This is a genomic window from Deltaproteobacteria bacterium (genome assembly GCA_035063765.1).
In the GTDB taxonomy this organism is placed as follows: domain Bacteria; phylum Myxococcota_A; class UBA9160; order UBA9160; family PR03; genus CAADGG01.
In genome coordinates, this window is sequence record JAPSFT010000011.1 from 1 (window position 1) to 55,757 (window position 55,757).

At 73.3% G+C, this 55,757-nt stretch carries 53 protein-coding genes and 1 pseudogene (1 of these 54 running past the window's edge); 34 read left to right on the top strand and 20 right to left on the bottom strand.

Translation table 11 applies throughout. The features are described 5' to 3' along the window. The first annotated feature begins 60 nt into the window (after positions 1-60). Positions 61-1,188 carry an acyl-CoA/acyl-ACP dehydrogenase gene (locus tag OZ948_10210; protein ID MEB2345107.1) on the top strand — a complete coding sequence of 376 codons (1,128 nt, stop codon included), beginning with the start codon at positions 61-63 and terminating at the stop codon, positions 1,186-1,188. A 79-nt stretch (positions 1,189-1,267) separates the two neighbouring features. Then, a complete protein-coding gene (locus OZ948_10215; GenBank protein MEB2345108.1) occupies positions 1,268-2,056 on the top strand; it encodes a hypothetical protein in 789 nt (262 codons plus the stop codon). Between the two features lie 79 nt (positions 2,057-2,135). Here the strand turns inward: OZ948_10215 and OZ948_10220 are convergent, their stop codons facing one another. From OZ948_10220 to OZ948_10245, 6 genes are all read right to left on the bottom strand, one after another. After that, a complete protein-coding gene (locus OZ948_10220) occupies positions 2,136-2,831 on the bottom strand; it encodes a single-stranded DNA-binding protein (GenBank protein ID MEB2345109.1) in 696 nt (231 codons plus the stop codon). 71 nt (positions 2,832-2,902) lie between these two features. Beyond that, positions 2,903-3,625 carry a leucyl/phenylalanyl-tRNA--protein transferase gene (aat, locus tag OZ948_10225; protein MEB2345110.1) on the bottom strand — a complete coding sequence of 241 codons (723 nt, stop codon included), beginning with the start codon at positions 3,623-3,625 and terminating at the stop codon, positions 2,903-2,905. 47 nt (positions 3,626-3,672) lie between these two features. Next, on the bottom strand, positions 3,673-4,401 hold the full coding sequence (locus tag OZ948_10230) for a hypothetical protein (protein MEB2345111.1): 729 nt from the start codon (positions 4,399-4,401) through the stop codon (positions 3,673-3,675). 3 nt (positions 4,402-4,404) lie between these two features. Beyond that, positions 4,405-5,118 (bottom strand): hypothetical protein, encoded by a 714-nt coding sequence (locus OZ948_10235; protein ID MEB2345112.1) that lies wholly within the window; start codon positions 5,116-5,118, stop codon positions 4,405-4,407. 51 nt (positions 5,119-5,169) lie between these two features. Next, on the bottom strand, positions 5,170-5,901 hold the full coding sequence (locus OZ948_10240) for a hypothetical protein (GenBank protein ID MEB2345113.1): 732 nt from the start codon (positions 5,899-5,901) through the stop codon (positions 5,170-5,172). Positions 5,902-5,966: 65 nt separating this feature from the next. Next, entirely contained in the window at positions 5,967-7,169 is a 1,203-nt protein-coding gene (locus OZ948_10245; protein MEB2345114.1) for an acyl-CoA dehydrogenase family protein, read from the bottom strand. 105 nt (positions 7,170-7,274) lie between these two features. Here OZ948_10245 and OZ948_10250 point away from each other — a divergent pair, with 105 nt between their 5' ends. Beyond that, complete coding sequence (locus OZ948_10250) at positions 7,275-9,098, top strand: DUF3604 domain-containing protein (GenBank protein ID MEB2345115.1); 1,824 nt, start codon at positions 7,275-7,277, stop codon at positions 9,096-9,098. Positions 9,099-9,100: 2 nt separating this feature from the next. Further along, complete coding sequence (locus tag OZ948_10255; protein ID MEB2345116.1) at positions 9,101-9,847, top strand: PIG-L family deacetylase; 747 nt, start codon at positions 9,101-9,103, stop codon at positions 9,845-9,847. Between the two features lie 100 nt (positions 9,848-9,947). Here the strand turns inward: OZ948_10255 and OZ948_10260 are convergent, their stop codons facing one another. Then, positions 9,948-10,550, bottom strand: coding sequence for a DNA-3-methyladenine glycosylase (locus OZ948_10260; protein MEB2345117.1), 603 nt, complete (start codon positions 10,548-10,550; stop codon positions 9,948-9,950). Positions 10,551-10,676: 126 nt separating this feature from the next. Here OZ948_10260 and OZ948_10265 point away from each other — a divergent pair, with 126 nt between their 5' ends. The 3 genes from OZ948_10265 (at position 10,677) to OZ948_10275 (ending at position 14,017) form a co-directional block, all read left to right on the top strand. Continuing rightward, the gene (locus OZ948_10265; GenBank protein ID MEB2345118.1) at positions 10,677-11,621 is read left to right on the top strand and encodes a metallophosphoesterase; all 945 of its coding nucleotides are present in this window, start codon (positions 10,677-10,679) and stop codon (positions 11,619-11,621) included. Between the two features lie 81 nt (positions 11,622-11,702). Further along, on the top strand, positions 11,703-12,878 hold the full coding sequence (locus tag OZ948_10270; protein MEB2345119.1) for an acyl-CoA dehydrogenase family protein: 1,176 nt from the start codon (positions 11,703-11,705) through the stop codon (positions 12,876-12,878). A 17-nt stretch (positions 12,879-12,895) separates the two neighbouring features. Continuing rightward, on the top strand, positions 12,896-14,017 hold the full coding sequence (locus OZ948_10275) for an acyl-CoA/acyl-ACP dehydrogenase (GenBank protein ID MEB2345120.1): 1,122 nt from the start codon (positions 12,896-12,898) through the stop codon (positions 14,015-14,017). A gap of 33 nt (positions 14,018-14,050) precedes the next feature. Here OZ948_10275 and OZ948_10280 read toward each other — a convergent pair whose 3' ends face one another. Both OZ948_10280 and OZ948_10285 read right to left on the bottom strand, forming a co-directional pair. Continuing rightward, positions 14,051-14,725, bottom strand: a complete 675-nt coding sequence (locus OZ948_10280; protein MEB2345121.1) for an HAD family hydrolase — start codon at positions 14,723-14,725, stop codon at positions 14,051-14,053. A 234-nt stretch (positions 14,726-14,959) separates the two neighbouring features. Next, positions 14,960-15,601 (bottom strand): hypothetical protein, encoded by a 642-nt coding sequence (locus tag OZ948_10285; protein MEB2345122.1) that lies wholly within the window; start codon positions 15,599-15,601, stop codon positions 14,960-14,962. Between the two features lie 144 nt (positions 15,602-15,745). Between OZ948_10285 and OZ948_10290 the strand changes: the two genes are divergently transcribed. The 7 genes from OZ948_10290 (at position 15,746) to OZ948_10320 (ending at position 22,962) form a co-directional block, all read left to right on the top strand. Beyond that, on the top strand, positions 15,746-16,942 hold the full coding sequence (locus OZ948_10290) for an acyl-CoA dehydrogenase family protein (GenBank protein MEB2345123.1): 1,197 nt from the start codon (positions 15,746-15,748) through the stop codon (positions 16,940-16,942). A gap of 49 nt (positions 16,943-16,991) precedes the next feature. Beyond that, positions 16,992-17,960 (top strand): bifunctional MaoC family dehydratase N-terminal/OB-fold nucleic acid binding domain-containing protein, encoded by a 969-nt coding sequence (locus OZ948_10295; protein ID MEB2345124.1) that lies wholly within the window; start codon positions 16,992-16,994, stop codon positions 17,958-17,960. 1 nt (position 17,961) lies between these two features. Continuing rightward, positions 17,962-19,149 carry an acyl-CoA/acyl-ACP dehydrogenase gene (locus OZ948_10300; protein MEB2345125.1) on the top strand — a complete coding sequence of 396 codons (1,188 nt, stop codon included), beginning with the start codon at positions 17,962-17,964 and terminating at the stop codon, positions 19,147-19,149. After that, positions 19,146-19,583, top strand: coding sequence for a MaoC/PaaZ C-terminal domain-containing protein (locus OZ948_10305; protein ID MEB2345126.1), 438 nt, complete (start codon positions 19,146-19,148; stop codon positions 19,581-19,583). Before OZ948_10300 ends, OZ948_10305 begins: the two co-directional genes overlap by 4 nt. Beyond that, a complete protein-coding gene (locus OZ948_10310; protein ID MEB2345127.1) occupies positions 19,580-20,749 on the top strand; it encodes a lipid-transfer protein in 1,170 nt (389 codons plus the stop codon). Before OZ948_10305 ends, OZ948_10310 begins: the two co-directional genes overlap by 4 nt. Before the next feature lie 17 nt (positions 20,750-20,766). Continuing rightward, the gene (locus OZ948_10315) at positions 20,767-21,942 is read left to right on the top strand and encodes a steroid 3-ketoacyl-CoA thiolase (protein ID MEB2345128.1); all 1,176 of its coding nucleotides are present in this window, start codon (positions 20,767-20,769) and stop codon (positions 21,940-21,942) included. Positions 21,943-22,053: 111 nt separating this feature from the next. Continuing rightward, complete coding sequence (locus OZ948_10320) at positions 22,054-22,962, top strand: SDR family NAD(P)-dependent oxidoreductase (GenBank protein MEB2345129.1); 909 nt, start codon at positions 22,054-22,056, stop codon at positions 22,960-22,962. A gap of 9 nt (positions 22,963-22,971) precedes the next feature. Here the strand turns inward: OZ948_10320 and OZ948_10325 are convergent, their stop codons facing one another. Genes OZ948_10325 through OZ948_10345 form a run of 5 tightly spaced genes read right to left on the bottom strand, consistent with a single transcriptional unit; the run spans position 22,972 to position 27,575 of the window. Continuing rightward, a complete protein-coding gene (locus tag OZ948_10325) occupies positions 22,972-23,148 on the bottom strand; it encodes a hypothetical protein (protein ID MEB2345130.1) in 177 nt (58 codons plus the stop codon). A 29-nt stretch (positions 23,149-23,177) separates the two neighbouring features. Next, entirely contained in the window at positions 23,178-24,896 is a 1,719-nt protein-coding gene (locus OZ948_10330) for a glutamine--tRNA ligase/YqeY domain fusion protein (protein MEB2345131.1), read from the bottom strand. Between the two features lie 34 nt (positions 24,897-24,930). After that, positions 24,931-25,956 carry a TIGR03617 family F420-dependent LLM class oxidoreductase gene (locus tag OZ948_10335; protein ID MEB2345132.1) on the bottom strand — a complete coding sequence of 342 codons (1,026 nt, stop codon included), beginning with the start codon at positions 25,954-25,956 and terminating at the stop codon, positions 24,931-24,933. Positions 25,957-26,002: 46 nt separating this feature from the next. Continuing rightward, complete coding sequence (locus OZ948_10340; GenBank protein MEB2345133.1) at positions 26,003-27,178, bottom strand: lipid-transfer protein; 1,176 nt, start codon at positions 27,176-27,178, stop codon at positions 26,003-26,005. 1 nt (position 27,179) lies between these two features. Beyond that, on the bottom strand, positions 27,180-27,575 hold the full coding sequence (locus OZ948_10345) for an OB-fold domain-containing protein (GenBank protein MEB2345134.1): 396 nt from the start codon (positions 27,573-27,575) through the stop codon (positions 27,180-27,182). Positions 27,576-27,697: 122 nt separating this feature from the next. Here OZ948_10345 and OZ948_10350 point away from each other — a divergent pair, with 122 nt between their 5' ends. After that, positions 27,698-29,491 (top strand): long-chain-acyl-CoA synthetase, encoded by a 1,794-nt coding sequence (locus OZ948_10350; protein MEB2345135.1) that lies wholly within the window; start codon positions 27,698-27,700, stop codon positions 29,489-29,491. A gap of 55 nt (positions 29,492-29,546) precedes the next feature. On the opposite strand, the gene OZ948_10355 is transcribed toward OZ948_10350, so the two are convergent. Continuing rightward, positions 29,547-29,747, bottom strand: coding sequence for a ferredoxin (locus tag OZ948_10355; protein MEB2345136.1), 201 nt, complete (start codon positions 29,745-29,747; stop codon positions 29,547-29,549). Between the two features lie 112 nt (positions 29,748-29,859). Between OZ948_10355 and OZ948_10360 the strand changes: the two genes are divergently transcribed. The 11 genes from OZ948_10360 to glnA all read left to right on the top strand — a co-directional run bounded on the left by OZ948_10360 (position 29,860) and on the right by glnA (position 40,657). Further along, entirely contained in the window at positions 29,860-31,071 is a 1,212-nt protein-coding gene (locus OZ948_10360) for a metallophosphoesterase (GenBank protein ID MEB2345137.1), read from the top strand. A gap of 116 nt (positions 31,072-31,187) precedes the next feature. Beyond that, positions 31,188-32,255 (top strand): lysylphosphatidylglycerol synthase transmembrane domain-containing protein, encoded by a 1,068-nt coding sequence (locus OZ948_10365; protein ID MEB2345138.1) that lies wholly within the window; start codon positions 31,188-31,190, stop codon positions 32,253-32,255. A gap of 48 nt (positions 32,256-32,303) precedes the next feature. After that, a complete protein-coding gene (locus tag OZ948_10370) occupies positions 32,304-33,293 on the top strand; it encodes a tyrosine-protein phosphatase (protein ID MEB2345139.1) in 990 nt (329 codons plus the stop codon). Positions 33,294-33,310: 17 nt separating this feature from the next. Beyond that, positions 33,311-33,532: a dodecin family protein gene (locus OZ948_10375; GenBank protein ID MEB2345140.1), complete on the top strand. Its 222-nt coding sequence runs from the start codon at positions 33,311-33,313 to the stop codon at positions 33,530-33,532. A 13-nt stretch (positions 33,533-33,545) separates the two neighbouring features. Continuing rightward, positions 33,546-33,758 (top strand): dodecin family protein, encoded by a 213-nt coding sequence (locus OZ948_10380; GenBank protein ID MEB2345141.1) that lies wholly within the window; start codon positions 33,546-33,548, stop codon positions 33,756-33,758. Then, entirely contained in the window at positions 33,758-34,762 is a 1,005-nt protein-coding gene (locus OZ948_10385) for an NTP transferase domain-containing protein (protein MEB2345142.1), read from the top strand. Before OZ948_10380 ends, OZ948_10385 begins: the two co-directional genes overlap by 1 nt. Continuing rightward, positions 34,759-35,793, top strand: a complete 1,035-nt coding sequence (locus OZ948_10390) for a hypothetical protein (protein ID MEB2345143.1) — start codon at positions 34,759-34,761, stop codon at positions 35,791-35,793. The genes OZ948_10385 and OZ948_10390 overlap by 4 nt, the downstream gene beginning before the upstream one ends. Continuing rightward, complete coding sequence (locus OZ948_10395; protein MEB2345144.1) at positions 35,790-36,548, top strand: TIGR04282 family arsenosugar biosynthesis glycosyltransferase; 759 nt, start codon at positions 35,790-35,792, stop codon at positions 36,546-36,548. Before OZ948_10390 ends, OZ948_10395 begins: the two co-directional genes overlap by 4 nt. A 506-nt stretch (positions 36,549-37,054) precedes the next feature. Then, positions 37,055-38,488: an outer membrane beta-barrel protein gene (locus tag OZ948_10400; protein ID MEB2345145.1), complete on the top strand. Its 1,434-nt coding sequence runs from the start codon at positions 37,055-37,057 to the stop codon at positions 38,486-38,488. 363 nt (positions 38,489-38,851) lie between these two features. Continuing rightward, positions 38,852-39,190 carry a P-II family nitrogen regulator gene (locus OZ948_10405; protein MEB2345146.1) on the top strand — a complete coding sequence of 113 codons (339 nt, stop codon included), beginning with the start codon at positions 38,852-38,854 and terminating at the stop codon, positions 39,188-39,190. A gap of 51 nt (positions 39,191-39,241) precedes the next feature. Further along, complete coding sequence (gene glnA / locus OZ948_10410; protein MEB2345147.1) at positions 39,242-40,657, top strand: type I glutamate--ammonia ligase; 1,416 nt, start codon at positions 39,242-39,244, stop codon at positions 40,655-40,657. Positions 40,658-40,726: 69 nt separating this feature from the next. Here glnA and dapB read toward each other — a convergent pair whose 3' ends face one another. The 4 genes from dapB to argH form a co-directional block, all read right to left on the bottom strand. Further along, positions 40,727-41,542, bottom strand: coding sequence for a 4-hydroxy-tetrahydrodipicolinate reductase (gene dapB / locus OZ948_10415; GenBank protein ID MEB2345148.1), 816 nt, complete (start codon positions 41,540-41,542; stop codon positions 40,727-40,729). A gap of 31 nt (positions 41,543-41,573) precedes the next feature. After that, on the bottom strand, positions 41,574-42,446 hold the full coding sequence (gene dapA, locus OZ948_10420; GenBank protein ID MEB2345149.1) for a 4-hydroxy-tetrahydrodipicolinate synthase: 873 nt from the start codon (positions 42,444-42,446) through the stop codon (positions 41,574-41,576). A gap of 1 nt (position 42,447) precedes the next feature. Then, complete coding sequence (gene dapF / locus OZ948_10425; GenBank protein MEB2345150.1) at positions 42,448-43,305, bottom strand: diaminopimelate epimerase; 858 nt, start codon at positions 43,303-43,305, stop codon at positions 42,448-42,450. 208 nt (positions 43,306-43,513) lie between these two features. Next, a complete protein-coding gene (gene argH / locus OZ948_10430; protein ID MEB2345151.1) occupies positions 43,514-44,938 on the bottom strand; it encodes an argininosuccinate lyase in 1,425 nt (474 codons plus the stop codon). A gap of 237 nt (positions 44,939-45,175) precedes the next feature. Between argH and OZ948_10435 the strand changes: the two genes are divergently transcribed. The 8 genes and pseudogenes from OZ948_10435 to OZ948_10470 all read left to right on the top strand — a co-directional run bounded on the left by OZ948_10435 (position 45,176) and on the right by OZ948_10470 (position 55,648). After that, positions 45,176-47,707 (top strand): PBP1A family penicillin-binding protein, encoded by a 2,532-nt coding sequence (locus OZ948_10435; protein ID MEB2345152.1) that lies wholly within the window; start codon positions 45,176-45,178, stop codon positions 47,705-47,707. A 55-nt stretch (positions 47,708-47,762) separates the two neighbouring features. Continuing rightward, positions 47,763-48,311 (top strand): signal peptidase II, encoded by a 549-nt coding sequence (gene lspA, locus OZ948_10440; protein ID MEB2345153.1) that lies wholly within the window; start codon positions 47,763-47,765, stop codon positions 48,309-48,311. 208 nt (positions 48,312-48,519) lie between these two features. Next, positions 48,520-49,305, top strand: coding sequence for an IclR family transcriptional regulator (locus tag OZ948_10445; protein MEB2345154.1), 786 nt, complete (start codon positions 48,520-48,522; stop codon positions 49,303-49,305). A gap of 110 nt (positions 49,306-49,415) precedes the next feature. Further along, positions 49,416-50,555: an acyl-CoA dehydrogenase family protein gene (locus OZ948_10450; GenBank protein ID MEB2345155.1), complete on the top strand. Its 1,140-nt coding sequence runs from the start codon at positions 49,416-49,418 to the stop codon at positions 50,553-50,555. A 151-nt stretch (positions 50,556-50,706) separates the two neighbouring features. After that, positions 50,707-51,918 (top strand): annotated as a pseudogene (locus OZ948_10455) (NADP-dependent malic enzyme). Positions 51,919-52,009: 91 nt separating this feature from the next. Further along, on the top strand, positions 52,010-53,560 hold the full coding sequence (locus OZ948_10460) for an acyl-CoA carboxylase subunit beta (protein MEB2345156.1): 1,551 nt from the start codon (positions 52,010-52,012) through the stop codon (positions 53,558-53,560). A 10-nt stretch (positions 53,561-53,570) separates the two neighbouring features. After that, a complete protein-coding gene (gene accC, locus OZ948_10465) occupies positions 53,571-55,103 on the top strand; it encodes an acetyl-CoA carboxylase biotin carboxylase subunit (GenBank protein ID MEB2345157.1) in 1,533 nt (510 codons plus the stop codon). After that, complete coding sequence (locus tag OZ948_10470) at positions 55,100-55,648, top strand: biotin/lipoyl-binding protein (GenBank protein MEB2345158.1); 549 nt, start codon at positions 55,100-55,102, stop codon at positions 55,646-55,648. Before accC ends, OZ948_10470 begins: the two co-directional genes overlap by 4 nt. Before the next feature lie 24 nt (positions 55,649-55,672). Here the strand turns inward: OZ948_10470 and tatC are convergent, their stop codons facing one another. Then, positions 55,673-55,757, bottom strand: partial view of a twin-arginine translocase subunit TatC gene (tatC, locus tag OZ948_10475; GenBank protein ID MEB2345159.1) — the 3' portion only. 692 nt of this gene lie beyond the right edge of the window; the window shows 85 of its 777 coding nt (coding positions 693-777); the start codon falls outside the window, past its right edge — the gene reads right to left on this strand; it ends in the stop codon at positions 55,673-55,675.

A 55,757-nucleotide genomic window follows, 5' to 3' on the forward strand; every position in this document is an offset into this window, starting at 1 on the left:
CCGGCGATTCGCTGCGAATCGCCGGATCGCCGGGTCTGTCCCCGCCGCAGCGAGGTAGCAATGGACTTCGCCTTCAGCGAGGAGCAGGACGAGTTCCGTGGCATCGTGCGGCGCTTCGTCGAGGAGCGCTGGCCGACGGCCGAGGTGCGCCGGCTCGCGGAGCGGGCGGGCTTCGAGCCCGCTGTCTGGAAGCAGATGGGTGCGGAGCTGGGGCTCCAGGGGCTCGCGATCCCCGAAGCGTACGGCGGCCAGGGCTTCGGCTTCCTCGAGCTCGGGATCGCGCTCGAGGAGCTGGGTCGCCAGCTCGCGGGCGGGCCCTATCTCGCGAGCGCCGTGCTCGCGACCCAGGCGATCCTCGCTGCCGCTGGCGAGGCGCAGCGAGCGGAGTGGCTGCCGGCGCTGGCCGCCGGCGACCTGATCGCGGCACTCGCCGTCGACGAGCCCGGCGCGCGCCCGGGGCTGGACGGCGTCGCTGCGACGCTGCGGCGCGACGGGGCGGATGTTCGCGTGTCGGGAGCCAAGACCGCCGTCCTCGATGCCCAGAACGCAGGGCTGCTGCTGGTCGCGGCCCGCGAGCCTGGCGCGGCGGGGCTCACGCTCGTCGCGCTGCGCCCCGACGCGCCAGGGGTCGAGCTCGTCCCGGCGGACGGCCTCGATCTCGCGCGCAAGCACGGCGAGCTCGTCCTGCACGACGCACCCGCGGTGGCGCTCGGCACGCCCGGCAGCGCAGGCCCCGCGCTGCGACGCGCGCTCGACCTCGGCGCGATCGCGCTCGCTGCGGAGGCGGTCGGGGCGGCCGCGCGCTGCCTCGAGATGGCGGTCGCCTACGCGAAGGAGCGGATCCAGTTCGGCCGGCCGATCGGCTCGTTCCAGGCGATCCAGCACAAGTGCGCCGAGGTGATGCTCGAGCTCGAGACGGCGCGCTCGGCAGCGTACTGGTCGTGGTGGGTCGCGTCGCAGGACGGCGTCGAGCCGGGCGTGCTGGCCGAGGCGGCGAGCGTCGCCAAGGCCACCGCCGGCGACGCCCTCACGCGCGCCGCCGCCGAGAGCGTGCAGATCCACGGCGGCGTCGGCTTCACCTGGGAGTTCGACTGCCATCTCTACTTCCGCCGCGCGAAGGCCGTCGAGCACCTGCTCGGCGATCCCGTCTGGCATCGCGCGCGGATCGCGGAAGGGCTCGGGCTCTGAGGGCCGGACCACCCGCTCGCGAGCCGGCCGCTCAAGCACAGGCCGCAATCGTTCGATGGAGCCGCCGGGGGTAAGCGGCTTGGGCGGCCTGATCCAGAGCTATCACCTGCTGGCCACGGTGGCGTTCGTGCTCGCCTCGGCCGTGGTCGCGCTGCGCCTGATCGCGCTGGCGGCGCGCACCCGCCAGCGGCCCGAGCTGCTGCTCGGCCTCGGCATCCTCGCCACCGCCGCGCTCGGCTACGGCGTCCTGATCGCAGCCTCGATCCTGCGCGGCGCCCCGGGCACGCCCGCCGGCAACGACGTCGAGCTCGCCCTGCACGCCATCGGCTCGATCCTGCACGACGCCGGCGTCACGATGGTCCTGTTCTTCGTGCTGACCGTGTTCCGCCCGCAAGAGCGCTGGGCACGCGCGCTCACCGGTGCCGCGCTGCTGGCGCTGTGGGGCGGGCACCTCGGGTGGGAGCTCACGAACGGCTATCGCAGCATGCTGCCCGGCAACGGCTTCTGGTGGCTGCGCTTCGCGGTGATCTGGACCTACCCGCTCTGGACGATGGTCGAGTCGTACCGCTACTACGGGCTGCTGCGCCGGCGCAGCGCCCTGGGCCTCGCCGACCCGCTCGTCACCAACCGCTTCCTGCTCTGGGGCAGCGCTTCGCTCGGCACCGCGCTCGCCACCTGGACCGCGAGCCTTCCCTCCCTGCTCATCGACCGGCCCGAGACGCTCGCGGTCTGGGGCCCTCCGATCCAGCTCGCGACGGCCACCTTCGGCGTCACGACGGTGACCCTCTACGGACTCACCTTCTTCGCGCCCGCCTGGTACCGGCGCTGGATCCTGCGCGCGGCGAGCCCCGACGCGGTCCAGCCGTAGCGGATCGCCCCAGCGCACGAGCGACGCGCGCCGCGAGGGCCACGGGGACGGCGGCCGGCCCCGCGCGACGCGCAGGTCCTCAGAGCGGCACGCCGAGCTCCGCGAGGGAGCGCTCGGTCTGCCCCGCCCAGTCGCGGTTCGCGGCCGGGCTCGCAGGGCTCGGGTGCGGAATGCGCCCGATCGGGAGGCCCGTCGCCCCGAGCGCGGCGTGCGCGCGCCCTTCGGCGAAGTGCCCGATCCCCACCACGAGGCGCGGGCGCAGCAGCTCGACGGTGCGGCGCAGGGCGTCGTCGCAGGCGGCGAGCAGCGGCTCGCGGTCGGCGGCGCGCAGCTTGTCGGGGGTGAGGTTGCGGCCGCTCGCCTCGAGGAAGAGGAGCGGGCAGTAGTTCGCGACGAAGAAGCGGGCGAAGAAACGCTCGGGCGCGCCGAAGCGGCCGCGCGCCCAGCCCCAGAGCCGCGCACCCGACACCTCGCTGCGCGCGCAGGCGAAGCCCTGGACGGGCCGCTTCGGATGCTCGTCGCGCGGCCGCCCGACCGGTGCCTCGATCCCGAGCCAGTCCCGCACCAGCCCCACCTCGCCGAACGGCACCCCCGTCTGCGCCATTCCGAACGGTCCCGGGTTCATGCCGATCAACACGATCTCACGGGGCGCCGCGCCGTAGCGGCGCAGGTACTCGACCCAGGGCGCGCGGGCGTAGCGCAACGGGTGGTAGACGTGCGCGACCGGAGGCGCGAAGCGCAGCCGCGCGAGCCGGCGCGCGAGCGCGTCGCCCACGGCGACGAGCGGCGGATCCGCCGCGGAGGCGCCCGCTGTAGCCTCCCTCGGCCTCGCGCCCCGGGCCTGCGTCACGGAACCGTGTCGCTCGGATCGCATGGGCCCGGCTGCACGTCGAGCCGCCACGCCCCGCGGCGCGGCGGCCGCGCGAGGGTTGCGGCAAGGGCTGCGAGGAAGCGCGCCCGCGGCCACTCGACGGCGCCGAAGCGGGCCAGGTGGTCCGTGTGTACCTGGCAGTCCACGAGATCGAAGCCCCACGCCGCGAGCTGCCGGACCAGGGTTGCGAAGGCCACCTTGGACGCGTCGGGGCGGCGCGTGAACATCGACTCGCCGAAGAAGGCGCCCCCGAGCGATACGCCGTAGAGGCCGCCGGCGAGCCTTCCGTCCTGCCAGGCCTCGGCCGAATGTGCGAAGCCGAGCCGGTGCAGGCGCCGGTACGCCGCCGCGAGCTCGGGGGTGATCCAGGTCCCGGCGTCGTCGCGCCGTCGCACCTCGGCACAGTGCCGGACGACCTCGTCGAAGCAGGTGTCGAGGCGCACCTCGAAGCGGGCGCTCCGCAGCGTCTTCGCGAGGCTGCGCGAGACGCGCAGCCGCGCGGGCTCGAGGACCATGCGCGGGTCGGGCGAGAACCAGAGCAGGGGCCGCGCGACGAGCGGCCACGGGAAGATCCCGAGCGAGTAGGCGAGCAGCAGGCGCTCGGGCTGCAGGTCGCCCCCGACCGCGAGCAGGCCCGACGCCTCCGCCTCCTCGGGCGGCGGAAAGGCGACCTCGCTGCCGAGCCGGTAGACCGTCACGAGGCGGCAGGGTAGCCCGCGGAGCCGGCGCCCGGGGCGTCCTGCTCTCAATCTCCCGGACGTCCTCCGCGCAGCAGCGCGAGGCCGCTGCGGTCGTGCGGGAAGAACGCGGACGAGAGGCCCACCGCGGCGGCGATCCCGAGCAGCGACATGCTGGTGATCATGACCGGCGACATCGTACCGGGCTGCAGGGCGCGGTCGACCATCGCGAGCACGTAGATCCCGAGTGCAGCGGTGCCCGCGACGGCCCAGAGGAGGAAGCGCCGCGCGAGGCCGGGCTCCGCAAGCCCCAGGCGCGCGCGCCGTGCCGTCTCCTGCCAGCAGAGCAGGGCCTCGACGGCGCTCCACGCGTAGATCCCCGCACCGAGCAGCATGTAGGGCCAGAAGACGAACGGCGGCGGCGGGAACGCGAGGGGATCCACGAGTCGGAGCAGGAACGAGCCCGCGAGCGCGACGGTGAGCGCGAGCTGGAGCGCGCGCGCCCAGCGCTCGTCGGGCCGGAAGATGTGGCGCAGCGCGAGCGCCAGCGCCGCCGACGCGAGATGCGCCGCGAAGCCGGAGATCATCTCGATCGACGCAGCGGCGGCACGCGGCAGCTCCGGCGCCGAGAAGGCCGCGATCCCGAGTGCGAAGGAGAGGCCGCCGGCCGTGAGGGTCACGCCGATCGCCAGCTCCGGCGTCTCCCGGGTCCCGCGCCAGAGCAGCAGGAGCCGGACGCCCACGACGAGGCTGACCAGCACGAACGCGCCGTAGCCGAGCAGCGCGAGCAGGGCCATCGGCTAGGCGGCGCCGGGCACGGCGCCCGCGGTGGTGCGGGCGCGCCGGAAGGCGAGCCACAGGCAGCCCGCCGCGCCGAGGCCGAGCGCCGAGCTCAGCGCCAGCACCGCAGGGTGCGTCCCCTGCGCCGTGAGGAAGCGGTTCGCGGCGGTCGCCGCGTGGATCGCGACCGCGGCGCTGCACGCGGCCGACCACAGCACGATGCGGCGGGTGACGGCCGGGTCGGCGAGCCGCAGCCGCACCCGGCGGCGCAGCAGCGCCGCGTAGCGGCCGGCTTCGGCGGCGCTCCAGGCGTAGGCGGCCGCGCTGCCGATCGTGCTGGTCCAGAACACCACCGGTGCGGGGGGGATCGTGCGCGCGTCCCCGAGGCGCAGCGTGTACGAGAAGCCGAGCACGAGCGCGATCGCGGTGACGATCGCGCGCCCGCGCGGATCGCCCGGCCGGAAGATGTGGGCGGTCCCGATCGCGAGGAAGAGCGCGCCGGCGTGGAGGCTCAGGTTCGCGAGCAGCAGGGCGGCAGGCGCCCAGGGCCTCGGCAGGAGGTCGAGCGCCAGCACCATCAGCAGGTAGCCGATGCCACCGCCCAGGAGCAGCGCGGCTCCCAGGGCCCCCTCGGGCGCCGCGCGCGTCCGCCGCGCGAGCAGGAGCAGGCGGGTACCGACGGCCAGGCTGGCCAACACGAAGGAGCCGAGGCCGATCCCTTGGAGCACCGCCACGCCCGCTCCATCGGCGGGCGGCGAGTGCCGCTTGACCGCTGCCCGGAGGCGTCAGGAGCCGCTCGGCACCGTCCGTGCGGGCCACCAGGCGGGCGGGAAGAAGGCGAGCCAGAGCGTCACCGCCGCGCCCAGACCGAGCGCAGAGGTGAGCATCAGGATCGCCGGATCGACCGTGACCGGATCGATGAACCGGTTCACCATGTTGCACAGGTGGATGCCGACCGCGCCCGCGCCGGCGGCCGCCCACAGCGCGAAGCGCCGCGCGAGCGCCGGGGAGGCGAGGCCGAAGCGGGCGCGACGGCGCAGCGCCGCGGCGTAGCGTGCCGACTCGAAGGCGCACCAGCCGTAGGCCGCGGCCCCGAGCAGCATCGTCGGCCAGAAGTGCAGCGGGCTCGACACCGGCTGCGTCGCAGTCGGCGGATCGAGCGTGCGGAGCGCGAGCGTCGCGGCGAGGCCCGCGACGATCACGAGGCACGCCCGCTTCGCCCAGCGCTCGGCCGGCCGGAAGATGCGCCAGGCGCCGAAGGCGAGCGCCGCCGAGCCGACGTGGATGAAGGCGATGCCCGCGAGCCGGATGGCGCCCACCCACTCGTGCGGCAGCACCTCGAGCTGGCGGGCGCCGACGGCGAGCGCGTAGCCGAGCCCGGCGCCGAAGAAGAGCGCGGTGCCGAGGGCGGTCTCGGGTGCCTGGCGCGTACGGGCGGCGAGCGCCAGCAGCCGGCCGCCCACCCACAGGCTCACGAGGGCGAACGACCCGAGGCCGAGCAGCGAGACCAGGCGCATGGACCCCTCCGACCGGAGGCGGGATCGGCGGATCCGCCGATCGGCTTGAGGTGCGCGGGTGCGGCTCAGGCCCCCGGGCTGCCCGAGCGGCGCAGCTTCTCGAAGGGGACGTCGCGATCGCCGCGGCCCTCGCGGGGGAGCCCGAGCACGCGCTCGGCGACCAGGTTCTTCTGGATCTCGTCGGTGCCCCCGGCGATGTGCAGCGAGGGTGCCGTCAGGAACTGGTGCTGCCAGGGCCCGTGGCGGCGCAAGGCCTCGGCGCCGGCGATGCGCAGGCCGAGATCGGCGCCCGCGGTGAGGATCCGGCCCAGGGCGAGCTTCATCACCGACGACTCCGCGTCCGGGATCGTGCCGCGGCCGAGCTTCGTGACGACGCGCGCGTTGAGCAGCTCGAGCGTCTTGTCCCAGCAGTAGAGGCGCGCGATCTGGTCCCGCGTCACGGCGTCGAGCCGGTCACGGTGCGCGCGGGCGTGCTCGAGCAGCTCCCGGAACGAGAAGAAGCCCCCGGTGCCGCCGAGCGCCATGCGCTCGTTGAGGAGCGTCGTCATCGCCGCCGCCCATCCGGCGTTCTCGGGGCCGAGCCGGCACGCGTCGGGGATCCGCACCTCGTTCAGGAACACCTCGTTGAAGTGCGAGCCGCCGGACATCTGGCGAAGCGCGCGGATCTCGACGCCGGGGGCCTTCATGTCGATCAGGAAGTAGGTGATGCCCTTGTGCTTGGGCACGCTCGGGTCGGTGCGGGCCAGCAGGATCCCGAGGTCCGCGTAGTGCGCGCCCGAGCACCAGGTCTTCTGCCCCGACACCACCCAATGATCACCGTCCCGGACCGCCCGCGCCGCGAGCGAGGCCAGATCCGAGCCGGCGCCCGGCTCGCTGAAGAGCTGGCACCAGATCTCGTCGCCGCGCAGGAGCGGCGGCAGGTAGCGCTGCTTCTGCGCGGGGCTGCCGTGGGCGATGATCGTGGGCCCGGCCATCGCCGTGCCGACCACGAAGATCGACTCGCCGAGCCCGGCCCGGGCGAGCTCCTGGTTCCAGACGATCGCCTCGATCGGGCCCGCGCCGCGGCCGCCGTACTCCTCCGGCCACAGCACCGCCGCCCAGCCGTGCTCGAAGAGCGTGCGCTGCCAGGCCTTCTGCCCGGCGAGGAGCTCGTGCTCGTCCACCCCGTCCTCGAAGGGGTGCCGCCAGCGGGCGGGCTTGTGCGCCGCGAGGAAGGCCTGCGCCTCGGCGCGGAAGGCGGCCTCACGGGGGGAGTCGCGGAAGTCCATCGGGTCGGAAATGAAACATGTTCCAATCCCGTTGGCAAGCCGCATGGCCCCTGTCGTCGGCCAGGGGACCGGGGGATACTGCGCGCATCGCAAGGGGGGCTCGCGATGCGTCCCAGGATCACGCTCGTCCTGCTGGCGGCGGCTCTCGCCGCCCCGGCGCCCGCCGACGGGAAGGAGAAGGCCGCTCCCGCGACGCGCGCCTGGTTCGGCGCCGTCCACGTCCACACCGGCTACTCCTTCGACGCGTTCACGAACGGCTCGCCCACCCGGCCGGCGGATGCCTACGAGTGGGCGCGCGGCAAGGCGATCGCGGGCGGCGGCGGGGGCCCGGACCTTCGGATCGTGACCCCGCTCGACTTCTACGCGGTGAGCGACCACGCCGAGTACATGGGCGTGTTCATGCAGATGGCGGACCCGAAGAGCCCGCTCTCCAAGCTCGATCTCGCGAAGCAGGTCACCTCGCCCGACCGGAAGCTCGCCTTCGACGCCTTCGCCCGGATCATCGACGAGATGAGCGCGGGCCGCTCACGTCCCGAGCTGACCGATCCCGCGGTCAGCAAGCCGATCTGGAAGGAGATCGTCGAGACCGCCGACCGCTACTACGAGCCCGGCCGCTTCACCACCTTCCCCGCCTTCGAGTGGACCTCGAACCCCGACAAGCGCAACCTCCATCGCGTCGTGGTGTTCCGCGACTCGCGCCACCTGCCCGAGCTGCCGCTCTCCGCACTCGACACCGAGGACCCCGCCGCCCTCTGGAGCTGGATGGAGGGCGTGCGCGCGCGGGGCGCCACCCTGCTCGCGATCCCCCACAACGGCAACGCCAGCGACGGCAGGATGTTCGCGCTCGAGGGACGCGACGGGGAGCCGCTCACCAAGGAGTCGATCGCGGCGCGCGCCGGCAACGAGCCGCTCTACGAGCTGACGCAGATCAAGGGCACCTCCGAGACACACCCCTCGCTCTCGCCCAACGACGAGTTCGCGGGCTTCGAGCAGTGGGACTACACGCTCTCCGCCAACGCCGAGCGGCCCACCCATCGGGCGGGGAGCTTCGCGCGCAAGGCCCTGCTCGACGGGCTCTCGCTCACCCGCGAGGGCCGCGGCAACCCGTTCCGCTTCGGGCTGATCGGGGACTCGGACACGCACAACGCCGCCGCCACGAACGAGGAGGACAACTACACGGGAAAGTTCGCGATCGAGAACAGCCCGCGGCACCGCCTCGAAGGCTTCGGCGGCACCCCGGAGCAGACCCAGCAGATCCGCGAGTTCAGCTCCGGAGGGCTGGCCGGCGTGTGGGCGCCCGAGAACACCCGCGAGGCGATCTTCGCCGCGATGCAGCGCAAGGAGACCTTCGCGACCAGCGGCCCGCATCTCACCGTTCGCTTCTTCGGCGGCTACGGCTTCGATGCGGCGGACGCCCGCACGCAGGATCTGGCGGCGATCGGCTACCGCAAGGGCGTGCCGATGGGCGGGACGCTCGCGGGCGGCGGCGGGAAGCCGCCCTCGTTCCTGGTGGCGGCGCTCAAGGACCCGCGCAGCGGCAACCTCGACCGCGTGCAGGTGGTCAAGGGCTGGGTCGACGCCGCGGGCGTCCAGCACGAGCAGATCTTCGACGTCGCCTGGAGCGGCGATCGCAAACCGGACCCCGCGACCGGCAGGCTTCCCGCCGTCGGCAACACCGTCGACGTCGCGAAGGCGACCTACGAGAACACGATCGGAGCGGCAGATCTCGCGGCCGTCTGGACCGATCCGGCCTTCGACCCGGCGCTCCACGCGTTCTACTACGCCCGTGTGCTCGAGATCCCGACGCCGCGTTGGAGCACGCGGGATGCGGCGAAGCTCGGCATCGCCATCCCCGGTGGCCTGCCGGCGACGATCCAGGAGCGCGCGTGGTCCTCGCCCATCTGGTACGAGCCGCCGGACGCGTCCTGACGGTGGCTGTCCCGGCTCCGCGAGGTCGGGCGGGGTCCGCGCCCGACACCCCACTTCCGTTCTCGCCCGGGCGCGCGCTTGCGATCGGCGCGCACCCGGACGACGTCGAGTTCTACGCCGGCGGCACCGTCCGGCGGCTCGTCGAGGCGGGTGCGGAGGTCACGCTCGTCGTGTGCAGCGACGGCGGCCGCGGCGGTGCGGCCCGCGAGCCGGCGGCGCTGCGGCGCGCCGAGCAGGACGCGGCGGCGGACCGGCTCGGGATCGCGCGGCTCGTCTGGCTCGGCCATCCCGACGGCGAGCTCGCGCCGGGCGACCCGCTGCGTGCCGAGCTCGTCCGCGAGCTGCGGCGCGCGCGGCCGGAGCTCGTGCTCGCGCACGATCCCCAGACCCTGTGGACGGTGATCGGCGGCATCGCCGAGCCCGGGCACAGCGACCATCGAGCGGCGGGTCAGGCCGCGATCGACGCCGTCTATCCCCGCGCCGCGAGTCCGCACTATCACCCGGAGCAGCTCGCCACACACGGGCTCGAGCCCTGGTACCCGCGCGAGCTCTGGCTCTTCGACACCGCGGCACCGGACCTTCGCGTCGAGGTCGCCGGTGCCTTCCCGCGCAAGCTCGACGCGCTCCGCCAGCACGCGAGCCAGGAGGCCGCTGCGGCCGGCCTGCTCGGCCCCGCTCGCGCCCACGCCGCCCACTGGGGCGCCGCCGAGCGCCCGGCGGAGGCGTTCGTCCGGCTGCGGCTCTATTGAGCTCCGTCTTGCGCGCCGCGAAGCCGCGGCCGGATCCGGGCCGCGAGCGCGCGCCTTCCGGTCGCGCGGCGCGCGCAGCCCTTCCCGCCCGCGCCTTCGTTCAGCGCCGGAGCGCCCGCGAGCCGCTCACGTGCGGGTTCCCGCGCTCGTAGAAGCGGAGCACGCGCTGCGCCTCGCGGGTGATGCCGATCCGCACGCTGCTCGCGATCGGGCCGGCACCGGCGCCGTTCGTGGCGAGCCAGAGCGGCCCGGGCGCGCACAGATCGAGGCCGTCCTGCCCCCGGTCGACGGCCAGCGCCTGGGCGACCCGGCCCGGGCCCCGTGCGAGGTCGGTCGGGCGGGTCGTGCCGCGCAGGCGCGCCATCGTGGCGAGCCCCGCGATCGGCTCGAGCGCGCGCAGCAGCACGCCGGCCCCGACGCCCGCCGTCTCGCTCGACACGTTCAGCATGAACCAGCAGCCGTAGCAGAAGTACACGTAGGCGTGTCCCCGGCGCAGGAAGAGCGAGCGGTTGCGCGCGGTCTCGCCGCGAAAGGAGTGGGCGGCAGCGTCGCCGACCGGGTAGGCCTCGGTCTCGACGATGCGGCCGGCGAGCCGCTCGCCGCGGTGCTCGCGCACCACCACGCGGCCGATCAGCGCGCGCGCGAGCTCGACGGTATCGCTCGGAAGCTCGGCGCGGCGCAGCCTCCGCAGGCGGGTTCCCAGGGCGCTTCCTCCTTCTCGAGGAGGAGATCTTGCAGGGTGCGGCCATGGGGGGCAAAGGAGGCGCTCCGCCGGCGGCTGCGCGCGGGCGGGCGGACGGCGGGACGGACAGCCGGTAGCCTCGTCGCCGTGACGACCTGGCGCGGTGCGGCGAGCCTGCTGCTCCTCCCGTTGCTCCTCGGGCCCGCCCCGGCGAGCGCGCGGGAAGCGGCGGAGGGCGGCCGGAAGCTCCAGCTCTACGTGATGCCGGACACCCAGTCCTGGGCGTGGAACCAGGGCGGCGACTCGCTCGCCACCTGGCAAGCGGTGGCGGATGCGCTCTGCCGCCAGCGCGAGCGCTTCGCGATGGTGCTGCACACCGGCGACATGGTGGACCTGCCGCGGCTCCGCCCCGCGGAGTGGGACGGCGCAGGGTCCGCGATGCAGCGCCTCGACGCCTGCCGGATGCCCTATGCGATCGCGTTCGGCAACCACGACTTCGACAACTACCCGCCACCGGGTCCGGAGCCGCGGGGCGAGGGCGATCGCGGTTGGAAGGCGCTGCGCGCCCGGCTCGCCTACCAGCCGCAGGAGAGGGCGCCCTCGGGCCGCAGCGCCCTGACGCCTCTTGCGCCGGGCTGGTTCGTCCTCACGCTCGACCTCACGCCGTCCGCGGCGGACCTCGCCTGGGCGGCGGCCGAGATCGCGAAGCGCCCCGAGGCGAGCTTCCTCGTGCTGAACCATCACTGCATCGACCGCAACGGGGTGGGGAAGCCGTGGTGCGCCAAGCTCTTCGAGGAGCAGCCGCGGATCCGGATCGCGGTCTCCGGCCACTGGCTGGGGCGCGTGCGGGACGCCTGGCGCGAGGTCCCGCGCGCCAAGGCCCCTCCCCTCATCGCGCTCTACCAGAACTACCAGCACGTCCCCGCTCTCGCGGCCTGGGGCGTGGTCGTCGAGCTCGATCCGGCGTCGGGCGCGGTCTGCGTCTGGAGCGAGAACCTCCTCGACGGCGCCATCGGGCACCCGGCCGCCTCCGCGCGCGAGGTGGGGCCGGTGGAGGCCGGCAGCCCGCGCCGCTGCCTCGACGGCCGCTGACGAGCGGGATCCCGCACGCCCCCGGCGCAGGGCATCGAAGCCGGGAAAGTGATACATGTTCTAAAAACGCGGGAGGCCCCCATGCACATCGCCCTCACGCCCGGGCAGCGCGAGCTCCGCGACCACCTGCGTGGCTACTTCGCCCGGATGATGACCCCGGAGCTGGTCGCCGAGATCCAGGGGAGCGAGGGTGGCGGCCCGCTCTATCGCGAGGCGCTCGAGACGATGGGCGCCGACGGCTGGCTCGGGATCGGGTGGCCCCGGGAGTACGGCGGCCAGGGCCGGACCCCCATCGAGCAGATGATCTTCGCCGACGAGGTGCAGAGCGCGGGCTTCCCGCTGCCCTTCCTGACGCTGAACACGGTCGGCCCGACGCTCGCAGCCTACGGCTCCGAGGAGATCAAGCGCGAGTTCCTGCCCCGGATCCTGGCCGGCAGGTGCCACTTCGCGATCGGCTACTCCGAGCCGGGCGCCGGCACCGACCTCGCGTCGCTGAAGACGCGCGCGGTGCGCGACGGTGAGGAGTGGGTGATCGACGGCCAGAAGGTCTTCACGAGCCTCGCCGACTTCGCGGACTACGTCTGGCTCGCCGCGCGCACCGATCCGGGCGCGCCCAAGCACCGTGGCATCTCGATGTTCCTGGTCCCGACCACGGCGCCGGGCTTCAAGATGACGCCGACGCACACGGTCGGCGACGTCCGCACCAACACCACCTACTACGAGAACGTGCGCGTGCCGCACCGCTACCTGGTCGGCGGCGAGAACAACGGCTGGGGGCTGATCGTCTCGCAGCTCAACCACGAGCGGGTCTCGCTCACGCCCTACGGCCCGTCCGCGCGCATGTTCGAGGAGGTGCGCCAGTGGGCAAGCGCGACGAAGCTCACCGACGGGCGCCGCGTGATCGACCAGGGCTGGGTGCGCGAGGCGCTCGCCTGGGTGCACGCGAAGCTCGAGGCGCTGCGCCTCATGCAGTGGAAGCTCGCCTGGAGCATGACGCAGGGAAAGCTCCATCCGGCCGATGCCTCGGCGGTGAAGGTCTACGCGACCGAGCTCTACGTGCAGGCGTACCGGCGCCTGATGGAGGTGCTGGGGCCGGCGGGCACGATCCGGGACGGCTCGCCCGGCGCCGTCGCCCGCGGCCGCCTCGAGCGCATGTACCGCGCAACCCTGATCCTCACCTTCGGCGGCGGCACCAACGAGGTGCAGCGCGACATCATCGCCATGGCCGGCCTCGGCCTGCCCCATTACAAGAGCTGAGCGCGGAGGCTCCTGCCGTGGATTTCTCGTTCACCGACGAACAGAACGCGCTGCGCGAGCTCGCGCGCAAGATCCTCGAGGCCGAGGCGACGCCCGATCGCCTGCGCGAGGTCGAGAGGAGCGACGAGCGCGTCGACCGGAAGCTCTGGGCGACGCTCGCCGAGGCGAACCTCCTCGGGGCGGCGCTGCCCGAGGCGGTCGGGGGGAGCGGCTACGGCGTCTTCGAGCTGTGCGTGCTGCTCGAGGAGATCGGCCGCGCGGTGGCGCCGGTGCCGGCGTGGGCCGCCCTGGCCGGTGCCGCGCTGCCGATCGCGCGCTTTGCGGACGCAACGCTCCAGGAGCGCTGGCTCCCGCCGCTCGTCGCCGGACGCACGATCCTGAGCGCGGCCTTCGCGGAGCCGGACAACGTGGATCCGCTGGCGCCCGCCACGAAGGCCACGCAGGACGGCGCCGGCTGGCGCCTCGCGGGCGTGAAGTTCTGCGTGCCCGCCGCCCACGTCGCCGAGCGCGTGCTGGTCCCTGCCACCGGCCCCGGCGGCGTCGGGCTCTTCCTCGTCGATCCGCGCGGCGCGGGCACGAGCCTCGAGCCGCAGCTCGCGACGGACCGCTCGATCCAGGGCTGGCTTGCGCTCGACGGCGCGCCGGTCGCGGCCGACGCCGTCGTGGTCGCGCCGGGCGCGGCCGGCCGGGCGGCGCTCCAGTGGACGGTCGAGCGCGCCCGGGCGGCCCTCTGCGCGATGCAGGTCGGCGTCGCCGAGAAGGCGCTGCGCATCACCGCCGGCTACGCGGCCCAGCGCCAGCAGTTCGACCGCCCGATCGGGAGCTTCCAGGCCGTGCACACCCGCGCCGCCGACGCCTACTGCGACCTCGAGGCGCTCCGGCTGGTCACCTGGCAGGCGGCCGACCTGCTCGCGCGCGAAGAGCCGGCGAGCGACGCGGTCGAGATCGCGAAGTTCTTCGCCGGCGACGCCGGACACGCGATCGCGTACGCCGCGATGCACCTGCACGGCGGGATCGGCGTGGACGTCGACTACCCGATCCACCGCTACTACCTGTGGGCACGCCAGATCGAGCTCACGCTCGGCCCCGCGTCGGCGCAGCTCGCCGCGATCGGAGACCGCCTGGCGCAGCCGGCGTAGCCGGCGTCCCGGCGGTCCCCGGCGGATCGGGAGCTACGCGCGCTGGCCTCCGCGGGCCGCCGGGGAGGTGGCCAGCAGGGCCGGCAGCTCGGCCACCGAGCCGAGGAAGGCGCGGACCGGACGACCCGCGAAGTCCTCCGGCGGCGAGGGGCCCGACAGGACGGCGACGAAGGGGACCTGCGCGTGCGCCGCGGCGTCGGCGTCCACCCGGTGGTCGCCGACGTAGAGCGCGCCCTCGGGTGCGACGCCGAGCTGCGCGAGCGCGAGCAGCAGCGCGTCGGGGGCGGGCTTGTGGCGCGTCACGTCCTCGCCGCCGACGATCGCGTCGAAGCCGTCGAGCAGCGCGTGGCGCGCGAGGATGCGCTCGATCTGGCCGCGGCGCTTGGTCGAGCAGATGGCCGTGGCGAGGCCGCTGGCGCGCAGCGCCGCGATCACGCCGGCGACCGGCTCGAAGACCCGCGTGCGCTCGTGCATGATGCGCTCGGCCAGCGTGTGGAAGCCCTCGCGGAAGCGCGCCGCCAGCGTCGCGTCGGCCACGCCGTGGAGCGCCCACAGGGCCTCGGGCAGGGGCAGCCCGATCGTGCGCCGGATCCGCTCGGCCGGAACCGCCGGCAGCCCCACGGCCGAGAGCCCCGCGCCGAAGCACTCGACGATCGCGTCGGAGGAGTCCGCGAGCGTGTAGTCGAAGTCGAAGAGGACGGCGCGCACGCGCGCAGGGTGGCGGCTTCACGCGGAGGCGGCCAGCCGGCTCGTGTCCGGTGTCGGAAGTTCGCCGTCGAAGTCTCGAGCCGTCGCGGGCGGCTGGGTGTGCACCGAGATCGCGGCTACGGGCCGCTCGCAAGGCGCGCGACCGAGCCATGGCCGTCGCCATGGGGCGGGAGCGCAACGCTGCGAGCGGCCCGTAGCCGCGATCGAATGCAGGCGAACTTCCGACACAGGGCACTAGCGAGCGTGCCGCTGCGCGCGGGCGCCCAGGAGGGCGAGGCCGATCGCGGCGAGCAGCACCGGGCCGGGCTCCGGCAGGACCCGCCCCTCGAGCCGGACGCTCGCGAGCCCGTGCGTCTGCTCCCAGCCTCCCGCCGGAGGCCGCGAGAAGGACGAAGCGACCTCGCTGCCCTTGCGCCATGCGAAGGTCGGCGGCGCGGTGTCGACGTCGACGATCGAGATCCACCAAAGGCCGGCGCCCAGGGCGAGCTCGGCGGGCAGCCGCGCCTCGTACTCGAACTGCTGCAGCGAGGCTGGGAACGCGGAGATCGTGGCGGTGACGGCAGCGACCAGGAAGGGCGTCGCCTCCGGCCCGGCGCCCGTGTCGGCAAAGAAGCGGATCTCGAACGGGCTCGTCCCGGGGTTCGGGACCTCCTCGAACGAGAAGTAGCCGCCCCACCAGACGAGCGCGTCGATGCCGGCCGGCTGCGAGAGGGCGAACGGGGTGGCGGCTTCGCGGAGGCGCTGGAGATCGCTGAACAGGGTGCCGGCCAGGAACGGGTCGGCGGCCGGTCGTTCGAAGACCGTGGTGGCGAGCGCTCGTCCCGGTGTTCCGGCGAGAGCCCAGACGATCGCGAGCGCCAGGATTCCCAAACGCATCCCCACCTCCCGGACGCGGTCCGTCCTTCCCGGATAGGTGGCCGGTCCGGGGTCGGAGGTGTCGGGGCTTGCCGGTTCGCACCGGCTCGGCAATATTGAAACACGTTTCATTCTCGTGCTGCGCCTCCGGAGCCCCACCCCCCGATGCACCTCGACTTCACGGCCGAGCAGAATGCCCTGCGCCACGAGCTGCGCGCGTACTACCGGGAGCTGTTCACGCCGGCCCTGCGCGCGGCGCTCGACGCCGAGTGGGACGACATGGGCGGGCCCGTCTTCCGCGAGGTGGTCGGGCGCATGGGGCGCGACGGCTGGCTCGGGATCGGCTGGCCGCGCGCGTTCGGGGGCCAGGGCCGGGGCCCGCTCGAGCAGCTGATCTTCTGGGAGGAGACCTACCGGGCGCACGCGCCGCTCCCGATCATCTCCGTCAACACGATCGGCCCCACGCTGATGGCCCACGGCACGCCGGAGCAGCAACGCGCGCTGCTGCCCGGGATCCTGCGCGGCGAGCTCTTCTTCGCGATCGGCTACACCGAGCCGGGTGCCGGCACCGACCTCGCCTCGCTGCGAACCACTGCGGTGCGCGAGGGCGACGAGTGGGTGATCGACGGCCAGAAGATCTACACGACCCACGCGCACGACGCGGACTACGTCTGGCTCGCCGCCCGCACCGATCCCGAGGCTCCGAAGCACAAGGGCATCACGATCATCCTGGTGCCGACCTCGTCACCGGGCTTCACGGTGACCCCGATCCGCACGGTGGGGGGCGAGCGCACCAACGCCACCTACTACGAGGGCGTGCGGGTGCCGGTCGCCCACACGGTCGGGCCGGTGAACGGCGGCTGGAGGCTGATCACCTCGCAGCTCAACCACGAGCGCGTGACGCTCGCGACGCCGGGCACCGCCGACGCCCTGCTCGAGGCGGTCTGGGGCTGGGCGGCAAAGGTGGAGAAGCCGGGCGGCGGGCGCCTGCTCGACGAGCCGTGGGTGCAGCTCCAGCTCGCTCGTGTCTACGCGAAGCTCGAGGCGCTGAAGGTGCTGAACTGGCGCTCGGCCTGGTCGCTCGAGGCGGGCCAGCCGCACCCGGCCGACGCCTCGGCGGTGAAGGTTCTCGGCACCGAGTTCTTCGTGGAGTGCTACCGGCTCCTGCTCGAGATCACGGGGCCGGCGGGGCTCGTGCGCGAGGGGGAGCCCGGCGCGCTCTTCGGCGGCATGCTCGAGCGCGCCTACCGGGCCGCCACCACGCTCACCTTCGGCGGCGGCGTCAACGAGGTGCAGCGCGAGATCATCGCGCTGGCAGCGCTCGGACTTCCCCGGCAGGCGCGCGGAGCCCGCGCGCAGTGAGCCGCAGGCGAGCGAAATCGGAAGGCGTGCGGGCCTGAGCGGAGGCACGATGGACAGGCAGGAGCTCGAGGCGAAGCTGCGCGCGTTCGTCGGACGCAGGACCGGGCCGCCGGCGACCGGACCCTATCCCGTCAACGAGGCGATGATCGGCGTGTGGTGCGAGGCGATGGAGGACCACCTCCCGGTGTATACGGACCGCGGCGCCGCCGAGAAGTCCGTTCATGGCGGCCTCGTGGCACCGCCGACGATGCTCCAGGCCTGGAGCATGCGCGGCATGGCGATGGCCGCGCAGATGGAGGACTCGAGCGACGAGCAGCTCGCGGTCCATCGCCTGCTGACGGAGGCCGGCTACCCCTCCGTCGTCGCCACCAACAGCGAGCAGGGCTACACGCGCTACCTGCGGCCCGGCGACGAGGTCGTCTCGTCCACCGTGATCGAGGCGATCTCGGAGCAGAAGGCGACCGCCCTCGGCGTCGGGTACTTCATCGACACGCGCACCATCTTCACGGACCAGCACGGCGAGGAGCTGGGCTGGATGACCTTCCGGGTCCTGAAGTTCAGACCCGCTCAGCCGGCCTCCGCGGCCGCCCCGAGCGACGCCGCGGCCCCCCCGAAGCCCCGCCGCCTCGCGCCCCCGCTCGGCCACGACAACCAGTGGTGGTGGGAGGGCATCGCCGCCGGCGAGCTGCGCATCCAGCGCTGCAAGGCGTGCGGGACGCTCCGCCATCCGCCGCGGCCCATGTGCGGGAGCTGCCAGTCGATCGAGTGGGACTGGGTCGTCTCGAAGGGCGCCGGAACGGTCCACAGCTACGTCGTGCTGCACCACCCGCCGGTGCCCGGCTACGACTACCCGCTGCCGGTCGTGCTCGTCGACCTCGACGAGGGGACCCGGATCGTCGCGAACATGGCCGGCTGCAAGCCGGACGAGATCCGGATCGGTATGCGCGTGCAGGCGCGCATCGAGGCGGCCGACGAGGCGCTGAAGCTCCCCTTCTTCCATCCCGCGGGCGGGAGGTAGCGTGGACTTCCGGCCCGGCGAGGAGCAGGCGGCGATCCGCGAGCTGGCGCGCGGCATCCTCGACAAGGAGGTGACGCGCGAGCGGCTCGGGGCGGCCGAGGCTGCGGACGGCTTCGATGCTCGGCTCTGGGCGACGCTCGCCGAGGCGAATCTGCTCGGTGTCGCCGTGCCGGAGACCCAGGGCGGCATGGGGCTCGGCCTGCCCGAGCTCCTCGCGCTCTGCGAGGAGGTGGGGCGCGCGGTGGCCCCGGCGCCGGTGGGCGCGGCGCTCGTCACGGGCGGGCTTCCGATCGCGCGCTTCGGCGACGCCGCCCAGCAGGCGGCCTGGCTCGCACCGCTCGCGTCGGGCGAGGCGCTGCTCTCGGCGGCGCTCGACGACCCCGGCTCGGGCGACGTCGAACGGCCCGCCACGCGCGCCCGCCGCGACGGCAGCGACGTCCGGCTCGACGGCGCCAAGCGCTTCGTTCCGCTCGGCCCGCGCGCCGCGCGCGTGCTCGTGCCGGCCGCGCTCGACGGCGCCACGGGGGTCTTCCTGCTCGATCCCGCGGCCGCCGGGGTGAGCTGGACGGCAGCGCGCATGTCCACCGGCACGCCCCTCTTCGCGCTCGAGCTCGACGGCGCGCGCGTCGCCGGCGCGGACCGCCTCGGCGGCGACGGCTCCGCCGCCAGCCGGATGGGCGACGGCTCCGCCGCCAGCCGGATGGGCGACGGCTCCGCCGTCGCTCGCTTCACCCACGACTGTGGCGTGATCGCGGCCTGCGCCACCCAGATCGGTGTCTGCGAGCGGGCGCTCGAGATCACCACCGGCCATCTGCGCGAGCGCGAGCAGTTCGGCGCGCCGATCGGCTCCTTCCCGGCCGTCCAGCAGCGGGCCGCCGACGCCTGGATCGACCTCCAGGCACTCCGCTGGACGACCTGGCGCGCGGCCTGGCGGCTCGCCGAGGGGCTCCCGGCCGCGCGCGAGCTGCTCGTCGCGCGCTTCTGGGCTGCCGAGGCCGGCCAGCGCATCACCGACACCACGCAGCACCTGCACGGCGGCCTCGGGGTCGACGTCGACTACCCGATCCATCGCTACTTCCTGTGGTCGCGCTCGCTCGCGCAGGGCGTCGGCGGTGCGGCCCCCACCCTGGCCACGCTCGGCCGCGAGCTGGCCGCGAGCCCGCCCGGTCCGGAGGCCCAGATCGCATGACGCCGACGACGCGCCGCTTCGAGTCCGTGCAGGTGGGCGAGGCGCTCCCCGAGCTGCCGATCCCGATCACCGTGACCCTCGTCGTGGCCGGCGCGCTCGCGTCGCGCGACTTCACCCCGGTCCACCACGACCGGGCCGCCGCCCAGGCCCAGGGCATGGGCGACGTCTTCATGAACATCCTCACCACCAACGGGCTGGTCGGGCGCTACGTCACCGACTGGGCCGGGCCGGATGCGCTCTTGCGGGGCGTCGCGATCAAGCTCGGCGCGCCGAACCTCCCCGGCGACACCATGAAGATGGCCGGCAGCGTGAAGAGCAAGGACGAGGCGAAGGGGGAGCTGGTCGTGGAGATCGCGGGCAAGAACGCCTGGGGCAACCACGTGACGGGGACGGTGCGGCTCGCGCTGCCGCGCGAGCAGGGGACCGGGCGATGACGAGCCCGCTCCAGGACCGGGCCGCGATCGTGGGGATCGGGCAGACCGAGTACTCCAAGAACTCGGGGCGCTCCGAGCTCCAGCTCGCCTGCGAGGCGGTGCGGGCGGCGCTCGACGACGCCGGCCTCTCGCCGGCGGACGTGGACGGCATGACCACCTTCACGATGGACTCGAGCGACGAGATCGAGCTGGCGCGCGCCGTCGGGATCGGCGACCTCACCTTCTTCAGCCGCATCCCCTACGGCGGCGGCGCGGCGATCGGTGTCCTCCAGCAGGCGGTGCTGGCGGTGGCGACCGGCGTCGCCCGGACGGTCGTCGTGTACCGCGCCTTCAACGAGCGCTCGGGGCGCCGCTACTCGACCGGCATCTCCGAGGGCATCGTCACGGCGGACCTGATCCACTGGAGCTGGTACCTGCCCTTCGGCCTGCTGACGCCGGCCTCGTGGGTGGCGATGTACACGCAGCGCTACATGCACGACTACGGCTGTACGGGGCGCGACCTCGCGCAGGTGGCGGTCTCGACGCGCAAGCACGCGCTGAACAACCCGGCCGCCTTCTTCCACGGCGTCCCGCTCACGATCGAGGACCACCAGGCCTCGCGCTGGATCGCCGAGCCGCTCCGGCTCTTCGACTGCTGCCAGGAGAGCGACGGGGGCTGCGCGCAGATCGTGACGACGGTGGAGCGCGCGCGGGACCTGAAGGCGAAGGGTGCGGTGATCCGCGGCATCGGCCAGGCCGCCGCCCGCGACCAGGAGAACATGACGAGCTTCTACCGGCCCGACATCACCTTCCTGCCGGAGATGGACCTCGTCGCGAAGCAGGCCTACGCGATGGCAGGGCTCGGGCCCTCCGACGTCGACGCGGCCATCCTCTACGACGCCTTCACCCCGATCGTGCTCTGGCAGCTCGAGTCCTTCGGCTTCTGCAAGCGGGGCGAGGCCAAGGACTTCGTGAAGGACGGCGCGCTCGAGGTGGGCGGGCGGCTGCCCTGCAATACCCACGGCGGCCAGCTCAGCGAGGCCTACATCCACGGCATGAACGGGGTGAACGAGGGCGTGCGTCTGATCCGCGGGACCTCGCTCAACCAGCCCGCGAAGAACGACCACGTGCTGGTGACCGCCGGTGTCGGCGTCCCCACCAGCGGCATGATCCTGGGCCAGCTCTGAACGCGAAGGAGTCCTCCATGCGAGAAGCCGTCATCGTCGAAGCGCTCCGCACCCCGATCGCCCGCGGCAAGATGGGCAAGGGCGACCTGTCGGGCCTGCACTCGACGCAGCTGCTCGCGAAGGTGCAGTTCGCGCTGTGCGAGAAGGCCGGCATCGACCCCGGCGACGTCGAGCAGGTGATCGGCGGCTGCGTGACCCAGGCCGGCGAGCAGTCGAACAACATCGCGCGCAACGCCTGGCTGTCGGCCGGGAAGTCCTTCACGGCCGGCGCCACGACGGTCGACACCCAGTGCGGCTCGAGCCAGCAGGCCAACCACCTGGTGCGCGCGCTGGTCACCGCGGGCTCGATCGACATCGGCGTCGCGTGCGGGATCGAGATGATGAGCCACGTCGGGCTCGGGGCGAACGTGATCCACGGCCCCGGCTTCTTCCAGACCCCCAACTGGCCCTGGGACCAGGCGCCTTCGCAGTTCGAGGCGGCCGAGCGGATCGCGAAGAACCGCGGCATCACGCGCGAGGACGTGGACCGCTTCGCGCTCGCCTCGCAGGAGAAGGCCGCCCAGGCGGTCGCCGAAGGCCGCTTCGACCGCGAGATCCTGCCGGTCGAGGCGCCGGTGCTCGACGACGCCGGCGCGCCGAGCGGGAAGACCCGCGTCGTCACCCGCGACCAGGGGCTGCGCCCGACCACCCTCGAGGGCCTGGCGGCGCTCGCACCCGTCCTGCCGACGGGGATGCACACGGCGGGCAACTCGTCGCAGATCAGCGACGGTGCCTCCGGCGTGCTGTGGATGAGCGCCGAGAAGGCCCGGGCCCTCGGCCTGCGTCCGCGCGCGCGCATCGTGCAGGACGTGGTGGTCGGCACCGACCCCTACTACCTGCTCGACGGCCCGATCGACGCGACCGAGGCGCTGTTCCGCAAGACGGGCATGAAGATGAGCGACATCGACCTCTTCGAGGTCAACGAGGCCTTCGCGGCCGTCGTCCTCTCCTGGGCCCAGGTGACGGGCGTCGACATGGCCAAGGTGAACGTGAACGGCGGCGCGATCGCGCTCGGCCACCCGGTCGGCGCCACCGGCTCGCGCCTGCTCGTGACCGCCCTCCACGAGCTCGAGCGCCGCAACGCCAGCACCGCGCTCGTCACCATGTGCTGCGGCGCCGCCGTCGGCACCGGCACCATCATCGAGAGGCTTTGAGGGCGGGGACAGACCCGGCGATCCGGCGATTCGCTCGCTGGCCCTTTCGAGCGAGGCCCCCGCTCGAATCGCCGGATCGCCGGGTCTGTCCCCGCCTCTGAAGGAGGCAGGATGCTCGAGGGGAAGGTTGCGATCGTGACCGGGGGAGCCGCGGGGCTCGGGCGTTGTCATGCGCTCGAGCTGGCGCGGCTCGGGGCGCGGGTGGTGGTGAACGACATCGGCGCCAAGGCCGACGGCAGCGGGCGCGACGAGAGCGCGGCGCGCGCGGTCTGCGAGGAGATCCGCGCGGCGGGCGGCGAGGCGGTGCCGCACTTCGGCGACGTCGCGGACTGGAACGCCTCGAAGGCGATGTTCGACACGGCGCTCCAGACCTTCGGCGACGCCAACATCGTGGTCTGCAACGCCGGCTTCCTGCGCGACGCGACGCTCTTCAACATGAGCGAGGCGGACTTCGACGCGGTGATCCGCGTGCACCTGAAGGGCCACTTCTGCACCATGCGCCACGCCACCGCGCTCTGGCGCGAGCGCGCCAAGGCCGGCGCCGGCGTCTACGGGCGCCTGATCACGACCTCGTCGGAGTCCGCGCTCTTCGCGCCGCCCGGCCAGCCCAACTACTCGGCCGCGAAGGCCGGCATCGTCGCCCTGACGATGGGGGCGGCGCAGCTGATGCTGAAGTACGGCATCACCGCCAACGTGATCATGCCGCGCGCCCGCACGCGCATGAACGACGCCGGCCCGCTGGCCGCGATGTTCCAGAAGCCCGAGGAGGGCTTCGACACCTTCGCGCCCGAGAACGTCTCGCCGCTGGTCGGCTGGCTCGCGTCACCACTCGCGGCGCGCGTCTCCGGGCAGGTCTTCGTGATCTGGGCCAAGGACGTGACGGTGGCGTCGCACCCCCGGCTCGACACGAAGTTCCACAGCCCCGAGCGCTGGACGGTCGCGAGCCTCGCGGAGCAGCTCGGCCCGCACTTCGAGAAGCTCGAGCCGGTGAAGGACGGCTTCACGGTTCCGGCGATCTGAGGCCCCGCGCTATCCCTGGTACGCGAGGTAGAGGACGAGCCCCACGAGCGTCGCGGTGACGATCACGAGCACCACGCGCCGCAGCGCCGAACGCGTCTCCGCCTCGATCTCCGGCTGGCGGCTCGCGAGCAGCTCCGCGGCCGGATCCCGGTCGCGCCGCTCGGGGTCGTCGGGCTGCTTCGCCACGGGGATCCTCCCTCGTGCGGGATCCGCAGCTACGTGCTCCCGCGCTTCTGGAGCTTCGCCCACTCGTCGCGCAGCGTCACCGTGCGGTTGAAGACCAGCGCGCCGGGCTTCGAGTCGGCGTCCACCGCAAAGTAGCCGAGCCGCTCGAACTGGAGCGCGGTCCCCGGCGCCGCGTCCGCGAGGCTCGGCTCGACCCGGCAGCCGCGCAGAACCGCCTCGGAGGCGGGGTTCAGGAAGCTCGTGTATTCGAGCCCCCGGCGCTCGGCCTCGCCCATCGGATCCTCGACCGTGAAGAGCGTCTCGTAGAGCCGTACCTCGGCGGGCAGCGCATGGCGGGCCGACACCCAGTGCAGGGTCGCCCCCACCTTGCGCCCGTCCGGGGCGTTCCCGCCGCGCGAGGCCGGGTCCCAGGTGCAGCGCAGCTCCACGACCTCCCCCGCCGCATCCTTCACGACCGACTCGCAGCGGATCAGGCACGCTGCGCGCAGCCGCACCTCGCGTCCCGGCGCGAGCCGGTAGAACTTCTTCGGCGGCTCCTCGAGGAAGTCCTCGCGCTCGATGTAGAGGACCCGCGAGAAGGGCACGCGCCGGGTGCCCGCGGCCGGGTCCTCGGGGTTGTTCACCGCATCGAAGTCGAGCGTCTCGTCCTCGGGGAAGTTCTCGATCACGACCCGCAGCGGGTGCAGCACCGCCATCACGCGCGGCGCCGTGCGGTTGAGCTCGTCGCGCACCGCGTGCTCGAAGCGCGGCAGCTCGATCGTGATGTCGCGGCGCGTGATCCCGATGTCGCGGTTGAAGTTGCGGATCGCCGCCGGCGGCACGCCCCGCCGGCGCAGGCCCGCGAGCGTCGGCATGCGCGGGTCGTCCCAGCCGCGTACGCGCCCCTCCTCGACGAGGCGCTTGAGCCAGCGCTTGCTCATCACGGTGTAGGAGAGATCGAGCCGTCCGAACTCGGTCTGCTCCGGCCGGCTCGGCACCGAGCAGTGCTCGACGAACCAGTCGTAGAGCGGCCGGTGATCGGTGAACTCCGCCGAGCACAGCGAGTGGGTGATGCCCTCGATCGCGTCGGACAGCGGGTGGGCGAAGTCGTACATCGGGTAGATGTGCCAGGCGTCGCCGGTCCGGTGGTGGCGGGCGCGCACGATCCGGTAGAGCACCGGGTCGCGCATCGGCAGCACGGAGGACGCCATGTCGATCCGGGCGCGCAGCACGCGCGCGCCCGGCTCGAACTCCCCGGCCTTCATGCGCCGCAAGAGATCGAGGTTCTCGGCGACCGCGCGGTCCCGGTACGGCGAGGGCCGGCCGGGCTCGGTGAGCGTGCCCTGGTACTCCCGGATCTGCTCGGACGAGAGGTCGCAGACGTAGGCGAGCCCCTTCGCGACCAGCTCCTCGGCCCACGCGTAGAGCTGCCCGAAGTAGTCCGACGCATAGTAGAGATCGGGGCCCCAGTCGAAGCCGAGCCAGCGCACGTCGGCCTGGATCGCGTCGACGTACTCGGTCTCCTCGCTGACCGGGTTGGTGTCGTCGAAGCGCAGGTGGCAGCGCCCGCCGAACTCGCGGGCGAGGCCGAAGTTGAGGCAGATCGGCCGCGAGTGGCCTACGTGCAGCCAGCCGCTCGGCTCGGGCGGGAAGCGCGTCACGACCCGGCCGCCGTGCCGGCCCGCCGCCACGTCGCCGGTGACCTTCTCGCGCAGGAAGTCGCTCGGAGCCTCGGAGTCGGAGCCGCCGGAGCGCGGGGCGCTGCTCATGGCGGCTCAATCTAGACGACGCGGCGGGAACGCGTCAGGCGCGCAGGGCGGCGATCGCCGCGCGGGCGCCCTCGTCGCCGGCGGGATCGGCGGGCATCGGGAAGCTGAGCCCCGCGCACACCGTGCCCAGCCGACCACGCAGCACGTCCGCGATCCCGGGGTAGCACGCTGCCGGCGCCACCGCGTCGAGGATCTCGTCCGGGATCCGAGAGGGCAGCTCGGCCCAGCGCCCGGCGCGGGCGAGCGCCCGGAGCTCGCCGCCGAGCTCGGGGACCCCGAGGGCCGCGAGCGCAGGGGCGTACGACGGCGTCGAGTAGAGGAAGCCCAGGTACCCGCGGATCCGCTCGCGCTCGGCACGCACCGCGGCCTCGTCGGGCCCGGTCGCGACGAAGCCGCCCGCGACGATCGCGCAGGCGCCGGCCGCGCGGCCCGCTCGCCGCTCGCCCTCGGCGACGGCCGGCGCCACCCGCGCGTGCAGCAGCGTGGCGCAGGCCTGGGTCGGGTGCGTCACCAGCGTGTCGGCCACCTCGCCGGCGAGGCGCGTCATCGCAGGGCCGACCGCGCCGAGCGCGACGCGTGGCGGCCCCGACGCGATCGGGTCCGGCGCGAAGAAGGGCTGCATGCGGCCCAGGCGGTAGTGCTCACCCGCGAAGGCGAGCGGCGCGCCGTCCTGCCAGCTGCGCCAGATCGCCCGCAGCGCCCCCACGTACTCGCGCATGCGCGGGACCGGCGGTGCCCACGCGACGCCGTAGCGCTCCTCGACGTTGCCGCGCACCTGCGAGCCGAGCCCCAGCTCGAAGCGTCCGCCCGACAGCGCCGCCAGGTCCCAGGCCGCGTGTGCGACGACCATCGGGCTGCGCGGGAACGCCACCAGGACGCTCGTCGCGACCCGCAGGGTGCGTGTGTGTTCGAGCGCGAGCGCGGCGGCGAGCAGGCCGTCGTGCACCGCCTCGGGAACCTGGAGCCCGGTGTAGCCGAGACTCTCGGCGCGGCGCGCGTGCGCGGGCACGTCGCGCAGCGCGAGGCGCGGATCCATCGTCGCCCAGACCTCGAAGGCCATCGGCCCCGATGGTGCCGGATCGCGGTCGGCTCGTCGGGCCAGGGCTTCAGCCACGCCCCAGCACGATCGCGCTGGTCGGGACGCCGGTGCCCGCCGTCACGAGGACGTTCTCCACGCCGGGCACCTGGTTGACCGCTTCGCCCCGTACCTGTCGCACCCCTTCGGCGACCCCGTTCATGCCGTGGACGTAGGCCTCGCCGAGCTGGCCGCCGTGGGTGTTGATCGGGAGCGCACCGCCGAGCTCGATGCGCCCGTCCCGGACGAAGTCCTTGGCCTCGCCGCGCCCGCAGAAGCCGAAGGCCTCGAGCTGGGCCAGCACGAAAGGGGTGAAGTGGTCGTAGATCACGGCGGTCTGGAACTCGTGCGGGCGCACGCCGGCCTGCTCGTGGAGCTGGCGCGCCACGAAGGCCATCTCCGGTAGCTCGCCGATCGAGTCGCGGTAGTAGCTGGTCATCATGTGCTGGTCGCGGCTCGCACCCTGGGCGGCGGCGCGGATCACGGCGGGCGGGCGGCGCAGATCGCGTGCACGCTCGGTCGTGGTCACCACCACCGCGACCGCGCCGTCGCTCTCCTGGCAGCAGTCGAGGAGCCGCAGCGGGCGCACGATCCAGCGCGAGGCCTGGTGGTCGGCGAGGGTGATGGGGCGGCCGTGGAACCAGGCGGCCGGGTTGGTGGCCGCGTGGCGGCGACACGCGACGGAGACGCGGCCGAAGGCCTCGGTGGTGGCCCCGAAGTCGTGCAGGTAGCGCTGCGCCTGCATCGCCACCCAGGAGGCCGGCGTCAGCAGCCCGAAGGGGGCGTACCAGCCGAAGTGCGCGCTCTCGGTGGTCGGAGCCGCACCCGGGACGACGCCGATCCCGAAGCGCTGCTCCGAGCGCTCGTTCATGGCGCGGTAGCAGACCACCACCTCGGCGGCGCCCGACGCGACGGCCAGCGCGGCCTGCATCACGGCCGCGCAGGCCGCCCCGCCCCCGTAGTGCACGCGCGAGAAGAAGCGCAGCGGCCCGGCGCCGATCGCGCGCGCCAGCTCGATCTCCGGGTTGTTGTCCATGGTGAAGGTGGCGAAGCCGTCCACGTCGGCCGGCGCGAGCCCCGCGTCGGCGAGCGCCGCCAGCGTCGCCTCGCAGGCGAGCCGCAGCTCGCTGCGCCCCGAGCGCTTCGAGAACTCGGTCTGCCCGATCCCGGCGATCGCCGCCCGGCCCGCGAACGAGGCGCGCGCCACCCTAGGACCCGGCCGGCCGGAAGCAGTGCAGGGTCAGCTCGTCGTCCACGCGCTCGAAGTCGACCACCACGGGCTGGCCGATCGCGACGGCGTCGGGCGCCACGCCCCGCAGCCGCGACACCAGCCGCGTGCCCTCCTCGAGCTCGACCAGCACGATCACGTTCGGGTACTCGAAAGGCGGGATCTTCGGGTGCTCGGCGACCACGAAGCTGTGGACGGTGCCGCGCCCGCAGGCCTCGATCGCCGCCATCTCGAAGGAATGGCAGGCGCTGCACATGGGTGCGGGCGGATGCTGGAGCCTGCCGCACGCGGCGCAGCGCTGGATGCGGAGCTTGCGCTCGCGCAGGCCGTCCCAGAAGAAGCGGCTGTCGTGCGTCACGCCGGGGCGCAGGATCATCGGCTCCCGACTCTAGGCCAGGCAGGGCGCGCCCGCGCTGCCACGCGACGCCCGTGGATCCCGCGCCCCTACGCGACGCCCGTCCACGCCGGCGCGCAGCTCCCGGGTTAGCATGCGCGCCGATGCCCCCGCCGCCCGTCCCGCGCGAGGAGACCCAGCGCAAGCTCGCGCAGCTCTCGGCCGCGACCCTGCGCCACCGGCCGGGCCAGACGTATACGGTCGGCGACCGGCTCGAGGAGCGGGCGGCCGCGCACCCCGAGCGGGTCTTCCTGCGCTACGAGGAGCGCACGGTCGGCTACGGCGCGCTGAACGCGCTGGCCAACCGCAGCGCGCACGCCGCCCGCGGGCTCGGCCTGCGGCGCGGGGACGTCGCGGCGCTCCTCATGGAGAACCGCCCCGAGTTCCCGGCCACCTGGATGGGCCTTGCGAAGCTCGGCGTCACCACCGCACTGCTCAACACGCAGCTTCGCGGCCCCGCGCTCGCGCACGCGATCGCGGCGGTGGCGCCGAAGCTCCTGATCGCGGGCAGCGAGTGCCGGGAGGCGCTCGCGTCCCTGGGCGCGGCGGCCCCGCCCGCGTTCGTCGCGCAGGACCCGGGCGCCGGGTCCGGTCCCGGCGCGTGGGACGAGGCGCTCGCCGGCGCCCCGGAAACGGATCCGGATCCCACCTGGCGCGCGGGCCTGGTCGCCGGCGACGACCTGCTCTTCGTCTACACCTCGGGCACCACCGGCCTGCCCAAGGCCGCGCGCCTCTCGCACATGCGCTGGCTCGGGGTCGGCGACGGCATGTCGGCGGTGGCGGGCTACGGCCCGGCCGACGTGCTGGCCTGCGTGCTGCCGCTCTACCACGGCGCGGGCGGGATGGTCGTCCTCTCCTGCGCCCTCGCGCAGGGCGCCTCGGTCTGGCTCGCGCGCCGCTTCTCGGCGAGCCGCTTCTGGGACGAGGTGCGCCGCCATGGTGTGACGGGCTTCCAATACGTCGGCGAGATCTGCCGCTACCTCGCCCACCAGCCCCCGCGGCCCGACGACCGCGCGCACCGCCTGCGCGTCATGATGGGGGCCGGCCTCGGCGCCGACGTGTGGCGGGTCTTCACGGAGCGCTTCGGCGTCGAGCGCATCCTCGAGGGCTGGAGCTCGACCGAGGCCAACACCTCGCTGATCAACCTCGACGGCGTGGTGGGCTCCTGCGGCCGCATCCCGTTCCCGGAGCTGCACAACGGGCGGCTCCTGCGCATCGACCTCGAGAGCGAGACCCATCCGCGCGACGCCACCGGTGCCTGCATCGAGTGCGGGCCGGGCGAGGCCGGCGAGTTCGTGGGCATGATCCCGGACCTGCCCGACTCGGGCGCCGGCCGCTTCGAGGGCTACACCGATCCCGAGGCGAGCGCGCGCAAGGTGCTCCGCGACGTGCTGCGGCCCGGCGACCGCTGGTACCGATCGGGAGACCTGCTGCGCCGCGACGAGGACGGCTACTTCTACTTCGTGGACCGGATCGGCGACACGTTCCGGTGGAAGAGTGAGAACGTCTCGACCCAGGAGGTGGCCGGGGCGCTGGCGGGCTTCCCGGAGCTCGAGATCGCGAACGTCTACGGCGTGCGGGTCGCGGGTGCCGAGGGCCGCGCCGGGATGGCCGCGCTGGCCCTGCGTGCCGGTGCCCGCTTCGACGGCGCCGCCTTCTTCGCCTGGACCGCCGCCCGCCTGCCCGCCTACGCCGCGCCCCTCTTCGTGCGCCTGGTTCGCGAGCCCGACCTCACCTCCACCTTCAAGCTCCGCAAGCTCGACCTCCAGCGCGCCGGCTACTCCGCGGCTCGCTGCGCCCCGGATCCCCTCTTCGTGCGCGACCCCGCCAACCGCAGCTACGTCGAGCTGACGGCGGCCACACTCGAGCGCCTGGGCATCGCGCCGGCTCCGGACTGAGCTGGGTCCGCACGTCGAGCGCTCGCTCGCTCGGCCGGCTACCGGAGGCGGCCCGCTACTCCTCGACGATCGTGATCGCCTGCCGCGGGCAGATCCGCGCCGCCTCCTCGAGCTTCGCGCGCAAGGCCTCCGGCGGGCGCTCGATCAGGACGTGGAGCTTGTCGTCGTCGTCCACCCGGAAGACCTCGGGACACGCCTCCATGCAGCGCGCATTGGCCTCGCACAGGTCGTAGTCCACGACGACTTTGAGCGCCATCGAAACGCCTCCTCTCCGTCCGGAAAGCGCCGGAACGTATCATTTCGGGCCGGCGGACGCGCGCGTGCCGGAAGGCATGGCGGGCACGCCGCGTTCCCGCGAGGATCCCGGTGTGCTGCGACGGCTGCTCCGCCTCGTCGTCTTCGAGCACTTCCCGGTCGCGACGGGGATCTGCTTCGGTCTCGCCCAGGCCATCCTGGCGGCCTGGCTCGTCGCGTTGGCCGCTGGACCCGAAGGGGTTCCGTGGGGCCTGTTCGCGGGCAGCGGGCTCGTGCTCGCCCTCGCCAACGCATGGCTCGTGCCGTGCCTCGGTGCTCCGCGCCACCGCGGGCCGCTCGCGAGCCGGCTCGCGGCCGGCTACGTCGGACTGTCGTTCGCGACGATCGCGGTCGCGGCCGGCGTGGCGGCCATCAGCGCGGCCCTGCTCGGGCTGTCGGCGCTGCTGGCCTTCGTGGGGCTGTCGCCGGTGCACGGCTTCACGCTGTTCCGCGCCGCCACCGTCGCCGGTGCCGCGGGGACGGCCGCGATCCTCGCGTGGGCGGCCGGGGCGGGCCGCGCCTCGCTCGAGGTGAGCGAGCGCCGCCTCGCCGTGGCGGGCCTCGCCGCCCCGCTCGCGGGGCTGCGCATCGCGCACCTCTCCGATCTCCACGTCGGCAACGGCCTGCACGGCGACGCGCTCGACGCGCTGGTCGCTCGCGTTGCCGCGCTCGCACCCGACCTGGTCGTGATCACCGGCGATCTCTTCGACTACGACCCGGACGCGGTGCCCGACGGCGCGCGCCGGCTCGGCGCGCTGCGGGCGCCGCTCGGGGTCTTCGCGGTGCTCGGCAACCACGACGCCTTCGTCGGTCGCGAGTGGGTCGCGCGCTGCCTCGCGGAGCACGCGCCCGCGCTCCGGCTCCTGCGCGGCGAGTGGCAGCGGCTCCCCGCCCGCGCACCGCTCTACGTGGCGGGCTTCGACGATCCCGGGCGCGACTGGTCGCTGCACGGCGGCACGCTGCCGGCGCTCGCTGCGCTCGCCCGCTCGCTCCCGCGCGATGGCCCGGCGCTGCTGCTCGCGCACCGCCCCGAGGCCTTCGTGCAGGCGGCGGAGGCCGGCTTCGCGCTGACCCTGTCCGGCCACTACCACGGCGGGCAGATCGCGCTGCCGGGCACGGCCGCCGCGCGCTGGAACGTGGCACGCCTGTTCAGCGACTTCCCGAACGGCGCCTATCGCCACGGCGGCGCCCATCTCTACGTGAGCCGCGGGATCGGCTTCGCCGGGCCGCGGGTGCGGGTCGGCAGCCGTCCGGAGCTCGCGCTGCTCACGCTCGAGCCGGCCTGAGAGGGTTGCCGGGGATCGTCGTCCGCGGGGCCGCGAACCGGACCGCCTCGAAGCTGCCTTCCTGGTGACCCCGCGAATCGGGGCGGGGCCGGGTCGCCTGCGCTACCGAGGCTCGCGTGGCTTGGCTGCGGACGCTCGCGCTCGGGCTGGTGGTCGGCGCGCTCTTCCTCGGGCTCGCGCTCTGGGGCGTTCCGATCGCGGACCTGCGCGACGCCCTGGCGCACCTGCACGGCGCCTGGCTGCTGCCGGCCGCCGCGACGGTCGGGGTCCAGTACCTCCTCCGCGCGCTGCGCCAGCAGGTCCTGCTGCGCCCGCTCGCGCCGGGCCTCGGCTTCCGCGACCACCTGGCGATCGTGACGATCGGCTTCTTCTGCGTGAACGTCTTCCCCGCCCGGCTCGGCGAGGCGGTGCGGCCCCTGCTCTTCGCCGAGCGCGCGGCGGTGCCGCTCGGCGCTGGCTTCGCGCTGGTGCTGGTCGAGCGCGTCGTCGACCTGATCGCGCTCCTGGCCTGCCTGCTCGGCGCGCTCGCCTGGGTCGAGCTGCCCGAGCTCACGATCGAGTTCGCCGGCCGCCGCCTGCCGGTGGCCGATCTCGCGCGCAGCGCGGCCGCGGCCGTGCTGGCGCCGGTGCTGGTCGCCCTGCTCGCGCTGGCGCTGCTCGGCCCGGCGGCCTTGCGCGCCGGCGAGCGCGCGGCGCGCGCGCTCGAGGCGCGCGGGCACGCGCCGCTCGCCAGCCGCCTGCTCCGCGGGCTCCTCCGCTTCGGTGTCGCCTTCGTGGAGGGCGTCCAGGGGCTTCGCAACCCGGGGCAGCTCGCCGCGGTGGTGGGGCTCACCGCGCTGCTCTTCCTCTCGATGGGGCTCATGATGAGCGCCTTCGCGCACGCCTTCGGTCTCCAGGAACGGCTCGGCTTCGCGCCCGGGCTCGTGGTGCTCTCGGTCACGATGCTCGGCATCGCGCTGCCCGCTCCGCCCGGCTTCGCCGGCGTGTTCGAGGCGTCGGCGCGGGCGGGGCTCGCGCTCTTCGGCGTGCGCGGCGAGGAGCAGGCCGGGATCGCACTCGCCTTCGCGCTGGTGATGCACTGGTGGTCCTTCGGGCTGCTGGCGGCGGGCGCCGCCTTCTTTCTATGGCGCGACCACGTGGGCCTGGGCCGGCTGTTCCGCTTCGCGCGCGGCGCCTCCTCCTGATCCTCCCGGGGGCCGGCAGCCCCGGGGTCGCCCGCTATGTTGCCCGCGATGCGGCTGCGCCTCCTGGTCCCCGCCCTGCTCCTCGCCGTCGCCGCCGTGCTGCTCCTCGCCCCCGGCCCCGTGCACCGCTTCTTCTTCGACGAGAACCTGATCGAGGTGGTGCCGGGCGGGGTCTATCGCAGCGCGCAGCCGTCCGGGCCGGAGATGGACGAGCTGATCGAGCGGCTCGGCCTGCGCTCGGTGTTGAACCTGCGCGGCGAGCGCGGCGGCTCCGCGTGGCTCGCCGAGGAGCGCGCGGTGACCGCGGCCCGCGGCGTCGAGCACCACACCGTGCGGCTCGGTGCCAAGCGCATGCCGCCCGCGCCGCGTCTGCGCGAGATCGTCGAGGTCCTCGACACGGCGCCGCGCCCGCTGCTCTTCCACTGCGAGGGCGGCGTCGAGCGCAGCGGGCTCGTGGGCGCCGTGGCGGTGCTGCTCGACGGCGGCGACCTCGCCGGCGCGCGTGACCAGTTCGCCTACGCGAAGGGCTTCGTGCCCTGGATCTCGCGCTCCGAGCTCCCACAGGTTCTCGACGACTACGAGGCCTGGCTCGCCGCCGGGCGGCGGACGCACACGCCTGCGGCGTTCCGCGCCTGGGTCGCCGGGGAGTACCATCCGTACTTCTACCGCGCGCGCATCACCCCGCTCGACCCGCCGGCACGCCTCGGGGCCGGCCGCAAGCACGCGCTGCGCGTGCAGGTCACCAACGAGAGCCGCGAGCCGATCCGCTTCCGGGCGAGCCGCGAGCGCGGCGTGCACCTGGGGGGCCTCCTGCGCCGCGTCGCGGACCCCGGCGCCGACCCGATCGAGCTGCGCGGCGGCTTCGTAGACCTCGACCTCGCGCCCGGGGCCAGCCACGAGCTCGAGCTGCCGGTGCCACGGCTCGCGCCCGGCGCGTGGAGCCTCGAGGTGGACCTGGTCGACGAGGGCGTGAAGTGGTTCGCGGCGATGGGCTCCCCGCCGCTGCGGCTCGCGCTCGAGGTCGAGCCGGGCGCCTGAGCTACGCTGGCACGGCCGTGTGGATCGCCAAGGTCAACGAGCTGATCGGCTCCTCGAGCGAGGGCTTCGAGGACGCCGCCTGCAGCGTCCTGCTGCGCGCCAACCGCACCCTGCGCGGGATCACGGGCATCGAGGTGCTCGAGAAGCGCGTCAAGGTCGAGGACGGGCGGATCGCCGAGTACCGCGTGCGCCTGCGGCTCGTCTTCGACATGGCGCCCGAGACCGAGCTGCACTGGTAGGAGGAGCCGGGCCATGGCCGTCGCATCCGTGTCCACGATCACCTCGGCCTCCACGATCGGCTGGCAGGACGCCATCGAGCGCGGCTTCGAGCGCGCCAGCAAGACGCTGCGCAACATCACCGGCCTGCAGGTGCTCGCCGAGAAGGCCCGCGTCGAGGACGGGCGCATCACGGAGTACCTGGTGACGATGCAGGTCATCTTCATCCTCGAGGAGCCGCGCGGGTAGTGCGGGTCACCGCGGTCGTCGCGGCGGGGGATCGCCGCGCCGCGCGCGCGGTCCACGGCGAGAGCAAGCCGTACCTGGCGCTGGCCGGGCGGCCGCTCGTGGCACACGTCGTCGAGGTGCTGCAGGCCGTGCCCGAGGTGGACGCGGTGTGGGTGGTGGGCGACGCGCCGCGCCTCGAGCGGGTCTTCGCGGACCCGGCCGAGCGCGAGCGGCTGCGCAAGCCGCTCCACGTGGTGCCGCAGTTCCGCAACCTCTACGAGAACGCCTGGGAGACCTACCGGCGGCTCCTGCCCGGCGCCGGCGCCGAAGGTCGCGATCCGGCCGGCCCGGCCGACGAGCAGGTGCCCGTCCTCTACCTCTCCGCGGACCTGCCCTTCGCGACGGCCGAGGAGGTCTCCGCCTTCGTGCGCCAGAGCTTCGCCACGGAGTGCGACTACGCGCTCGGCCTGTGCACCGAGGAGGCGATGGCCGACTTCTATCCGGAGGCGCCCGGCGCGCCCGGCATCCGCATGGCGTACTTCAACCTGCGCGAGGGCCGCTTCCGGCAGAGCAACCTGCACTTCGCGCGCCCGGCGCTGCTCGGCAACCGCCACTACATCGAGGACCTCTACGAGCACCGCTACCAGCGGCAGTTCGGCCAGATGCTGGCGCTCGGCTGGCGGCTGCTGCGCATCGAGGAAGGCGGGCCCTCGGTCCTCTACTACTTCGTGCTGATGCACCTGGCCGGGATCGCGGACCGCCGGGGGTGGCGGCGGCTCGCGGACTGGCTCCGCAACCGGATCACGGTCGCGCGGATCGAGAAGGGCTGCAGCAGCCTGCTCCGCACGCGCTTCCGCTTCGTCGTGACCGAGGGCGGCGGCTGCGCCGTGGACCTCGACAACGAGGAGGACTACGACGCCGCGGCGGCCTGCTACGAGCGCTGGCACGAGCGCCAGCACGCGCGGGTCGCGCGCGTCTACGGGGCCCTGCCGGCCGCCGCAGCGCGGGCGGAAGGGGCGTCGTGAGCCACCCGGGCGACGCGCTGCGCGCGGCACGCACCGGCGCCGCGATCTTCCCGCTCGCGTCGCGCGCGCTCCTCGCCGTCTCCGGCGCCGACCGCGTGCGCTTCCTCCAGGGCCAGCTCAGCAACGACGTCGCGGGCCTCGACCCCGCCGGCCCGCGCTCGGGCTGCTACGCGCTGGTGTTGACACCCCAGGGCCGGATCGTGGCCGGCCTGCACGTGCTTGCCCGGCCGGGGGAGCTGTGGCTGGAGACGGCCGCGGCGTGTGCCGCCGCCGTGGCCGCGCGCCTCGAGAAGTACGTGATCGCCGACGACGTGCGCATCGCCGATCGCGGCGCCGGCTGGGCGCGCTTCGCGATCGAGGGCCCGCGCGCGCGCGCGCTGCTCGCCGCGGCCGCGCCCGGGGCGGCCCTCGAGCTCCTCCCCGACGCCTGGGCGCCGCTGCGGATCGCCGGGGCGGAGGCGCTCGTGGCGGCCTTCGGGTGGAGCGGGGAGCCGGCCCTCCAGCTCTTCGTGCCGCGGGCGGCCGAGGAGGCCGCCAGGGAGGCGCTGCGCGCGGCCGGCGCGGCGGCCGGGGCGGCCTGGGGGGATCCCGCCGCGCTCGAGATCCTCCGCATCGAGGCGGGGGTTCCGGCGGCGGGCGCCGAGCTCGGCGAGGAGGTGCTGCCGGCCGAGGCGCGGCTCGTCGAGCGGGCCGTCTCGTTCACCAAGGGCTGCTACACGGGGCAGGAGGTGGTCGCGCGCATGCACTCGCGCGCGCGGGTGGGGCATCTCCTCGTGGGCCTCCTGCTCGCGCCGGAGGCGCCGGACGCGGCGCTCCCGGCGCCCGGCGCGGCGCTCCTCCACGCGGGCACGAAGGTGGGCGAGCTCACGAGCGTGGCGCGCTCGCCGGCGGCCGGCGCGATCGCGCTCGGCTACGTGCGGGCGGCCCACGCCGGGCCCGGCACCGAGCTCGCCTGCGAGGGCGGCCGCGCGCGCGTCGCGGTCCTGCCCTTCGCGGCTGCGCGGGTGGGGGCGAGCGCGGGCGCGCCGTGACGCCCGGCTGGCTCGTGGTCTTCGCGAAGCGCCCCGAGCCCGGGCGGGTGAAGACGCGCCTGTGTCCACCCCTCACGCCCGAGCAGGCGGCGGGCCTCTACGGCTGCCTGCTCGCGGACGCGCTCGACGAGTCGGCGCGCGCGGCCCGCGCGCTCGGGCTCGCCGCCGTGCTGGCCGCCGATCCGCCGGAGGCCTGCGCGGAGCTCGCGGCGGCGGCTCCCGCTGGCTTCCGCGTCCTTGCGCAGCGAGGGCCGCACCTGGGCGCGCGCATGCTCCGGGCGGCGCGCGAAGCCGCCGCAGCCGGCGCGCGCTGCGTGCTGCTGCGCGGGAGCGACAGCCCGGCGCTCGCCGAGCCCGCGCTGCGCGAGGCACTCCGCACGCTCGCCGGGGCCGACGTCGCGCTGTCCCCGGATCGGGACGGCGGTTACGGCCTCGTCGCGCTCGGCGCGCGTGCCCTCCTGCGCGGCCTCGCGGGCCCCACGCTCTTCGATCCCCCGACGAGCACGCCGTCGGTGCTGGCCGACACCGTCGAGCAGGCGGCGCGTCTGGGGCTCCGCGTCGCCCGTCTCGCGCCGGGCTTCGACGTCGATCGCTTCGAGGACCTGCGCCAGCTTGCCGGCGCTCGACATGGAACTGCGTCGCCTCCCTGCCCGCGCACGCTCGCGTGGCTCGGCGCGCAAGGGCTCTGGCCGCACGCCGCCGATGGTCCCGGAGCGGGCCGCAGCCGGAGGGCAGCCGGGCCGCAGGAGCCGTGACGATCCGCTGACGGGATCCGCCCCGGAACGGGGGGTTGGGCATGGCCGTTGCACTTTGGCGGGCCCTAGGGTATTGAGCTGCGTGCGCACCCAGAAAAGGGTAAAGTGCGCGCGCGCGGCTCCCGAAAGGAAGCCTCGCATGGTGACCGGGATGGCCGGCGCCCGTGTGTCCGGGAAGCGGTTCGGCCGCGAGGGCGGATCGGACCCAGGCAGCGGGCTCCGTCGACTCCGGTGCGGTAGGGAGTGGTGGGCTGATCAGGGGGGTGAGCCCACCAGTAGGGAAATCGACACACACGTCGCTTCTCCTGCACTTCGATTCCCCCGACATCGAGGACTGCGAACACCTGGTCCCATGCTGCAAGGCCCGATTCGCGCAAATGTTGCCTCGATCGGGTTTCGCTCCGCAGGGGGCGTTCGTTAGCTTTCGACGTCGCTCGGGGTTCGGCTCCAGACCGCCGTACGCACCAAGCAACGCGACAAGGAGGGGTACGAGAATGCGATCTCGGTTGACGGCCGCTCTCGCGGCCTTCGCCATCGGTGGGCTCGCTACCGGTCTCGCGCCGTCGCTCGCGATGGCGGAGGACGTGCAGGAACAGCTGCGCCAGATGCAGGATCGCCTCCAGAACATGGAGGACAAGCTGCAGGCGACGAACGATCAGCTCGGTGCTGCCAACCAGCGGGTGGAGGAGCAGGCCACGCTGATCGAGGAGTCGGGTCTCGCGGACACGCGCGGCGCCAGCTCCGGCCTCGGCTGCCTCGTCTGCGACTGGCGGATCGGCGGCTGGGTCGCCGGTAGCTACAACTACAACCTCAACGATCCGAACGACGCGCGGAACGGCGGCCTCGGCGACACGAACATGGGCGATGGCTACCTGTTCTACGACCGTCTCCATCCCGACCACAACAGCTTCGCGCTGGACCAGGTGTGGTTCGAGATCGAGAAGGAGATCTCGGAGGAGAACCGCGCCGGCTTCCGCGCCGACTTCGTGTACGGCAAGACCGCGAAGTGGCTGAACGGCGGCGGTCCCTACAACAGCTCCATCAACGACGACTCGGCCCTCTACCTCTACCAGGCCTACGTCCAGTACGCGCCGCCGATCGGGCCCGAGGGCACGGTCGTGAAGTTCGGCAAGTTCGCGACGCTGCTCGGCGCCGAGGTGCCCGGGACGATCTACAACTACAACATCACCCGCGGTCCGGTCTGGACGATGCTCGAGCCCATCGACCACATCGGCATCCTGGTCGGCGGCCCGATCGGCGAGAGCGGCTTCGACTGGGCCATCGGCGGGGTGAACGGCTTCACGCAGGACGACCCGGACGTCAACGACCGCAAGTCGGTGACGGGTCACCTCGGCTGGGCGAACGACCAGTTCGCGGTCGGCGTGAACGGCATCTGGGGCGGCGAGACCCTGGGCTTCGACGGCGACGAGACCGGGACCGTCAACCTGCTCGCCAAGTGGACCCCGTCCGACCGCTTCGGCATGTACCTGAACGGCGACTTCGGCTGGATGGACGAGCCGCACGGCACGGACTTCGATCCCTACGGGTGGGGCGTCTCGCTGGCCGGTCGCTACGGCATCACCGAGCGGACGGGCATCGCGCTGCGCGGTGACTTCGTGCAGGACGAGGACGGCTTCCTCCTCTGCAACGGCCGCCAGGGTGGCATGTACAACAACAGCGACGGCTGCAACTTCACCAACGTCCTCGACGACCAGGACATCGAGCAGGTCTGGAGCGTCACCGGCACCCTCGACCACCTGCTGACCGATCAGCTGATGGTGCGGGCCGAGGCGCGCTGGGATCTCGTGGATCTCGACGAGGGTCCGAGCCGGATCTACGGCGAGAACAACGGGGACCAGCAGGGCTACTGGACAGAGGACGACCAGGTCACGCTCTTCCTGGAGGTCGTCTACAACTTCAACAAGTTCGTCGGCGACTGATCGCCGCAGGACGGGTTGACCGGGGGGCGCAGCACCGCGAGGTGCTGCGCCCCTTCTCTTTCCGGCCCCGTCCGGCGGCGGCTGCCGAGCGCATGGGCAGCGCTGCACAACTTCGCGCCAGCCGGATCCCGCCCGGGAAGCGGGCGCGCCCGCCCCGGGCTGCGGCGCCGCGTCTCGCCCTTGGCATGCGCCTTGCTCCCCTCCAGCGCGTTGCCAGGACGCTCCCGGGGGCCGGGGCTCCGCTCCGCCCATGGGCGGGGAGTGGTACCGTGAGGCCCCGCCCGGGCCGGGGCGGTGACCGCCACGACCGGCCGTCGAGACTCCGCACCAGCGCGGCGCGCCGCCACCGCGAGGAAGCCACCCATGCGCAAGGTCGAGGCGATCATCAAGCCCTTCAAGCTCGACGAGGTGAAGGAGGCGCTCCAGGGCATCGGCGTGCAGGGCATGACGGTGTCGGAGGTGAAGGGCTTCGGCCGCCAGAAGGGCCACACCGAGCTCTACCGCGGCGCCGAGTACGTGGTGGACTTCCTTCCCAAGATCAAGATCGAGATCGCCTGCAGCGACGACCTCGTCGACAAGGTCGTGCAGGCGATCGTGCAGGCCGCCAACACCGGCCGCATCGGCGACGGCAAGATCTTCGTGTACCCGCTCCAGGACGTGATCCGCATCCGCACCGGTGAGAGCGGTCCGGACGCGGTCTGAGCGAAGACCCACCCCCTAGAGCCCGAGCTCGAAAAAGGACCCGATCCGAACATGACGCCGAAAGAAGTCCTCGCCCTCGCCAAGAAGCACGACGTCGTGATGGTGGACTGCCGCATCACCGATTCGCCGGGGCTGTGGCAGCACTGCTCGCATCCGATCGCGCAGCTCGAGGAGTCCACCTTCGAAGACGGCTACGGCTTCGACGGCTCCTCGATCCGCGGCTGGAAGGCGATCAACGAGAGCGACATGCTCATGATCCCCGACCCGGCCAGCGCCTTCATCGACCCGTTCCTGGCCCACCCGACGCTGGTCCTGATCTGCGACGTGGTCGACCCGATCTCGCGCCAGCCCTACGGGCGCGACCCGCGCCAGCTCGCCCGGCGTGCCGAAGCGCACCTGAAGCAGAGCGGCGTGGCCGACACCGCCTTCTTCGGTCCGGAGGCCGAGTTCTTCGTCTTCGACGAGGCGCGCTTCGGCACGGGGGCGAACTACGGCTTCTACCAGCTCGACTCGCGCGAGGCGGCCTGGAACAGCAACCGCGAGGAGGGCGGCCGGAACCTCGCCTACAAGATCCGCCACAAGGAGGGCTACTTCCCGGTCCCGCCCCACGACACGCAGCAGGACCTGCGCACCGAGATGTGCCTCGAGATGGAGAAGATGGGGATCGTCATCGAGACCCAGCATCACGAGGTGGCGACCGCCGGTCAGGCCGAGATCGACATGAAGTTCGACACCCTGGTCGCGATGGCCGACAAGCTGATGAAGTACAAGTACGTGGTGAAGAACGTCGCGCGCAGGCACGGCCTGACCGCGACCTTCATGCCGAAGCCGCTCTTCAAGGACAACGGCTCGGGCATGCACGTCCACCAGTCGCTCTGGAAGGGCGGCAAGCCGCTCTTCGCCGGCGACAAGTACGCGGGGCTCAGCGACATCGCCCTCTACTACATGGGCGGGCTGCTCAAGCACTCACGGGCGCTGGCGGCCTTCACCAACCCGACGACCAACTCGTACAAGCGGCTGGTCCCGGGCTACGAGGCGCCGGTGAACCTGGCCTACTCCTCGCGCAACCGGTCGGCGTCGCTGCGCATCCCGACCTACTCGCAGAGCCCGAAGGCCAAGCGGGTCGAGGTGCGCTACCCGGACCCGGCCTGCAATCCCTACCTGGCGTTCGCGGCGATGCTGATGGCCGGCATCGACGGCGTCCTCAACAAGATCCACCCGGGCGAGCCGCTCGACAAGAACATCTACGCGCTCTCGCCCGAGGAGGCACGCGGCGTCCCGACGATGCCGGGCAGCCTCGACGAGGCCCTGCGGGAGCTCGAGAACGATCACGAGTTCCTGCTCCAGGGGGGCGTCTTCAGCAAGGACCTGATCGATTCGTATCTCGAGTACAAGCGCGAGAACGACGTCGATGCGCTGCGGCTGCGCCCGCACCCGCACGAGTTCGAGCTCTACTTCGACGTCTGATCGGAGGCGACAGGGATCCCGGGGGCTCCGCGGGCCAGCGGCCGGCGGGGCCCCCTTCGCATCCGCGGGTCAGCCGCGCGCGCCGAGCGCCAGCACGTCGTCCATGTCGTAGAGGCCAGGCGCCCGGCCGCGTGCCCAGCGCGCCGCGCGCAGCGCGCCGGCGGCGAAGTGGTCGCGGGTGGCGGCGCGGTGGGTCAGCTCGAGGCGCTCGCCGCGGCCCACGAGCAGGAGCGTGTGCTCGCCCGCGTTGTCGCCGCCGCGCAGCGCCTGCACCCCGATCGCGCCCGGCGCTCGCGCGCCCGTCTCGCCCGCCCGCGTCTCGACCAGCACCGCCGCGAGCTCCTGGCCCCGCGCCGACGCCACCGCAGCCGCGAGGCGCAGCGCCGTGCCGCTCGGGGCGTCGCGCTTGGCCGCGTGGTGGAGCTCCACGATCTCGGCGTCGAAGCCGGGCCCGAGCAGGCGCGCCGCCTCGCCCGCGAGGTGGGCGAGCACGTTCACCGCGACCGAGAAGTTCGGCGCGAGCACGAGCGGCAGGTGCCTTGCGAGCGCGGCGAGCTCCGCCTGCTCCGCCGCCGTGAAGCCGGTGGTGCCGCAGACGTAGGCGAGGCCGCGCCCGGCGGCGGCGCGCAGGGCCCCGAGCGTGGCGGCCGGCACCGAGAAGTCGATCACCGCGTCCGCACCTGCGAAGGCCGCCTGCGGGTCGGCCGTGACGGCGACGCCCGGGGCCAGCTCGCGCCCGAGCCCGGGATGGCCCGCCCCCTCGAGCGCGCCGGCGAGCTCGGCGTCACCGGCCCCGGCAAGTGCCGAGCGAACGCATTCGCCCATCCGCCCGAGCGCACCGACGCACGCCACCCGCAGCGCCGCGTGCGAAGGCCGCTGGCTCATCGCCGCGAAGCCCTCCGGTTCTGGGCGTGGCTCAAAGGAGGCCGAGCTCCTTCAGCACCGCCTCGAGCCGGCACCGGTTCGCCTCGGACAGACGGGTCAGGGGCAGGCGCAGCTCCTCGGTGGTCCCGCTGCGCAGGGCCACGGCCGCCTTCACCGGGATCGGGTTCGTCTCGCAGAAGAGCACGTCGAAGAGGGGCAGCAGGCGGAAGTGCAGGGCGCGCGCACGGGCGAGATCGCCGGCGCGGAAGGCGCGCACCATGTCGACGATCTCGCCCGGTGCCACGTTGGAGGCGGTCGAGATCACGCCCTTGCCGCCGAGCGCCAGGAGCGGGAGGGTCGCCCAGTCGTCCCCCGAGAGGACCGAGAAGGAGGCGGGCACGGCCGCGAGCACGTGGGCGATCTGGTTCAGGTCCCCGCACGACTCCTTCACGGCCACGATCTGGTCGAGCTCGGCGAGGCGGGCGATCGTCGCGGGCAGCAGGTTCGAGGCGGTCCGCCCGGGCACGTTGTAGGCGACCAGCGGGAAGGCGGTCTGGCGCGCGATCTCGGCGTAGTGCGCGACGATCCCGTCCTGGGTCGGCCGGTTGTAGTAGGGCGAGATCAGGAGCGCGCCGTCGGCGCCGGCCTCCTTGGCGTGGCGCGTGAGCTCGATGGCCTCCCGGGTGCTGTTCGAGCCCGTCCCCGCCAGCACCTGCACGCGGCCGCGCGATGCCGCTACCGCGACCTCGACGACCCGCCGGTGCTCGGCGTGCGAGAGGGTGGCGGCCTCGCCGGTGGACCCGCAGGGGACGACGCCGTCGACGCCGGCCGCGATCTGCTGCTCGATCGCGTCCTGGAGCGCGCGCTCGTCGAGCGCGCCGTCGCGGAACGGGGTGACCAGCGCGGTGAGGACGCCCTCGAACACCCTAGCCTCCTTCCCCGAGCGGGATGCGGCCGCGGAACACCTCGACCGCGGGGCCGGTCATGATCACGGAGGCGCGGTCGGCGGCCCAGGCGATGCGCAGGGTCCCGCCCCGCAGCTCGACGTCGAGCTCGCGCTCGGTCCGCCCGCGCAGGATCGCGGTCACGGCGGCCGCGCAGGCGCCGCTGCCGCAGGCGAGCGTCTCCCCGGTCCCGCGCTCCCAGGTGCGCTGGCGCAGGTGGCGGCGCGTCACGATCTCGATGAACTCGACGTTGACGCGGCTCGGGAAGGCCGGATGGTGCTCGATGCGCGGGCCGAGCTGCCCGACGGGCGCCGCGCCGACGTCGGCGACCTCGATCACGCAGTGGGGGTTGCCCATCGAGACCGACGAGACGGTGAGCGCCTCGCCGTCCACCACGAGCGGGACGTCGAGCACCGGGCCCTCGCGACCCGCCCCGAGCGTCGTCGGGATCTTCTCGGGGGCCAGGACCGGCGCCCCCATGTCCACGGTGACCCGGCCCGGGCCGGCGCTGCGCGGGCGCACGATGCCCGCGAGCGTCTCGATCGCCAGCTCGTCGCGCTGCGCGTGGCCGTGGCCGCGCAGCCAGACGTAGAAGGCGCGGATCCCGTTCGCGCACATCTCCGCCCGCGAGCCGTCGGGGTTGTAGATGTCCATCCGGAAGTCCGCGGCGGACGACGGCCGCGCCACCAGGAGCTGGTCGCCGCCGACGCCGAAGCGCCGGTCGAGGAGCCGGCGCGCCAGCGGCTCGAGCGCCGGGAGCTCCTCGCCGAGGCCGTCGAGCACGACGAAGTCGTTGCCGGCGCCGTGCATCTTCGTGAAGGCGAGCTCGCGGGAGGTCATGGCGCCTCGACATCCGGATCGGGCAGGACCGGGTCGTCGGGATCCGCCGGATCCGTGCTCGGCGGGGGCGGCGGAGGGGGCTGGCTGCCGTCGCTCCGAGCCGCCGCCGTCTCGTGGACCCGCCTCGGCGGACCGTACCGCCCGCAGGCGGATCCGGCGAGCGCCCCGGCCAGCAGCGCGGCCCCGAGCAGAACGGTCCCGAGTCGGCTCATCCCTCGCGCTCCTTCTCGGCGTCGAGCGCGCGCGCCTCGGCCGAAAGCTCGTCCCCGGCGGCTGCGAGCGCCCCGAGCACCCGCCCCCGCGCCGTCGCCCCGGGCAGGTCGCGGCGCTCGAGCGCCGCCTCGAGCGAGAGCAGCTCGCCCGCCCCGCTCGGGAAGGCCGCGTGGAAGCCACGCAGCTCCTCGCGCGAGAGCGCGCGCAGGTCGGCGCCCGTCCCGACGCAGTGCGCGACGATCCGCCCGACCGCCTCGTGCGCCTCGCGGAAGGGCACGCCCTCGCGCACCAGCGCCTCGGCGAGGTCGGTGGCGAGCAGCAGCGGGTCTTCGGCGGCCGCGCGCATGCGCTCGACGCGCACGCCGAGCGTGTCGAGCGCGCCCGCCAGCACCGCGAGAGAGTCGCGCAGGGTCGTGGCCGCGTCGAAGACCGGCTCCTTGTCCTCCTGCAGGTCGCGGTTGTAGGTGAGGGGCAATCCCTTCACGACGGTGAGCAGCGCGACGAGGTCGCCGATCACGCGCCCGGCCTTGCCCCGCACGAGCTCGGGCACGTCCGGGTTCTTCTTCTGGGGCATCAGGCTCGAGCCGGTCGAGTAGGCGTCCGTCAGCTCGACGAAGCCGAACTCGCTCGACGACCAGAGCACCAGCTCCTCGGCGAGCCGCGAGAGGTGCACCATCGCGATCGCGCAGGCGGCCAGGAACTCGAGCGCGCCGTCGCGCGAGCCGACCGCGTCCATGCTGTTGCGGGACGGGCCCTCGAAGCCGAGCGCGCGGGCGGTGCCGGCGCGGTCGATCGCGAGCGTGGCGCCGGCGATCGCGCCGGAGCCGAGCGGGGAGAGCCCGAGGCGCCCGCGCAGGTCCCGGAAGCGCCCGGCGTCGCGGCCCAGCATCTCGACGAAGGCCAGCCAGTGGTGGGCGAGCCGGACCGGCTGGGCGCGCTGGAGGTGCGTGTAGCCGGGCAGGATCGTGTCGACGTGCTCGCGGGCACGGCGCACGAGGACCCGGCGCAGCTCGAGAATGCCCTGGCGCGCCGCGCGGACCGCGTCGCGCAGGTAGAGCGCCAGGTCGGTCGCAACCTGGTCGTTGCGGCTGCGGCCGGTGTGGAGGCGTCCGGCCACCGGCCCGATCCGCTCGCGCAGGCGCGCCTCGATGTTCATGTGGATGTCTTCGAGGCGGGGGTCGAGAGGGAGGGTGCCCGCCTCGAGCTCGCTCGCGATCGCCTCGAGCCCGGCCACCAGCGCGTCGGCGTCCGCAGCGGGGATCACGCCGGTACGCCCGAGCATGCGCGCGTGGGCGATCGAGCCGCGGATGTCGTGGCGCGCCAGGGCCCGGTCGAAGTGGACCGAGGCCGTGAAGCGCTCGACCGCCGGATCGGTGTCCTGGCCGAAGCGCCCTCCCCACGGCTTGTCGCGGCCTGCCATGGGCGGAATCTCGGAAAGCCCCTAGCCTTCTGCAAGCCTGGGTGCCGCCGCCGAGCCCCTCCTGCGGCGCACCGTTCGATCATCGGGCCGGCGATCGCGGGCCGGCGATCGCGGGCCGGTCATCGGGCTGGCCACGAGCTGGCCGGCGAGGCGGTTTCCACGGGTCGCCGCTCCCCCCGGCGCGGCTGGCGGCGCCGAATCGACGGCCGCGCGGACCGTCTCCAAGGGACCTCTGCCATGGCTTCGTCGCAACGCACGCGCAGGAAGGGAGCAGGCGGGCCGCGCCGGCGCGCGGCCCGCCGCGGCCGCGGTCTCGGGCTCGGGCGCGCGCTTGCGCTCTCGCTCGCGCTCCTGGCCTTCGGCGGTGGGGTCTTCGTGACGCGCGCCCTCGTGCGCCTCGACCGCGTCGTGCGCGCGCGCTTCGAGGGCCGGCTCTTCACGGTCCCCTCGCGCGTCTACTCGGCCCCGACCATGCTGTCGGCCGGCCTCGACGTCCGGACCATCGCGCTGCGCGACACGCTCCGGCGGCTCGGCTATCGCGAGGCCGCGAAGCCCTCCGAGCCGTCCGGTGGGCCCTCCGGGTCGCCGTCCGAGTACGATCTCTCGACGCCCGGGACGACGCTCTGGGAGCCCGGCCGCGTTCGCATCCACCTGCGTGGCTTCGAGCACCCGACGCGCGCCGAGCCGCCGCGCCGGATCGAGCTCGACCTGTCCGGAAGCGACATCGAGACGATCCGCGACCTCGGGAGCGGCCGCGAGCTGGCGGTCGCGCTCCTCGAGCCCGAGACGGTCGGCGCCTACTACGGCCCGGAGCACGAGCAGCGCGAGCTCGTCCGCGTGGGCGCCGTCCCGCGCCACCTGATCGACGCGGTCCTGGCCGTCGAGGATCAGCGCTTCGAGGAGCACGCCGGGATCGACTGGGTGCGCGTGCTCGGAGCTGCCTGGGCGAACGTGCGGGCCGGGTCGATCCAGCAGGGGGGGAGCACGCTCACCCAGCAGCTCGTCAAGAACTTCTTCCTGACCCCCGAGCGGACCCTCGAGCGCAAGCTCCAGGAGGCGGCGATGGCCGTGCTCGTGGAGGCCCGTTACGAGAAGAGCAAGATCCTCGAGGCCTACCTGAACGAGATCTACCTCGGCCAGCGGGGCTCGACCTCGATCCACGGCGTCGGCGAGGCCGCCCACTTCTACTTCGGCAAGCCGGTCCACCTGCTGCGCCCGGAGGACTCGGCGCTGCTCGCCGCGCTGATCCGCAACCCGCGCGCCGCCAACCCGTTCAAACACCCGGAGGCCGCCCGGGAGCGCCGCGACCTCGTGCTCGGGCTGATGCACGAGCAGGGGCGGATCGACGACGCGACGCGCGCCGCGGCGGCGGCCGCGCCGCTCGACCTCGCCGATCCGGCCCGCGAGCCGCGCGACACCCGCTACTTCCTCGACGCGCTGCGCGCGCAGCTCCCCGAGGTCTACGACCGCGAGGTGCTGGCGACCGCCGGGCTGCGGATCTTCTCGACCCTCGACGTCCGGCTCCAGCGCGCCGCCGCCCGCGCGGTGGGCGAGGGGCTCGCCGATCTCGAGAAGCGCTTCCCGGAGCTGAAGCCCAAGAGCGGCGCCGAGGGGCCGCGCAGGCAGAGCCTCCAGGCCTGCCTCGTCGCGCTGCGCCCCCAGACCGGCGAGGTGCTCGCGCTCGTCGGCGGCCGGGACTACGGCCAGTCGCAGTTCGATCGCTGTACGCAGGCGCGCCGCCCCGCAGGGAGCTCGTTCAAGCCCTTCGTCTACGCGGCCGCGCTCGAGGCCGACGGGGGCGCGCCGGCGATCACGCTCGCGAGCGTGCTCGACGACAGCCCGATGGTCCTGCACACCGCTGCGGGGAGCTGGCGGCCCCTGAACTACGACCGCCGGTTCCACGGCGTCGTGCCGGTGCGCCAGGCGCTCGAGCGCTCGTTCAACGTGGCAACGGCCCGGCTCGGCCAGCAGGTCGGGATCGAGCGCGTCGTGGACGTCGCGCGCCGGGCCGGCATCACGAGCCCGCTGCGCCCGTTCCCCGCCCTCGCGCTCGGTGCCGCCGACGTGACCCCTCTCGAGATGGCGCGCGCCTACGCCACCTTCGCCAACGGCGGCGTGCGCCCCGAGGTGCTGCTCTTCGAGGACGTCGCCAACGAGGCCGGCGAGACCCTCGAGCGGCGCCGGGTCGAGTCCGTGCGCGCGCTCGATGCGGGGAGCGCCTTCCTCACCGTCTCCCTCCTCGAGGGGGTGGTGGACCGCGGCACGGCGCGCGCCGTGCGCGCCGCGGGCTTCATCGGCCCGATCGCGGGGAAGACCGGCACGAGCGACGAGTCCAAGGATCTGTGGTTCGCGGGCTTCACGCCCGACCTGGTCGCGGTCGTCTGGGTCGGCTTCGACGAGCCGCGCCCGATGCGACACGCCGCGGCGTCGATCGCGCTCCCGATCTGGCAGCGCTTCCTGAAGGACGCCGCGGGGATGCGCGTCGCGGGCTCGTTCCCGCGCCCGCCCTCGGTCCACGTCGCCGAGATCGACCCCGTGACCGGGGCACTGGCGCTCGAGGGCTGTCCGCGCCGGCAGCCCGAGTTCTTCCTCGCGGGCACCGAGCCACGCGCCCTGTGCCCCGACGCGGGCTTCCCCTTCTTCGCCCGTGGGGAGGAGGCGGGCGGCGAGCCGGGCGCTCCCGGCGGCGCGGATGCACGAGAAGGCGACGGCGAGGGCGAAGGCGCGTTCGGGCGCTTCCTCGGCCGCCTGTTCGGGCGCGGGCGATGATCCGGAACGGTGCCGGCTCGCCGGGCGATCGCCCTGTGATAGCTTCGCGAGCCTCATGAGGCCCAAGGCGAAGCTCTTCTGGCCGGCCTTCGCGCTGTCCTTCGCCGCGGACATGGCGTCCAAGCTCTGGATCGATGCGTCGCTCACGTTCGCAGACCGTATCCCGGTGATCGACGGCTTCTTCTACATTACGCACGTCCGGAATCCGGGCGCGGCCTTCGGCCTGTTCAACACCGCGCCTGCAACGCTGCGTCTCACGGCGTTCATCGGCATCACGCTCGTCGCGATCGCGATGATCTTCTCCTTCTACCGCAAGCTCGCCCCCGGGGAGCGACTCTCGGCGCTGTCGCTCGGCCTGATCCTCGGCGGCGCGAGCGGCAACCTGGTGGACCGGGTCTTCCGCGGCGAGGTGGTCGACTTCCTCCACTTCCGCCTCTGGGGCGGCTACCAGTGGCCCGACTTCAACCTCGCCGACAGCTTCATCGTCGTCGGCGTGGCACTGCTGGTGATCGAGCTGCTCGCAAGCGAAGGCGAAACGCGCACCGACCCCGCGGGAGAGGGAGCCGGTCCGGACCGCGCGCTCACGCCGCAGCATCGTGATTGATCCGTGTTCCTCGCGAGGTGCAGCGTCGAGGAAAGACACTTCCTAGTGTAGAACGTCCAGCGACGAAGAATTCCCTCCCGATCACGACTTCTCGTGCTTGACACCGAATCCGACGCTGTGCCATACAGATCGCCTCTTCCCCCCAGCGCCCTCGGGCCAGCCGAAATGGCTCCGGCTGCCTGCAAAGCTGCTTGCAAGAGGCACGCCGATGCACAGGGCCAAGAGCGACTACGCGATCCAGACCGTCACGAACGCGTTGCGCGTGCTCGACGTGTTCGAGGCCGACGAGGAGATCGGCGTGACGGAGCTGGCGCGGCGGCTCCACCTCCACAAGAACAACGTCTTCCGCCTGCTCGCGACGCTCGAGGACAAGGGCTGGGTCGAGCAGAGCGCGGACAGCGAGCGCTACCGGCTGGGCGCGGCCTGCCTCCGCCTGGCGCGCAACTACGCGCGCACCCACGGGCTCACCCGCTGGGGCCGCCCGGCCCTCGAGGGGCTCGCTCGCGAGACCGGCGAGACCGTGCACCTGGGCGTCCTGCGGGGCTTCGAGGTCGTGCACCTCGACGGCGAGCAGGCCCCGGGCCTGCTGGTGAGCGGCGTGCGCACCGGGATGCGCATGCCGGGCCACAGCACGGCGCTCGGCAAGGTGCTGCTCGGCTGCGGCCCCGCCGGCACGCTCGAGAGCTACGACCGCGAGGTCATCGCGCGGGGCGTGGACTCCTTCACGCCCGAGACGATCGTGGACCGCGACAAGCTCCTCGAGCACCTGCATTGCGTGGCGGCACAGGGCTGGGCGCTCGATCTCGAGGAGTCGAGCCCGGGACTGGCCTGCGTGGCGGCACCCGTGATCGACGCGGCTGGCCGTGCCGTCGGGGCGCTCTCCCTGTCGGGCCCGTCCTTCCGCCTCGACCGCGACCTGCTCGAGGGCCGCCTCGCGCCCGCCGTCGTCGTCGCCGCGAACGGACTCTCGAAGCAGCTCGGCGCCGGGATCTAGTCCGCTACGTTCGCCTCCGTCACGCGCCATCCCACGAGTGGAATCCGACTCCAGGTCGCAAGGATCCGGAGCCGATCCGAGCGGTGGCGCACAGCGCGGGGGCGACCGGTTTGGACTTCTCGCTCAGCGACGAGCAGCAGGCCCTGCAGGCGACGGCGCGGCGCTTCGCGCGGGACGAGATCGCGCCGGCCGCGGCCCACCACGACCAGACCGGGGAGTTCCCGAGGGAGATCATCCGCAAGGCGTGGGACCTGGGCCTGGTCGGGACCTGCATTCCCGAAGCGCACGGGGGCGTCGGCCTTCCCATCCTCGACCAGTGCCTCGTCGTCGAGGAGCTCGCGTGGGGCTGCGCGGGCATGGCGACCTCGATGATGTGCAACGACCTCGGGCTCACCCCGATCGTGGTGGCGGGCAGCGAGGAGCAGAAGGAGCGCTGGCTCGCCCCCTGCGCGAGCCGCTTCCAGCTCGTCTCGTTCTGCCTCTCGGAGCCGGAGGCCGGCTCCGACGTCGCCGGCATGCAGCTCCTGGCCGTGCGCGACGGCGACCACTACGTGCTCGACGGCACCAAGTGCTGGATCACGAACGGCGGGGAGGCGGAGGTCTTCACCGTCTTCGCCACCCTCGACCGCGCGAGCCGGCACAAGGGTGTCTGCGCCTTCGTGGTGCCGAAGGGGGCCGCCGGCCTCTCGGCCGGGAAGAAGGAGGACAAGATGGGCCAGCGGGCGAGCGACACCCGCGTGGTCCATTTCGACGGCGTGCGCGTCCCGGCCGCGGACCGGCTCGGCCAGGAGGGCGAGGGCTTCAAGATCGCGATGCAGACCCTCGATCGCACCCGCCCCCTGATCGGCGCCCTGGCCACGGGGATCGCCCGTCGCGCCCTCGAGGAGTCGGTCGCCTACGCGCAGGAGCGCAAGGCCTTCGGCTTCCCGATCGGGAGCTTCCAGGCGGTCCAGTTCCTGCTGGCGGACATGGCCAAGGACGTCGATGCCGGGCGCCTGCTCACCCTCCAGAGCGCCTGGATGGTGGACCACGGGCTGCGCGCCTCGAAGCAGTCCTCCTTCGCGAAGTGCTTCGCCACCGACGTCGCGATGCGGGTCACGACGGACGCGGTCCAGGTCTTCGGCGGCAACGGCTATACGAAGGAGTACCCGGTCGAGAAGCTGATGCGCGACGCGAAGCTCATGCAGATCTACGAGGGCACCAACCAGATCCAGCGCCTGGTGATCGCGCGCGAGCTCTTGAAGGAGTAGCTCCCGGCGGGGGCGACGGACCTGGTCGGCGGTGTGCAAGTTCGCGTCCCTGCGGCGGAAAGCGTCCTCGACGGCGCGCCGAGCGATCTGATATCCTGCGCCGCCTCCCAAGCCCGAGAACCCCTCCCCAACCCAAGGCGGGTCCCTCGTCGTGAAGAAGAGAGCGCTCGACTACCACGCCCATGGCCGCCCCGGGAAGATCAAGGTCGTCCCGACCAAGCCAACGGTGACCTCCGACGATCTCTCCCTCGCCTACAGCCCAGGGGTCGCCGAGCCCTGCCGCGAGATCGCGAGGGACCCGGAGGCCGCCTTCCAGTACACCGCCAAGGGCAACCTGGTGGCCGTCGTCAGCAACGGCACGGCGGTCCTGGGCCTCGGCAACCTCGGGGCGCTGGCGGGCAAGCCGGTCATGGAGGGCAAGGGGGTCCTGTTCAAGCGCTTCGCCGACGTCGACGTCTTCGACATCGAGGTCGCGAGCGAGGACCCGACCAAGGTGATCGAGGTCTGCCAGCTGATCGCGCCCACCTTCGGCGGCATCAACCTCGAGGACATCCGCGCGCCGGAGTGCTTCGAGATCGAGCGCGTGCTGGTGGACACCCTCGACATCCCGGTCTTCCACGACGATCAGCACGGCACCGCGATCATCTCGGGCGCCGCGCTGCTGAACGCCGTCGAGCTGGTCGGCAAGAAGATCAGCGAGGTCAGCGTCGTGTTCTCGGGCGCCGGCGCCTCCGCGATCGCCTGCGCCAAGCTCTACAAGGACCTCGGCGTCAAGGAAGAGCACATCCTGATGTGCGACTCGAAGGGGGTGCTGCACGACGGCCGGTCCGACCTCAACGTCTACAAGCAGGAGTTCAGCCGGCGCAGCGAGCTGCGCACGCTGGCCGACGCGATGAAGGGCTGCGACGTCTTCGTGGGCCTCTCGTCCGCGGGCCTCGTGACGCCCGAGATGGTGAAGGCGATGGGGCCCAAGCCGATCATCTTCGCGATGGCGAATCCGGACCCGGAGATCACCCCGGACGAGGTTGCCTCGGTGCGCAGCGATGCCATCGTGGCGACCGGGCGCTCGGACTTCCCGAACCAGGTGAACAACGTGCTCGGCTTCCCCTTCATCTTCCGCGGTGCGCTCGACGTGCGCGCGCGCAAGATCAACGAGGCGATGAAGCAGGCCGCCGTGCGCGCGCTGGCGGCGCTCACGCGGCTCGGCGAGAGCGAGGGCATCCCCGAGGTGGTGCGCAAGGCCTATCCGGGCGAGCGCTTCGAGTTCTCCTCCACCTACATCATCCCGAAGCCCTTCGACCCGCGCGTCCTGCTGCACGTCGCGCCGGCCGTCGCGAAGGCGGCCGTCGAGACCGGGGTCGCCCGTCTCGCGTGCGACGCCGACGAGTACCGCCGATCCCTCGAGGCCAGGGTGGCGGAGATCTCCCGCCTCTGAGCCGAGGGCGAAACCGCACATGTCGATCGACTCCAACCTCAAGAGGCTCGAGGAGCTGAACGCTCGCGCGACGCTGGGCGGTGGCGAGGAGCGCATCCAGCGCCAGCACGCGGCCGGCAAGCTGACCGCCCGCGAGCGCATCGAGCTGCTGCTGGATCCCGGCACCTTCGTCGAGACCGACCGCTTCGTGGTCCATCGCTGCACCGACTTCGGGATGCAGGAGCAGAAGATCCCCGGCGACGGCGTGGTGACGGGCTACGGCAAGGTCGGCGGCCGGCTGGTGTTCCTGTTCGCGCAGGACTTCACCGTCTTCGGCGGCAGCCTGTCGGGCGCCTTTGCCGAGAAGATCTGCAAGGTGATGGACCTCGCCATGAAGGCCGGCGCGCCCTTCGTCGGGCTCAACGACGGCGCCGGCGCGCGCATCCAGGAAGGCGTCGTGTCGCTGGGCGGCTACGGCGAGGTCTTCACGCGCAACGTGCTGGCCTCGGGCGTGATCCCGCAGATCTCGGCGATCATGGGCCCCTGTGCCGGCGGCGCCGTCTACAGCCCGATCATGACCGACTTCATCCTGATGGTGAAGAACACCTCCAACATGTTCATCACCGGGCCGGACGTGATCAAGACGGTGACGCACGAGGAGGTGTCGGCCGAGGAGCTGGGCGGCGCGCTCGCGCACGCCTCGAAGAGCGGCGTCGCCGACTTCGCGGTGAACAGCGAGGAGGAGTGCATCGCGCTGATCCGCAACCTGCTCTCCTTCGTCCCGCAGAACAACCTCGAGGACCCCCCCTTCGTCCCGACCGAGGACCCGGCCGACCGCCAGGAGCCGGCGCTCCGCAACATCATCCCGGACAACCCGAACAAGCCCTACGACATGAAGGAGCTGATCAAGCTCGTCGTGGACGGGGCCGACTTCCTCGAGGTGCACCCGCTCTTCGGCAAGAGCATCGTGGTGGGCTTCGGGCGCTTCGGGGGGCGCTCGGTCGGGATCGTGGCCAACCAGCCGGCGCACCGCGCGGGGGTCCTCGACATCGACTCCTCGCGCAAGGCGGCGCGCTTCGTGCGCTTCTGCGACGCCTTCAACCTGCCGATCATCACCTTCGTGGACGTGCCCGGCTTCCTGCCCGGCGTCGACCAGGAGCACGGCGGCATCATCACGCACGGCTCCAAGCTGCTCTACGCCTTCTGCGAGGCCACCGTGCCGCGCGTCACGGTGATCACGCGCAAGGCCTACGGGGGGGCGTACGTGGTCATGAGCTCGAAGCACACGCGCGCCGACGTGAACTTCGCCTTCCCCTCCGCCGAGATCGCCGTCATGGGGCCCGACGGCGCCGTCAGCATCGTGTTTCGCAAGGAGCTGCAGGACGCGCAGGACCCGGCGGCGCGCCGGGTCGAGCTCGAGGCGGACTACCGCGAGACCTTCGCGAACCCGTTCAAGGCCGCCGAGCTCGGCTACATCGACGAGGTGATCAAGCCCGAGGAGACGCGGATCAAGATCATCCGTTCGCTCGAGATGCTCGCCAGCAAGCGCGACCAGAACCCGCCCAAGAAGCACGGCAACATCCCGCTCTGAGAGGGCCCGCATGTTCCAGAAGGTGCTGATCGCCAACCGCGGCGAGATCGCCGTGCGCGTGATGCGCGCCTGCCGCGAGATGGGCATCAAGACCGTCGCCGTCTTCTCGGACGTCGACCGCGACGCGCTCCACGTGCGCTTCGCCGACGAGGCCTACCCGATCGGCCCGCCCCCGGCCCGCGAGTCCTACCTGATCGGCGAGCGCATCGTCGCGGTCGCGAAGCAGGCCGGCGCCGAGGCGATCCATCCCGGTTACGGCTTCCTCTCCGAGCGCGGCGAGTTCGCCGACCTGTGCGAACAGGAGGGCGTGGTCTTCATCGGCCCGCGCGGCGCGGTGATGCGCTCGATGGGCGACAAGGTCACCGCCCGCCAGACCATGGAGAAGGCGCGCGTTCCGATCGTGCCGGGCACGACCGAGCGGCTCAGCGACGAGCAGCTGGCGGTCTGGGTCGAGAAGATCGGCCTGCCCGTGATGATCAAGGCCGCGGCCGGCGGCGGCGGCAAGGGGATGCGGCTCGTGAAGGCCGAGAAGGAGCTGGCCGGCGCCGTCGCGCGCGCCCGCTCCGAGGCGAAGAGCTCCTTCGGCGACGACTCGCTCTACGTCGAGAAGTTCGTCGAGGAGCCGCGCCACATCGAGATCCAGATCCTGGCCGACGCCCACGGCAACGCCGTCCATCTCTTCGAGCGCGAGTGTTCGATCCAGCGCCGCCACCAGAAGGTGATCGAGGAGGCGCCGGGCAACCGGATCAGCCCCGAGCTGCGCGCGGAGATGGGCGCGGCAGCCGTTGCCGCCGCCAAGGCCGTGAACTACGTCGGCGCCGGCACCTGTGAGTTCCTGGTCGACAAGCACGACCGCTTCTACTTCCTCGAGATGAACACGCGCGTGCAGGTGGAGCACGCGATCACCGAGATGATCACGGGCGTCGACATCGTGAAGACGATGATCCGGGTGGCCGCCGGCGAGAAGCTGCCCTTCGCGCAGGCGGACCTCGCGATCAGCGGCCACTCGATCGAGGCGCGCGTCTACGCCGAGGACCCCGACAACAACTTCGTGCCCTCGCCGGGCGAGATCGCCGTGTACCGGCCGGCGGCGGGGCCCGGGATCCGCGTGGACAGCGGGGTCTACCAGGGCGCGCGCGTCACGGTCTTCTACGACCCGATGGTCGCGAAGCTCGTGGTCTGGGGCCGCGACCGCCAGGAGGCGATCGAACGGCTGCGCCGCGCGCTGCGCGAGTTCGTCGTGAAGGGCATCAAGACCTCGATCCCCTTCCACCAGAAGGTGGTCGAGCACCCGGTGTTCCTGGCCGGTCGCTACGACACCGGCTTCATCGACCAGCACCTGGCCGGCGGCAAGGGCGACCCGCGCCCGCTCGGCGAGGACGCGAAGGAGGCGCGGCGCGTCGCCGTGATGATGGCGGCGATCGCGGCCTACCAGCGCGACAAGGCGCGCGCGGCCACGGCCGCCACGACGGGGGCCGCGGCCGGCGCCGATCCCTGGAAGAGCTTCGGGCGCCGCAGCCAGATGCGGGGGAGCCTCCGGTGAAGTACGAGGTCTCGGAGAAGGGCGGCGAGACCCACAGCGTCGAGCTCCGGGAGCTCGGCGAGAACGCCTACGAGGTGACGCTCGACGGCCGCACCGTCCAGGTCGACGCAGCCCGCAGCGGCAAGACGATCTTCTCGATCCTCGAGGACGGCCGGCAGTTCGAGGTGATCATCGACGAGACCGGCGCGCACGGCTTCGACGTGCTCGTCGGCGGCCAGCTCCTCCACCTCCAGGCCTTCGACGAGCGCTCGCGCCTCCTGGCGGCGACGGGCAAGGCGGCGGTCAGCGGCCCGCAGCGGGTCGAGGCCGAGATGCCCGGCAAGGTCGTGAAGATCTCGGCGCCGGTCGGTGCGAGCGTGCAGGAGGGACAGGGCGTCGTGATCCTCGAGGCGATGAAGATGGAGAACGAGATCAAGTCGCCGGTCGACGGCACCGTGACCGAGATCGGCGTCGCCGAGGGCCAGACCGTCGAGAGCGGGGCGCTCCTCTTCGTGGTCGAGCCGCCCGCCGGCCCCGGACCGCCCGCGGCAGACGCGAGCCCCTGAGCAGCCGCCGGCCACCGGCCGCCTTCAGACCCGCGCCACGGCTCCCGCGTCCGGCTTCTCGCCGGACGTGCCGCGCGCGCGCTTGCCGCCGAAGAGCCAGGCGACGCCG

Excerpts from the sequence above, each read along its gene's own strand:
- OZ948_10210 (MEB2345107.1), top strand. The coding sequence starts at position 61 with ATGGACTTCGCCTTCAGCGAGGAGCAGGACGAGTTCCGTGGCATCGTG.
- OZ948_10230 (MEB2345111.1), bottom strand. The coding sequence starts at position 4,401 with ATGGCCCTGCTCGCGCTGCTCGGCTACGGCGCGTTCGTGCTGGTCAGC.
- OZ948_10240 (MEB2345113.1), bottom strand. The coding sequence starts at position 5,901 with ATGCGCCTGGTCTCGCTGCTCGGCCTCGGGTCGTTCGCCCTCGTGAGC.
- OZ948_10245 (MEB2345114.1), bottom strand. The coding sequence starts at position 7,169 with ATGGACTTCCGCGACTCCCCCCGTGAGGCCGCCTTCCGCGCCGAGGCG.
- OZ948_10250 (MEB2345115.1), top strand. The coding sequence starts at position 7,275 with ATGCGTCCCAGGATCACGCTCGTCCTGCTGGCGGCGGCTCTCGCCGCC.
- OZ948_10270 (MEB2345119.1), top strand. The coding sequence starts at position 11,703 with ATGCACATCGCCCTCACGCCCGGGCAGCGCGAGCTCCGCGACCACCTG.
- OZ948_10285 (MEB2345122.1), bottom strand. The coding sequence starts at position 15,601 with ATGCGTTTGGGAATCCTGGCGCTCGCGATCGTCTGGGCTCTCGCCGGA.
- OZ948_10290 (MEB2345123.1), top strand. The coding sequence starts at position 15,746 with ATGCACCTCGACTTCACGGCCGAGCAGAATGCCCTGCGCCACGAGCTG.
- OZ948_10295 (MEB2345124.1), top strand. The coding sequence starts at position 16,992 with ATGGACAGGCAGGAGCTCGAGGCGAAGCTGCGCGCGTTCGTCGGACGC.
- OZ948_10305 (MEB2345126.1), top strand. The coding sequence starts at position 19,146 with ATGACGCCGACGACGCGCCGCTTCGAGTCCGTGCAGGTGGGCGAGGCG.
- OZ948_10310 (MEB2345127.1), top strand. The coding sequence starts at position 19,580 with ATGACGAGCCCGCTCCAGGACCGGGCCGCGATCGTGGGGATCGGGCAG.
- OZ948_10315 (MEB2345128.1), top strand. The coding sequence starts at position 20,767 with ATGCGAGAAGCCGTCATCGTCGAAGCGCTCCGCACCCCGATCGCCCGC.
- OZ948_10320 (MEB2345129.1), top strand. The coding sequence starts at position 22,054 with ATGCTCGAGGGGAAGGTTGCGATCGTGACCGGGGGAGCCGCGGGGCTC.
- OZ948_10330 (MEB2345131.1), bottom strand. The coding sequence starts at position 24,896 with ATGAGCAGCGCCCCGCGCTCCGGCGGCTCCGACTCCGAGGCTCCGAGC.
- OZ948_10335 (MEB2345132.1), bottom strand. The coding sequence starts at position 25,956 with ATGGCCTTCGAGGTCTGGGCGACGATGGATCCGCGCCTCGCGCTGCGC.
- OZ948_10345 (MEB2345134.1), bottom strand. The coding sequence starts at position 27,575 with ATGATCCTGCGCCCCGGCGTGACGCACGACAGCCGCTTCTTCTGGGAC.
- OZ948_10350 (MEB2345135.1), top strand. The coding sequence starts at position 27,698 with ATGCCCCCGCCGCCCGTCCCGCGCGAGGAGACCCAGCGCAAGCTCGCG.
- OZ948_10355 (MEB2345136.1), bottom strand. The coding sequence starts at position 29,747 with ATGGCGCTCAAAGTCGTCGTGGACTACGACCTGTGCGAGGCCAATGCG.
- OZ948_10370 (MEB2345139.1), top strand. The coding sequence starts at position 32,304 with ATGCGGCTGCGCCTCCTGGTCCCCGCCCTGCTCCTCGCCGTCGCCGCC.
- OZ948_10380 (MEB2345141.1), top strand. The coding sequence starts at position 33,546 with ATGGCCGTCGCATCCGTGTCCACGATCACCTCGGCCTCCACGATCGGC.
- OZ948_10405 (MEB2345146.1), top strand. The coding sequence starts at position 38,852 with ATGCGCAAGGTCGAGGCGATCATCAAGCCCTTCAAGCTCGACGAGGTG.
- glnA (MEB2345147.1), top strand. The coding sequence starts at position 39,242 with ATGACGCCGAAAGAAGTCCTCGCCCTCGCCAAGAAGCACGACGTCGTG.
- dapB (MEB2345148.1), bottom strand. The coding sequence starts at position 41,542 with ATGAGCCAGCGGCCTTCGCACGCGGCGCTGCGGGTGGCGTGCGTCGGT.
- dapF (MEB2345150.1), bottom strand. The coding sequence starts at position 43,305 with ATGACCTCCCGCGAGCTCGCCTTCACGAAGATGCACGGCGCCGGCAAC.
- argH (MEB2345151.1), bottom strand. The coding sequence starts at position 44,938 with ATGGCAGGCCGCGACAAGCCGTGGGGAGGGCGCTTCGGCCAGGACACC.
- OZ948_10435 (MEB2345152.1), top strand. The coding sequence starts at position 45,176 with ATGGCTTCGTCGCAACGCACGCGCAGGAAGGGAGCAGGCGGGCCGCGC.
- lspA (MEB2345153.1), top strand. The coding sequence starts at position 47,763 with ATGAGGCCCAAGGCGAAGCTCTTCTGGCCGGCCTTCGCGCTGTCCTTC.
- OZ948_10445 (MEB2345154.1), top strand. The coding sequence starts at position 48,520 with ATGCACAGGGCCAAGAGCGACTACGCGATCCAGACCGTCACGAACGCG.
- OZ948_10460 (MEB2345156.1), top strand. The coding sequence starts at position 52,010 with ATGTCGATCGACTCCAACCTCAAGAGGCTCGAGGAGCTGAACGCTCGC.
- accC (MEB2345157.1), top strand. The coding sequence starts at position 53,571 with ATGTTCCAGAAGGTGCTGATCGCCAACCGCGGCGAGATCGCCGTGCGC.